The sequence below is a fragment of the Candidatus Binataceae bacterium genome, from assembly GCA_035500095.1.
Lineage (GTDB): Bacteria > Desulfobacterota > Binatia > Binatales > Binataceae > JAKAVN01.
This window is the reverse complement of sequence record DATJXN010000134.1, coordinates 1-57,671: the sequence shown is the minus strand read 5'-3', so window position 1 is coordinate 57,671 and position 57,671 is coordinate 1. Positions and strand designations below refer to the sequence as shown.

General features: G+C 62.1%; 48 protein-coding genes and 1 pseudogene (1 of these 49 running past the window's edge). 19 read left to right on the top strand and 30 right to left on the bottom strand.

Features of this window, described 5'->3' with window-relative positions:
* Positions 1 to 675, bottom strand: the 5' portion of a protein-coding gene (locus VMI09_15025; GenBank protein ID HTQ26000.1) for a histidine kinase dimerization/phospho-acceptor domain-containing protein. It extends 294 nt beyond the left edge of the window; the window shows 675 of its 969 coding nt (coding positions 1-675); it begins with the start codon at positions 673 to 675; its stop codon lies off the left edge, out of view.
* A 415-nt stretch (positions 676 to 1,090) separates the two neighbouring features.
* Positions 1,091 to 1,852 carry a hypothetical protein gene (locus VMI09_15020; protein ID HTQ25999.1) on the bottom strand — a complete coding sequence of 254 codons (762 nt, stop codon included), beginning with the start codon at positions 1,850 to 1,852 and terminating at the stop codon, positions 1,091 to 1,093.
* Positions 1,853 to 2,109: 257 nt separating this feature from the next.
* Here VMI09_15020 and VMI09_15015 point away from each other — a divergent pair, with 257 nt between their 5' ends.
* The 7 genes from VMI09_15015 to pcaF all read left to right on the top strand — a co-directional run bounded on the left by VMI09_15015 (position 2,110) and on the right by pcaF (position 9,518).
* Positions 2,110 to 3,231 carry an LLM class flavin-dependent oxidoreductase gene (locus VMI09_15015; protein HTQ25998.1) on the top strand — a complete coding sequence of 374 codons (1,122 nt, stop codon included), beginning with the start codon at positions 2,110 to 2,112 and terminating at the stop codon, positions 3,229 to 3,231.
* Between the two features lie 231 nt (positions 3,232 to 3,462).
* Positions 3,463 to 3,972, top strand: coding sequence for a hypothetical protein (locus VMI09_15010; protein ID HTQ25997.1), 510 nt, complete (start codon positions 3,463 to 3,465; stop codon positions 3,970 to 3,972).
* A gap of 55 nt (positions 3,973 to 4,027) precedes the next feature.
* Positions 4,028 to 5,005: a hypothetical protein gene (locus tag VMI09_15005; GenBank protein HTQ25996.1), complete on the top strand. Its 978-nt coding sequence runs from the start codon at positions 4,028 to 4,030 to the stop codon at positions 5,003 to 5,005.
* A gap of 70 nt (positions 5,006 to 5,075) precedes the next feature.
* Positions 5,076 to 6,539, top strand: coding sequence for an aldehyde dehydrogenase family protein (locus VMI09_15000; GenBank protein ID HTQ25995.1), 1,464 nt, complete (start codon positions 5,076 to 5,078; stop codon positions 6,537 to 6,539).
* Between the two features lie 10 nt (positions 6,540 to 6,549).
* Positions 6,550 to 7,428: a CoA transferase subunit A gene (locus VMI09_14995; protein ID HTQ25994.1), complete on the top strand. Its 879-nt coding sequence runs from the start codon at positions 6,550 to 6,552 to the stop codon at positions 7,426 to 7,428.
* On the top strand, positions 7,421 to 8,200 hold the full coding sequence (locus VMI09_14990; protein HTQ25993.1) for a CoA-transferase: 780 nt from the start codon (positions 7,421 to 7,423) through the stop codon (positions 8,198 to 8,200). The genes VMI09_14995 and VMI09_14990 overlap by 8 nt, the downstream gene beginning before the upstream one ends.
* 115 nt (positions 8,201 to 8,315) lie before the next feature.
* Entirely contained in the window at positions 8,316 to 9,518 is a 1,203-nt protein-coding gene (pcaF, locus tag VMI09_14985) for a 3-oxoadipyl-CoA thiolase (protein ID HTQ25992.1), read from the top strand.
* 29 nt (positions 9,519 to 9,547) lie between these two features.
* Here pcaF and VMI09_14980 read toward each other — a convergent pair whose 3' ends face one another.
* From VMI09_14980 to VMI09_14965, 4 genes are all read right to left on the bottom strand, one after another.
* On the bottom strand, positions 9,548 to 10,093 hold the full coding sequence (locus VMI09_14980; protein HTQ25991.1) for a hypothetical protein: 546 nt from the start codon (positions 10,091 to 10,093) through the stop codon (positions 9,548 to 9,550).
* A gap of 918 nt (positions 10,094 to 11,011) precedes the next feature.
* Positions 11,012 to 12,241 (bottom strand): family 1 glycosylhydrolase, encoded by a 1,230-nt coding sequence (locus VMI09_14975; protein HTQ25990.1) that lies wholly within the window; start codon positions 12,239 to 12,241, stop codon positions 11,012 to 11,014.
* 30 nt (positions 12,242 to 12,271) lie between these two features.
* Positions 12,272 to 13,519: a hypothetical protein gene (locus VMI09_14970; GenBank protein HTQ25989.1), complete on the bottom strand. Its 1,248-nt coding sequence runs from the start codon at positions 13,517 to 13,519 to the stop codon at positions 12,272 to 12,274.
* Positions 13,516 to 14,385: a UDP-2,3-diacylglucosamine diphosphatase gene (locus tag VMI09_14965; GenBank protein ID HTQ25988.1), complete on the bottom strand. Its 870-nt coding sequence runs from the start codon at positions 14,383 to 14,385 to the stop codon at positions 13,516 to 13,518. Before VMI09_14965 ends, VMI09_14970 begins: the two co-directional genes overlap by 4 nt.
* Before the next feature lie 400 nt (positions 14,386 to 14,785).
* Between VMI09_14965 and VMI09_14960 the strand changes: the two genes are divergently transcribed.
* Both VMI09_14960 and VMI09_14955 read left to right on the top strand, forming a co-directional pair.
* The gene (locus VMI09_14960; protein HTQ25987.1) at positions 14,786 to 15,892 is read left to right on the top strand and encodes an acetamidase/formamidase family protein; all 1,107 of its coding nucleotides are present in this window, start codon (positions 14,786 to 14,788) and stop codon (positions 15,890 to 15,892) included.
* 21 nt (positions 15,893 to 15,913) lie between these two features.
* Positions 15,914 to 16,855 (top strand): aldo/keto reductase, encoded by a 942-nt coding sequence (locus tag VMI09_14955; protein ID HTQ25986.1) that lies wholly within the window; start codon positions 15,914 to 15,916, stop codon positions 16,853 to 16,855.
* A gap of 40 nt (positions 16,856 to 16,895) precedes the next feature.
* Here VMI09_14955 and VMI09_14950 read toward each other — a convergent pair whose 3' ends face one another.
* From VMI09_14950 to VMI09_14940, 3 genes and pseudogenes are all read right to left on the bottom strand, one after another.
* The gene (locus VMI09_14950; protein ID HTQ25985.1) at positions 16,896 to 17,306 is read right to left on the bottom strand and encodes a hypothetical protein; all 411 of its coding nucleotides are present in this window, start codon (positions 17,304 to 17,306) and stop codon (positions 16,896 to 16,898) included.
* A 92-nt stretch (positions 17,307 to 17,398) separates the two neighbouring features.
* A complete protein-coding gene (locus VMI09_14945) occupies positions 17,399 to 18,649 on the bottom strand; it encodes an MCT family MFS transporter (protein ID HTQ25984.1) in 1,251 nt (416 codons plus the stop codon).
* A 255-nt stretch (positions 18,650 to 18,904) separates the two neighbouring features.
* A pseudogene (locus tag VMI09_14940) lies at positions 18,905 to 20,479 on the bottom strand (arylsulfatase).
* 636 nt (positions 20,480 to 21,115) lie between these two features.
* On the opposite strand from VMI09_14940, the gene VMI09_14935 reads away from it, so the two are divergent.
* The 4 genes from VMI09_14935 (at position 21,116) to VMI09_14920 (ending at position 25,116) form a co-directional block, all read left to right on the top strand.
* On the top strand, positions 21,116 to 21,961 hold the full coding sequence (locus VMI09_14935) for a polysaccharide deacetylase family protein (GenBank protein ID HTQ25983.1): 846 nt from the start codon (positions 21,116 to 21,118) through the stop codon (positions 21,959 to 21,961).
* Entirely contained in the window at positions 21,958 to 23,466 is a 1,509-nt protein-coding gene (locus VMI09_14930) for an O-antigen ligase family protein (protein HTQ25982.1), read from the top strand. Before VMI09_14935 ends, VMI09_14930 begins: the two co-directional genes overlap by 4 nt.
* A gap of 30 nt (positions 23,467 to 23,496) precedes the next feature.
* Complete coding sequence (locus VMI09_14925; protein ID HTQ25981.1) at positions 23,497 to 24,321, top strand: hypothetical protein; 825 nt, start codon at positions 23,497 to 23,499, stop codon at positions 24,319 to 24,321.
* 84 nt (positions 24,322 to 24,405) lie between these two features.
* Positions 24,406 to 25,116, top strand: coding sequence for a methyltransferase domain-containing protein (locus VMI09_14920; GenBank protein ID HTQ25980.1), 711 nt, complete (start codon positions 24,406 to 24,408; stop codon positions 25,114 to 25,116).
* A gap of 154 nt (positions 25,117 to 25,270) precedes the next feature.
* Here the strand turns inward: VMI09_14920 and VMI09_14915 are convergent, their stop codons facing one another.
* The 15 genes from VMI09_14915 to VMI09_14845 form a co-directional block, all read right to left on the bottom strand.
* Positions 25,271 to 26,053 (bottom strand): DUF262 domain-containing protein, encoded by a 783-nt coding sequence (locus VMI09_14915; protein ID HTQ25979.1) that lies wholly within the window; start codon positions 26,051 to 26,053, stop codon positions 25,271 to 25,273.
* Positions 26,050 to 27,498, bottom strand: coding sequence for a hypothetical protein (locus VMI09_14910; protein HTQ25978.1), 1,449 nt, complete (start codon positions 27,496 to 27,498; stop codon positions 26,050 to 26,052). The genes VMI09_14915 and VMI09_14910 overlap by 4 nt, the downstream gene beginning before the upstream one ends.
* Positions 27,476 to 28,276: a hypothetical protein gene (locus VMI09_14905; protein ID HTQ25977.1), complete on the bottom strand. Its 801-nt coding sequence runs from the start codon at positions 28,274 to 28,276 to the stop codon at positions 27,476 to 27,478. Before VMI09_14905 ends, VMI09_14910 begins: the two co-directional genes overlap by 23 nt.
* 32 nt (positions 28,277 to 28,308) lie before the next feature.
* Positions 28,309 to 29,511 carry a glycosyltransferase family 4 protein gene (locus VMI09_14900; protein ID HTQ25976.1) on the bottom strand — a complete coding sequence of 401 codons (1,203 nt, stop codon included), beginning with the start codon at positions 29,509 to 29,511 and terminating at the stop codon, positions 28,309 to 28,311.
* Positions 29,512 to 29,520: 9 nt separating this feature from the next.
* A complete protein-coding gene (locus VMI09_14895) occupies positions 29,521 to 30,735 on the bottom strand; it encodes a hypothetical protein (GenBank protein ID HTQ25975.1) in 1,215 nt (404 codons plus the stop codon).
* Complete coding sequence (locus VMI09_14890; GenBank protein ID HTQ25974.1) at positions 30,732 to 31,589, bottom strand: glycosyltransferase family A protein; 858 nt, start codon at positions 31,587 to 31,589, stop codon at positions 30,732 to 30,734. Before VMI09_14890 ends, VMI09_14895 begins: the two co-directional genes overlap by 4 nt.
* 109 nt (positions 31,590 to 31,698) lie before the next feature.
* Positions 31,699 to 33,213: an oligosaccharide flippase family protein gene (locus VMI09_14885; GenBank protein HTQ25973.1), complete on the bottom strand. Its 1,515-nt coding sequence runs from the start codon at positions 33,211 to 33,213 to the stop codon at positions 31,699 to 31,701.
* Positions 33,210 to 34,646 (bottom strand): sugar transferase, encoded by a 1,437-nt coding sequence (locus tag VMI09_14880; GenBank protein HTQ25972.1) that lies wholly within the window; start codon positions 34,644 to 34,646, stop codon positions 33,210 to 33,212. The genes VMI09_14885 and VMI09_14880 overlap by 4 nt, the downstream gene beginning before the upstream one ends.
* Before the next feature lie 3 nt (positions 34,647 to 34,649).
* Positions 34,650 to 35,858 (bottom strand): DegT/DnrJ/EryC1/StrS family aminotransferase, encoded by a 1,209-nt coding sequence (locus VMI09_14875; protein ID HTQ25971.1) that lies wholly within the window; start codon positions 35,856 to 35,858, stop codon positions 34,650 to 34,652.
* A 7-nt stretch (positions 35,859 to 35,865) separates the two neighbouring features.
* Entirely contained in the window at positions 35,866 to 36,378 is a 513-nt protein-coding gene (locus tag VMI09_14870; GenBank protein ID HTQ25970.1) for an acyltransferase, read from the bottom strand.
* 20 nt (positions 36,379 to 36,398) lie between these two features.
* The gene (locus tag VMI09_14865; protein HTQ25969.1) at positions 36,399 to 37,511 is read right to left on the bottom strand and encodes a Gfo/Idh/MocA family oxidoreductase; all 1,113 of its coding nucleotides are present in this window, start codon (positions 37,509 to 37,511) and stop codon (positions 36,399 to 36,401) included.
* Positions 37,508 to 38,281 carry a hypothetical protein gene (locus tag VMI09_14860; GenBank protein HTQ25968.1) on the bottom strand — a complete coding sequence of 258 codons (774 nt, stop codon included), beginning with the start codon at positions 38,279 to 38,281 and terminating at the stop codon, positions 37,508 to 37,510. The genes VMI09_14865 and VMI09_14860 overlap by 4 nt, the downstream gene beginning before the upstream one ends.
* 27 nt (positions 38,282 to 38,308) lie before the next feature.
* Positions 38,309 to 39,382, bottom strand: coding sequence for an AAA family ATPase (locus VMI09_14855; GenBank protein HTQ25967.1), 1,074 nt, complete (start codon positions 39,380 to 39,382; stop codon positions 38,309 to 38,311).
* A gap of 11 nt (positions 39,383 to 39,393) precedes the next feature.
* A complete protein-coding gene (locus VMI09_14850) occupies positions 39,394 to 40,908 on the bottom strand; it encodes a hypothetical protein (protein HTQ25966.1) in 1,515 nt (504 codons plus the stop codon).
* 48 nt (positions 40,909 to 40,956) lie between these two features.
* On the bottom strand, positions 40,957 to 41,589 hold the full coding sequence (locus VMI09_14845; GenBank protein ID HTQ25965.1) for a polysaccharide biosynthesis/export family protein: 633 nt from the start codon (positions 41,587 to 41,589) through the stop codon (positions 40,957 to 40,959).
* Positions 41,590 to 42,597: 1,008 nt separating this feature from the next.
* Between VMI09_14845 and VMI09_14840 the strand changes: the two genes are divergently transcribed.
* Positions 42,598 to 42,957 (top strand): hypothetical protein, encoded by a 360-nt coding sequence (locus VMI09_14840; protein HTQ25964.1) that lies wholly within the window; start codon positions 42,598 to 42,600, stop codon positions 42,955 to 42,957.
* Between the two features lie 222 nt (positions 42,958 to 43,179).
* On the opposite strand, the gene VMI09_14835 is transcribed toward VMI09_14840, so the two are convergent.
* The 4 genes from VMI09_14835 to VMI09_14820 form a co-directional block, all read right to left on the bottom strand.
* On the bottom strand, positions 43,180 to 43,833 hold the full coding sequence (locus VMI09_14835) for a hypothetical protein (GenBank protein HTQ25963.1): 654 nt from the start codon (positions 43,831 to 43,833) through the stop codon (positions 43,180 to 43,182).
* Positions 43,834 to 44,492: 659 nt separating this feature from the next.
* Positions 44,493 to 45,629, bottom strand: coding sequence for a beta-propeller fold lactonase family protein (locus VMI09_14830; protein HTQ25962.1), 1,137 nt, complete (start codon positions 45,627 to 45,629; stop codon positions 44,493 to 44,495).
* Between the two features lie 167 nt (positions 45,630 to 45,796).
* Positions 45,797 to 46,264, bottom strand: a complete 468-nt coding sequence (locus VMI09_14825) for a hypothetical protein (protein HTQ25961.1) — start codon at positions 46,262 to 46,264, stop codon at positions 45,797 to 45,799.
* A 190-nt stretch (positions 46,265 to 46,454) separates the two neighbouring features.
* On the bottom strand, positions 46,455 to 51,635 hold the full coding sequence (locus VMI09_14820; GenBank protein HTQ25960.1) for an AAA family ATPase: 5,181 nt from the start codon (positions 51,633 to 51,635) through the stop codon (positions 46,455 to 46,457).
* A 396-nt stretch (positions 51,636 to 52,031) separates the two neighbouring features.
* On the opposite strand from VMI09_14820, the gene VMI09_14815 reads away from it, so the two are divergent.
* Both VMI09_14815 and VMI09_14810 read left to right on the top strand, forming a co-directional pair.
* Positions 52,032 to 52,466, top strand: a complete 435-nt coding sequence (locus tag VMI09_14815) for a DUF2092 domain-containing protein (GenBank protein HTQ25959.1) — start codon at positions 52,032 to 52,034, stop codon at positions 52,464 to 52,466.
* 57 nt (positions 52,467 to 52,523) lie between these two features.
* A complete protein-coding gene (locus VMI09_14810) occupies positions 52,524 to 52,961 on the top strand; it encodes a response regulator (protein HTQ25958.1) in 438 nt (145 codons plus the stop codon).
* A gap of 242 nt (positions 52,962 to 53,203) precedes the next feature.
* Here the strand turns inward: VMI09_14810 and VMI09_14805 are convergent, their stop codons facing one another.
* Entirely contained in the window at positions 53,204 to 54,016 is an 813-nt protein-coding gene (locus VMI09_14805) for an HAD family hydrolase (protein HTQ25957.1), read from the bottom strand.
* A 263-nt stretch (positions 54,017 to 54,279) separates the two neighbouring features.
* Complete coding sequence (locus VMI09_14800) at positions 54,280 to 55,023, bottom strand: tetratricopeptide repeat protein (protein HTQ25956.1); 744 nt, start codon at positions 55,021 to 55,023, stop codon at positions 54,280 to 54,282.
* Positions 55,024 to 55,155: 132 nt separating this feature from the next.
* On the opposite strand from VMI09_14800, the gene VMI09_14795 reads away from it, so the two are divergent.
* From VMI09_14795 to VMI09_14785, 3 genes are all read left to right on the top strand, one after another.
* The gene (locus VMI09_14795; protein ID HTQ25955.1) at positions 55,156 to 55,632 is read left to right on the top strand and encodes a hypothetical protein; all 477 of its coding nucleotides are present in this window, start codon (positions 55,156 to 55,158) and stop codon (positions 55,630 to 55,632) included.
* 443 nt (positions 55,633 to 56,075) lie between these two features.
* Positions 56,076 to 56,813 (top strand): response regulator, encoded by a 738-nt coding sequence (locus tag VMI09_14790; protein ID HTQ25954.1) that lies wholly within the window; start codon positions 56,076 to 56,078, stop codon positions 56,811 to 56,813.
* Between the two features lie 636 nt (positions 56,814 to 57,449).
* Positions 57,450 to 57,671 (top strand): hypothetical protein (locus tag VMI09_14785; GenBank protein ID HTQ25953.1); only part of this gene is annotated, 222 nt, incomplete at its 3' end.

Here is a 57,671-nt window from a genome sequence, read left to right as displayed (position 1 = left end):
TTCGAGATAGCGGCGCTGAGCGCCATCGAGGTCGGTCTCTGCGAGCACCTCGGCCATCCCGAGGACGGAGTTCATCGGCGTGCGGATCTCGTGCGACATGGTGGAGAGGAATTCGGACTTTGTGCGCGAGGCGAGCAACGCCTGCTCGCGCGCAGCCGCGAGCGCTCGGCAGTGCGCGGCAAGTTCACGCCGATAGAGGCCGGTCAGATGCACCGCGATCTGAGCAACCACCACCGCACCCGACATCCCCAGCCAGCGGACCTGCGCATACGCATCGGGCATCGGCGTCAGCGCCTGATCGGCTGCAAATGCGGCCAGGCAAAAGCCGCCGAGCGCCCCCTGCCAGCGCTCGCTCCATGGAACCAACGCGCCGGTGCCGACCAGCAGGAGCAGGGTTTCGATAAACATCGGCACGCTTTCATGGCGGATTACGTTGGCTGCGGCGTTGAGTCCGACGAGCGCGATGCACAGCCCCAGGGTAAGCGTCCGCCAGTGACCTTCGAACCATCGGCTGAAGCTCAACCCGAATGCCACGAGCGGCAGGGTTGCGATCAGAAAATCCGCGCCGAACGCCGCGCGCGCGCTCGCGGAGACGGAAGCGAGATAGACGGTCTCGATGATATAAGCGGATTGGAAGAGCGCGATGGTCAGGGCTCCGACGCGGAACGTCAGCAACAGCCAGCGCAGATTCCCAGCGGCGAATTCCTCCTCGAAGGACTCTGTGGCTTCGAGGGACTCCGTCGCTTTCGCGGGCTCAACAGGCGCAGCACGCGCAGGCGAATCGGCAGCCCAATTTCGCCAGAGCATTTGCGCCGCAAGCCCCATCCTTTGCGAGCCCTCCCTCTTGGGGCGGCGACCCGCCGCGCCGTCGCTCGCGCTCTGGCCCACACACAGACCGTGAGGCGCCACGCAAACCGCTGCCCATATCGAGATGAGCAAGAGCGATGCCTGGACGGCGCGGGACTAAGCAAAAATTAGACGCGATAGGAGAAGCGGACGTCAGCAAATCAGACGCCGCAGCGTCAGCAAAGTGGCGCTGCGATAAAAGCTGACCACGGCTGGACCAGGGCTGTATGTCTGCGGCGATCGCTCAGGGCGCGAGCACCAGTTCCTGGCGCGCAGCGTAGCCGTCGATTTCCAGTTCCAGCCCGATAACCGGCGGCCGCGCGTAATGCCATCGGATTCCCCGATAAGCCGCCGCTCCCAGCGCCGGCAGGAGATCGGCTGCGAACAGCGGATGGACGTCGTGGACAGTGTAGAGATTCACCGCCGACGCCTCGTCCCAACCGATATTCATCTCCCGCAGGAGTCCTCCCAGGACTGCCATGATGCACGCGGTTTTGCGCTTCAGCCCTTCGAGCGAGACGTCGCCCGCGGCGACGACCTCGCGCTTGCCGCCCTCGCGCGATGCAACCTCGGGCACTCCCGCGAGCACGAAGGACGGCCGCGCCGCGCCCGCCGCCGCCGGCACGGTGTAGTAGAAGCCGAAGATCGACGGTCCGGCGATCGGACTAGAGGCCGGCGCGACGTTGGTTCGCGCGACCGGGTTAAGCCCTTCGACCATGAGGCCCCACGCCGTCAGCCGCTCGATATAGGGACGGTTGAATTCGTCGAAGCCGGCCGGAGTGAGCGCCGCCGGGATGCGCAGTTCGATTCCGCAGATCGCGCCGAGTGGGCGGCCCGCCGCTCGCAGATGGCTCTCGATTAGCCCATAGCCGTCCGCCAAGGCGGCGAGCGGCCTGAAGCTCGCGTGCACGATTTCGAAGCCCGGATGCGCGATCGCGCCGGACGAAAACGGTGCGCCATAGCCGCGGACGAATTTGTAGTTTCCCTTCGGGTTGTCGAGCAGCATCGTCTCTCGCTCCTCCCGCGCGTTTAATCGCGCGCGGCCATTATCGCGCGCCGGCGGCGCCAGTGCGAAACGCGATCGCGCCGTTTTCCGCCCCTTTGGGTCCCGGTCCGGACGATCCGCGAACCAGCCGCGCTGCCCGGCGTCTGGAAAACCAAGGGCCGACTGCGCTAAACCACTTACAGGGCCCCTGCGCACCGTGACGGCACCGCGGCCGTACCCGGCCAACGACGGCGGCCACATTACATCAGGAGAACGCCATGCACGTAGGATACGGAGCAGCTTTCCAGAATCCCAACAACGTACTTTCCGACGCCGAGGTCTATCGCAACGAGTTGCGCTTTGCCGAGATGGCAGAGCCGCTTGGATTCGACTCGGTCTGGTCGGTCGAGCATCACTTTGACGACTACACGATGTGTCCCGACGTGCTGCAGTTCCTCTCATACATGGCGGGCAGGACCAAGCACGTGAAGCTCGGCTCGATGGTGGTCGTGCTGCCGTGGCACGATCCGATCCGGGTAGCAGAGCAGGCCTCGCTGCTCGACCATCTGTCGGGTGGCCGCTTCATCCTGGGGCTCGGCCGCGGTCTTGCGCGAATCGAGTACGAGGGCTTCCGCCTCGATCAGAACGAAGGCCGGAGCCTCTTCGTCGAATATGCCGAACTGGTCCTAAGCGCGCTCGAAAAGGGCTACATGGAGGGCGGGCGCCACACCAATCAGCCGCGGCGCGAAATCCGCCCCTTCCCGGCACGCTCGTTCCGCGGCCGCACTTACGCCGCCGCGGTCTCGCCGGAATCGATGCCGATCATGGCGCGGCTCGGAGTCGGAGTGCTGGTGATTCCGCAAAAGCCGTGGGACGCGGTCAAGAAGGATTTTGAGATTTACCACAACGTCTGGCGCGAGACTAACGGCACCGAGCCGCCGCCGCCGCTTTCGGGCGGGTTCATCTTCGTCGACGAAGATCGCAGCCGCGCGCAGGAGTTGGGGATGAAGTACATCACCGACTACTATCACACGGCGATGAAGCACTATGAGATGACTTCGGAGAAATTCGGCCAGAACAAGAGCTACGAATTCTACAGCGGAGTCAGCCGGTATATTGCGCGTCACGGGATGGACAGCGCGGCGAAAGACTTCGCTTCGCTGATGCCGTTCGGGACGCCGGCCGAAGTGCTCGAAAAACTCAAGTTCATGCAGGAGACGATCAACAACAACGGCATCATGGGCAACTTCAGCTACGCCGGGATGCCATTCGACGAAGCCGAGCGCAACATCAAGTGCTTCGTCAAGCACGTGATGCCCGAACTCAAGAAGTGGAAAACCGCGCCGCTGGCCGAACCCGCGGAACTGAAGCTTACGTCGGAGCCGGCCCGCGCCGCCTAGACGCCAGCGCGGAGCGAACTTGGATGCTCGAAGGGGGCGATTCCTCGGATCGTCCCCTTCTTTTTTTGCCGGCCGGGCTGCGGACCGAACCCTGACCGTGCCGGGAATCGCGGCGTGCGGCCGACGGTTGGCATGCAAAGCGACAAAGTGCTACGGATGCGCTGAGTCGGCGCGCGGCGCCTGTGTTGCTGTCACGCAAGGCCGCGCCGCGGCCCGGGAGGTTCCAACCACATGGCGGATCCGAAAACGATGACGCGCGCGACCCGCTTCGGATCGCTCGAACATTACGAGAAGGGCGGCGTCGAGGCGATTAACGACGACCCGCGCAACTACGCTTTCTCCAACGTCTTCGAGGTCGCCTCCAAGTCGGAACCCTACGAAAAAGTCGCCGTCGCCAAAAACCTCAAGTACGTGCTCGAAGCAGTGCGGGCCGAAGGAACCTCGCCCTGGTATACCGCCTCGCACGACGAGTCCGCGATTATCATGGACGGCGAGGTCGAGATTCGGCTCGTCAAGCTCGATGCCCTGGCGGCCTCGGAGGAGCACGAGGGGACGACGATGCTCGAGGGTACGCCCAAGGGCCGGCGGATGGGACGTATCGTTGCGCGGCGCGGACACATGGCGCTCCTGCCCAAAGGCACCGCCTACCAGTTCCATGCGGCGCGGCCGGGCGTGATCCTTCTGCAGAGCGTGGCCGGCGACCTCACGGTCGAGCGATGGCAGGACATCTGTCAGAAATAGGGAATCTGCCGAAAGCGGGGACATCGGTTCGTAAACGGCACTCGGAGGACTGAGGATGGCGGCGACCAAAGAAGCCAACGATGCGGTCAACGATTTCGGCTATCGCGGCTTCGCCCTCGGCGGCTTCAGGTTCGAGCGCGACGAGTACTTCGCGCATATCGCCTGGCCGGGCGGCTCGCATTCGATGCCGGTTGATTCGTTTCTGCGCGCCATGATCCGCGATCTCGCCTGGAGCTTCTTCTACGGCACGGTCAATTTCGATGACGTCTTCGGCACCACCAATCACTACGGCAATGTCGACGTCTTCGCCGGGCTCTACAACGGCGGCTACCGCAAGCAGCATCGCGAGCACGTCGAAAATTTGAAGAGCGAGGACGTCAAGGCGATGTTCGAGGCGTTGCTCGAAGACTGGACCAACGAAGGCTTCGACCCGTTCGCCGCGCCGCAGGAGACCGGCAGCGCCTTCGGCCCCAAGCGCGGCAGCAACCGCAAGGCTATTGCGCGCAAGCGTCTGACCGCGAAACGGATGGTCGGGATGAAGGACGACATCCCGCTGCGCTCCGACGCGGGCGGCAATCCGGTCAATCGCCAGCTCGCCGACGTCGCCCAGGACCAGCCCGAGGTGCACGCCGAGCCGGGCTTCGAGGACGAGGTCCACGCCTTCAACTTCTTCGGCTACGTCGCGCGCTCCGACGTGACCTGGAATCCGTCGGTATGCGCCGCCGTCAAGGACAGCCTGATCTGCGCGACTACCGAGGAGTACATGCTGCCGGTCATCCACGGCAACGACCGGGTGGAGTGGTTCGTGCAGTTGAGCGACGAGATCGAATGGGACGTGAGCGATCGCGACACCGGCGAGCCGCGCGCGCGGGTGGTGATGAAGGCGGGCGACGTTTCGGCGATGCCGGCCGACATCCGCCATCAGGGCTACTCGCCCAAGCGCTCGATCCTGCTGGTGTGGGAGAACAACGATCCGACGCTGCCCGAGCTTTACGCAAAGAAGCGGCTCAAATCGAATCCGGTGGATTTTTAGCGAGCCGTCCGGATTTTCAGCAGCCGCGGGCGCGCGCCGAAAGCCCGCGGCAAGTTGGTAGATTATGCAGTTGCAAAACAAACTGTTCATCGGGGGCGAATTCGTCGAGGCCGAGGCGCGCGGCAGGATCGAGGTCTTTAACCCGCACGACAATTCCAAGATCGCCGACGTCGCCGAGGCGCGCGAGGCCGATATCGACAAGGCGGTCGCGGCCGCAAATAAGGCGTTTCCCGCGTGGCGCGGACTGGCCGCGGCCGACCGCGGACGGCTGCTGCTGAAACTCGCCGACGCGATCGAATCGCGCGCCGAGGAGCTCGCGCACGTCGAATCGATCGACACCGGCCATCCGATCCGCGACACGCGGATGCTCGACGTGCCGCGCACCGCCGCAACCTTCCGCTACTTCGGCGGGATGGCCGACAAGCTGCAGGGACGCCTGGTGCCGGTGGACCCGGGCTTTCTCAACTACGTCGAGCGCGAGCCGCTCGGCGTGGTGGGGCAGGTCGTGCCGTGGAATTTCCCGATCATGTTCACGAGCTGGAAGATGGGGCCGGCGCTCGCCGCGGGCAATTGCGTGGTGTTGAAGCCGGCCGAGCTTACGCCGCTAAGCTCGCTCAAGATCGCGGAACTGATGCGCGAGGTCGGCTTCCCGCCCGGCGTCGCGAATATTGTGCCCGGCTACGGCAACGTCGCTGGCCAATACCTCGCCGAGCATCCGCAGGTGCAGAAAATAGCGTTTACCGGATCGACCGCGACCGGGCGCAGAATCGTGCAGGCTTCCTCGGGCAACCTCAAGCGCGTCCAGCTCGAGCTCGGCGGCAAGGGCGCCAATATCGTGTTCGACGACGCCGACCTCGACGCGGCGCTGGGCGGCAGCGCGTTTGCGATCTTTCACAACCAGGGCCAGGCCTGTATCGCGGGCTCGCGCCTGCTGCTGCATGAAAAGATCGCGGATCAATTTCTCGATCGCTTCCTGAAGCTGGCGGCGTCGATCAGGCTCGGCAATCCGCTCGATCCGCACACCGAGATGGGGCCGCTGACCTCGCCCGCTCATCGCGACCGCGTGCTTTCCTATTGCAAGGTCGCGCGCGAAGAAGGCGGCGAAATCCTGCTCGGCGGCAAGGCGCCTGCCGATGCCGAACTGGCCAAGGGATGCTACGTGATGCCGACTGTGGTCCGCGCGCGGCCCAAGGATCGCGTCTGCCAGGAAGAGGTCTTCGGCCCCTTTGTGACCGTCAGCACGTTCAAGGATGAGGATGAGGTGGTCGCCGTCGCCAACGATACGGTTTACGGCCTCGGCGGGGGGCTCTGGACCACGAGCCTTGCGCGAGCGCATCGCGTGGCGCGGCAGATCGTGACCGGGATGGTGTGGATCAATTGCTACAAGCGCGCCAACCCGGGATCGCCGTTCGGCGGCGTGCGCAGCTCCGGCTACGGCCGCGACCTCGGTATCGAGTCGATCGAAGAGTACACCAGTCCGAAGTCGGTTTGGGTCAACGTGGACGCGAAGCTTCCCCCGTACTACCAGCGATGACACGACGGCGATGGCGCTGATTCTGGATCTCAAGACGGCGATTCGTGAATTCGTCCGCGACGGCGACACGGTCGCGATGGAGGGTTTCACCCATCTGATTCCCTCGGCCGCCGGCCACGAGATCATCCGCCAGGGCCGGCGCGATCTGACGCTGGTGCGGATGACGCCCGACCTCATCTACGATCAGCTCATCGGGATGGGCTGTGCACGCAAGCTCGTGTTTTCCTGGGGCGGCAATCCGGGCGTCGGTTCGCTTCATCGGCTGCGCGACGCGGTCGAGCGCGGATGGCCGCGGCCGCTCGAGATCGAAGAGCACAGCCATGCCGGGATGGCCGCCGCGTACGTCGCGGGCGCATCCAATCTTCCCTTCGGCGTGCTGCGGGGCTACCTCGGCTCCGATTTGCCGAAGTACAACTCGCGCGTGAAATTCATCGAGTGCCCGTTTACCGGCGAACAGCTCGCCGCGGTGCCCGCGATCCGCCCCGACGTAGCCGTGGTCCACGCGCAACAGGCCGACCGCAAGGGCAACGTGCTCCTGTGGGGCATCGTGGGAGTCCAGAAGGAAGCGGTGATGGCCGCGCGGCGCTCGATCGTCACGGTCGAGGAAATCGTTGATCGGCTGGAGCCGCGCGCGAACTCGGCGGTGCTGCCCGGATGGGTGGTCGGCGCGGTATGCGAGGTTGCGGGCGGCGCGTTTCCGTCCTACGCGCTCGGCTACTACACGCGCGATAATTCCTTCTATCAGCAGTGGGACGAGATCGCGCGCGAGCGTGCGAGCTTTACCGGATGGATCGAACGCCATGTGATCGCAACCGCGGATTTCGCCGGGTTCCGGCGAAGCCTCAAGGCAGAGAGCGCCGCGCCGCCCGCCAAGGCGGCCAATGGCTGAGCTGCGATACAGCGCCGATGAGATGATGACGGTCGCCGCCGCGCGGATGCTGCGCGACCGGGCGGTGTGCTTCGTGGGGATCGGATTGCCGAGCGCGGCGGCCAACCTCGCCCGGCGCACCCATGCACCCGAGGCGGTCCTGATTTACGAATCGGGCACGATCGGCGCGAAACCGAACGTGCTGCCGCTTTCGATCGGCGACGGCGATCTGGCCGAGACCGCTGACACGGTGGTCTCGATCGCGGAGATTTTCGCTTACTGGCTGCAAGGATGCCGCGTGGACGTCGGCTTTCTGGGCGCGGCGCAGATCGATCGCTTCGCCAATCTCAACACGACCGTGGTCGGCGACTATCGCTCGCCGCAGGTGCGATTGCCGGGCGCGGGCGGCGCGGCAGAAATCGCGTGCAGCGCGCGCGAAGTGCTGATCATGCTGCGCCAGAGCAAGCGCGCGTTCGTCGAGAAGCTGGACTTCGTCACTTCGGCCGGTTACCTCGACGGCGGCGCGAGCCGTGCGAGGCTCGGGATGCCCGGCCGCGGGCCAAGCGCCGTGACAACCGACCTCGGAATTCTAACGCCGGATCCGGCGACGAAAGAACTGACGCTCACGAGTCTGCATCCCGGCGTCACCGCAGAGCAGGCGATAGCGGCCACCGGATGGCCGCTCAGGGTGGCAGCCGACGTCGCCGAAACCGTTCCGCCTACCGCCGCCGAGCTTGCGGTTCTGCGCGACCTGAACGAACGCACCGCACGGGCACACGCGGCGGGCGCGTGATCGCGCGGCGAAACGCGCCGGCTGCGGCAACGGGACGCATCGCGAGGGCCGCGATCGCCGCGCAAGCCGCGTTCGGCGGCGCAAACGCGCACGCAGCATAGGGAAGGATCGAAAGATGGCCGAAGCATTCATCTGTGACGCAATACGCACGCCGATCGGACGTTACGGCGGCGCGCTGGCGGGAGTAAGGACCGACGACCTCGCGGCGATCCCGATAAGAACGCTGATCGAACGCAACCCTGAGATCGATTGGAGCCGCGTCAACGATGTAATCCTCGGCTGCGCCAACCAGGCCGGCGAAGACAACCGCAACGTCGCGCGCATGGCGGCACTGCTGGCCGGACTGCCGGTCGACGTGAGCGGCGTCACCGTCAATCGTCTGTGCGGCTCGGGGATGGAGGCGGTGGTGCAGGCGGCGCGGGCGGTCAGGACGGGCGAAGCGAACCTGGTGGTCGCGGGCGGCGTGGAATGCATGTCGCGCGCGCCGTTCGTGATGCCCAAGGCGACGAGCGCCTTTTCGCGCAACGCCGAGATCTATGACACGACGATCGGATGGCGCTTCGTCAATCCGCTGATGAAGAAGGCCTACGGCGCTGATTCAATGCCCGAGACTTCCGACAACGTTGCGGCGGATTTCGAAATCTCGCGCGCCGACCAGGACGCTTTCGCTTATCGCAGCCAGATGCGCGCGAAACGCGCGCAGGCGGCGGGACGCTTCGCCGAGGAGATCGTGCCGGTCAAGGCCGCAGGCCGGCGCGAGACGGTTGCGGTGAACGTCGACGAGCATCCACGCCCCGATACAACGCTCGAAACATTGGCGAAACTGCCTGCATTGTTCGGCCCGTCAAGCTCGGTGACCGCCGGCAACGCCTCAGGCGTCAATGACGGCGCCGCCGCGCTTATCGTGGCTTCGGAAGCCGCCGTCAAGGACTACAAGCTCACGCCGCGCGCGCGAGTCGTCGGCGCGGCGACGGCCGGCGTGCCGCCGCGAATAATGGGCATCGGACCCGCGCCCGCCTCGCGCAAGGCGCTCGAGCTCACGCGCATCGATCTTCGCGATATCGACGTGGTCGAACTCAACGAAGCGTTCGCGGCGCAATCGCTCGCAGTCCTGCGCCAACTGGGCCTCCCCGACGATGCCGAACAGGTGAACCCCAACGGCGGCGCGATCGCGCTCGGCCATCCGCTCGGAATGAGCGGGGCGCGGCTGATGCTCACGGCGCTGCATGAGCTGGAGCATCGCAAGGCCCGTTACGCGCTATGCACGATGTGCGTGGGAGTGGGGCAGGGAATCGCGTCGATAATCGAACGCGTCTGATGAGGCGGCCTTTAACGCGTCCGTGAGTATCAGCGCAGCACGCTCATCACTTTCTCGGCAAGCACGGTATATTGCGGGTAAAGATAGTCAGCGTGCCGGCTTGCGATAATGACTGCCGTCACGGCTGCCGCAGCGGCCAGCCCGATCGCGAGCGTCACGTTCCGCTTCGCTTTGGGCGCAACGGCGCGCGTGGCGGGCGGCGCCTTCGCCGTGATGAATGGCGTTAACGTCTCTTCGAGCGCCGGATACGCATCGCGCACTGCCCCGATCATTGCCGCGCCGGCTTTTCGCGGATTTTGCACGCCCTGGCCGGTGAAGCTCATGATTTCGCGAAACTGCGCCAGAGTCTTTTCCGCCTGCTCGGCGGCGGCGTGCAGATCTTCCGGGGAAAGATCGCGCAAATTGGAATGTGCCAGGCGGCGGAAAAGGGATAGTGTGCCCTCGAAATAGGGAAATCCCGCGCGGAAAACCGACCCCGGACCGGCCTGCGCCAGATCCCCGGACCTGAAAGCAGCCAATCGGGCGAGGCAAACTGCCAGGCGTTCGCGTGTCGCCCGCTCGGACTCGGTGGTCATCGATACCTCTCGTTCTTCAGCGATGATGATTTCGAACGGTTACCTATAACATGTCAGTTATGTCAGTGATAGCCCTATATCTTCTTAAACATGTCAAATTTAGCAGTGAAATGAATTTGCTTCACAGGGCTCAAATAGACGCCCAGATTCTCTTCAACAAAAAGCGCGCGCCAAGAGCTTGATTCTTGGGCGGGCGGTGCGATTGCTATGAAAGGACGGCCCTAGTGTACGGCGCTCAGGATATTATCTGCAAACAGCTCGTATTCCACATAGTTGAAGGTGACGGCCGCCGCGACTATGAGTGGCCACGACGGCCAAGACTACTAGGAACGGTGCGGCAGACCGCGGCTTCCTCACGCGCTCGAGTTCAGCGGGCGGCTGCTTGATAATGACCGACACGTCTTCGTAAATCGCCGCAAGAGAATCGCGCAGATCGATGAGCATCTCGTTGCGTACCTGTTCGGGATGCTCGACGCCCTCGCCGGTGAAGTTCTGAATGTGGGGCGTCTCCTGCGCCTCGTCGGCAACAATCTTCAGGTACTCGGAGGAACCTCGCGCAGATTGGCCTCACCGACTTTGCGGAAGAGACCCAAGCTGCGCTCAAAGTGTGGGATACCGTGCGGGACGCGCGAGATCCCGGGGCATGGCCGCGAGCCTCATCAGGCAGCCTCCCAGCATTTCACGCGTCTGATGCTCGGCGATAGTGTTGGCGTTGATGGTCATGGTCCGAGCGCTCCCGCGTCAATTGGCCTCCGCATTACCTCCCTTGCATCGAGCGTGCCAGCGATTAGCCATGATTTGCTTATCTTTGCTTTGTATCGCAAAGAGGCAATTGGCTCCATCGGTATCAACTTGGTCCTGGAGCGGAAGGACGAACGTTGCGGAGCTGGTGATTCGACCAGCCGAGGTGGTCGCCGGTCAGATTTCGTTGGCGCGCGCGATGCGCCCCAGCCATTCGGCACTCGGCTTGACCGTGCGCCGCTGCGTCTCGCGATCGACCGCGATCAGGCCGAATTTAGGATGGTAGCCGAAGAGCCATTCGAAGTTGTCGAAGGTGGACCAGTAGAAGTAGCCGCGCACGTCGATATTGTCGCCGACGCATCGCGCGACACCGGCTATCGCGCGCTTGATGAATGCGACCCTGCGCGTATCGTCATCGGTGGCGACGCCGTTTTCGGTCACGATGACCGGCAGCTCAGTGGCGGCGCTGGCATAGCGAATCGTCGCCTCGAGCGCTTCGGGCCAGAATTCGTAGCCCATTTGGGTGAATTCGACGCCGCTTTCCGGCGGCAGCATCCCCTCCGGGCCATAGCGCTGGCGGGCGTAGCTCTGCACGCCGATGAAATCGTCGTGCCGCGCCGCCTCGAGAAATATGTCCTCGGCTTCGCGGCGGTCGCGGTCGCGAGCGTGCGTTCCCCCTGCGAGCGCCTGCATGTCTCTCATCGCGAGCGTCATCCCGACCATGAACTTCCCCGGCCCCGAGCGCAGCGCATGCACGCCGAGGCGATGCGCCTCGAGCAGGACGTCGCGCGAGCGGGCGCGCACGCAGAACGGAAAGCTCGAAAACTTCCTCGGCTCGACGCCGAGCGCGCGCGCCGCCGCTGCCCGCATCGGCGAGCGCAACACGGTCTCGTCACTGTGTAGGATGCCGGTCTGGTGCAGGAAGACGCCAAGGTTGAGTTCGTTGAGCGTGCAGGCGACGTCGATCAGGTCGCCGAGGTGGCCGACGATGCGTTCGCAGTAGCGCGCGAACAGCCGCGCGGTCTCGCGCGATTCCCATCCGCCGCGCGCCGCCAGCCATCGCGGGGAGGTGAAATGGTGGAGCGTGACGACCGCCTTGAGCCCGTTGTCGCGGCACGCCGCGAGCATCCGCCGGTAGTGTTCGAGCTGCGCCAGCGAAAACTCGCCCTCTTCGGGCTCGATGCGCGCCCACTCGACCGAGAAGCGATAGGCGTTGAAGCCGAGCTTGGCCAGCAGCGCCATGTCGTCGGCGTAGCGATGGTAATGATCGCAGGCGTCGCCGGAAGATTCCGTATAGATGGTGTCCTCGAGATGCTCGAGCAGCCACGAATCGCAGTTTATGTTCCCGCCCTCGACCTGATGCGCCGCCGTCGCCGTGCCCCATAGAAACCCGCTCGGAAATTTCATCGTCGTGGCGCCCTCCCAGGCGCCGGCGTGTCAGGCCAGTGCCCGCAATCCCGCCACGGTCTCCGTTTCCGGACGTGCGGCGGCGATGAGCGCGTCGAGGAGGTCGGGGATTTCGAACACGGCGCGGTTATTGGACGCTCGGGCGCGCGCGCGAAAGTGGGCGAAGCTGCGCGGGTCGAGCATCCGCGCGACTCCCGCCGCGATCTCGCTGAACGATCGCAGCACGACGCCAAATTCGTAGCACTCGATCCACTCCGTATTGTAGCGCTCCTGCACCATGGTCCGCGCATTGCGCTCGACGATTACCGGCAGGCCCATCACCAGCGCCTCGCTGACGCTGCCGGGGCCGGGCTTGCCGATGAAATAATCGCTAAGTCGCATCAGTCGTGGAATTTCCCGCGTGAAGCCCTCGATGTAACACGGAAAGGGCAGCTTCATCGCGAGGAGCTGCGCGCGCAGGCGCTGATTGTGGCCACAGAGAAAGATCATCTGCGTCTTTATCCCGGATTCGGCAATCCGCCGCGCAATCGTCAGCATCCGGCGCGAACCGAATCCGCCGAACATCACGAGGCCGGTCGGCAGTTGGGTGCCGAGACCGAGGCGGCGGCGCTCCTGCTCGCGGCTGAGCTCAGGGCGGCGGTCATAAAACTCGGGTCGCACGATCATCCCCGAAGTGCGAAGCACGCGCCGCGGCGGATAACCCGCCGCCAGCGCCTGTTCGGCCGCCTTGGCGGTGCCACAAATGAGGTGTTGCTCCTGGCGCTCGATCCAGAAATGCGGCGGACAGTCGGCGAGGTCGGTCAGGATCGTGACCATTGGCGTCGCCGGGCGGCCGCTCTCGCGGTCTGCGATCCTGAGCCCCTCGAAAACCGCGCGGTTGAAATTGGGAATCATGGACACGACCAGGTCCGGCCGCTGTTCCCGCCAGTATTGCGCGAGCAGCGCCACGTTGCGCGGGTGCATCCGGCGGATCAGGAACTGCACCGCGCGCAGCATCGGCCCGGTTCCAATAGTCAATCCGTACTTGAGCATCCGATTATACAGGTCCTCGACGCGCACGCCGGTCAGCCGGTGAAACACGTCGATCGGTTCCAGGATCTCGCGTAGATTTACCATCCGGAGCTGCCAGCAGCGGCGCTGACGGTCGGCGAGCTCCTTCAATGCGGTCGCCGACGCGCGATGGCCGCCGCCCGCGTCGAAAAAGATGAGATCGATCCGGGGCTCGCGCGCCGCGCGCGCCGACAGCGCCGGTAAGGGTAAAAGGCGTCCGATATTCATGATAGCGCGGCCTCCGCCAAAGAATCGGACGCGGCCTGCCGGCCGTGCCCGCGGTCCCATCGCAGCAGCGCGAGCACGCCGTTGCGGTCCTCCGCGACCGCCGTGCAACTGTGTACCCAGTCGCCATCGTTGATGTACCAAATCGGGCCGATAAGACGTTGCTCGGGGCGATGCACGTGGCCGCAGATCACGCCGTCCGCCTTGTGCTTGCGTGCCGTTTCGGACACCGCACGGTCGCTGAAATCGGTCAGGTACTCGACCGCCTTTTTGACTCCGCCCTTGAGGTAGGAAGAGAGCGGGCCCTTGCGCGCGCGCCGCAGGCGGCCATCGCCGTTATACCAGCGGTCCACGCGCAGCGCGGTCAGATAGGCCTGATGGCCCATCCGCACGAACCATCGATTGGGATTGAGCGAGCCGTCGAACTGATGGCCGTGGATCACGAGCATCCGGCGACCCTCGGCGGTCCGATGAATCAGCTCGTTCGTTACCGCAATGGGACCGAAGAAGGATTGCACCAGTTCGGCGCTGAACTCGTCGTGGTTGCCCGGCAGAAATACGACCCGCGCGCCACGCCGATGCCATTCGGCTATCTCCTCGACCACCGCCGTTTGCGCCTCGCTCCAATACCATGAGGGGCCGAGCACCCAGCCGTCGACGATGTCGCCCACCAGGTAGAGATTGTCGGCCCGATGATGGCGCAGGAAATCGTGGAGCAGTTCGGCCTTGCAGCGGAGCGTCCCGAGATGCAGGTCCGAAATCCAGATCGAGCGATAATAGGTGATTGACGCCGCGGGCGGCGCAGCGGCGCGGGTGAGCCATTGTGCCCACCCCGACGAGGGGAAACGGTCTAGCCCGACCCCTTCCATCGGGGATCCGCCTCCGTCGGCGATAGGCTTACAAAGTACACATCATTGTCAGTACGGGATCGAACATACGAAATCGATAGTGTTACTTGACGTTCCGAATAACAGTTCATTATGTGGCTATTAAGCGAAGTCTCGCGACGAGCTATCGCAGGCGATAGTGATCGGAAATTCAATCAAAAACCCTCGCATGTTGAACCCATAATCGGGCTGCGTTCGGTTCTGACACGTGTGCAAGCGGGTCTGATCGCGCGGATGTTTGGCGGTTTGCTCTGGGCCGGGCAAAGGCGAAGGACGCCTGTCCGGGGCCATTGCCGGCCGTTTGTCCGAGCCTTGGAATTTCGCGGGCAAATGCTAGCGTGGCGGCGCAAGGCGCGGCATCAATCAAAAGGCGGCACAGCCGATGAAAAGCGTAAAAATCAACTATGGCGTCGCATGCGCGGCGGAACCTTCAAAGGGCCACAATCGATGGCATTGCGATATCCCGCCCGCGGTTGAAGCCGAACCCGGCGAGGAGGTCGAGCTCGAAACCAGGGACGCGCTCGACGGCCAGGTCACGCCGGCGACCGCCGCCGCCGATCTGCTCAAGGTCAACCTCGACGTAGTGCATCCGCTCACCGGGCCGGTATTCGTCAAAGGCGCGGAGCTGGGCGACCTGCTTGAAGTGGACATCCGCGAGCTCAAACCCGCCGACTGGGGCTTTACGGTCCAGATGCCCGGCTTCGGCTTTCTGCGCGACGAGTTTCCCGACCCCTACATCGTCAAGTGGAAGATCGCCGATGGCTGGGCCACGTCGGCCGAGCTTCCCGGAGTCCGCTTGCGGGACGGTTCGTTCATGGGCACGATCGGCGTTGCGCCATCGGAAGAGCTGCGGCGCGAGATGCTGCGGCGCGAAGAGCATCTGCGCGAGCGCGGCGGCTTTGTCCTGCCGCCGGAGGCGAAAGGGGCGGTGCCTGCGCGAGAGCCGGTCGCGTCGGAAGGGCTGCGCACGATTCCGCCGCGCGAGAACGGCGGCAATCTCGATATCAAGCAGTTGAGCGCGGGCGCGCGGCTGCTCTTGCCGGTGTTCGTTGCGGGCGCGCTCTTTTCGGTCGGCGACGCACACTTTGCCCAGGGCGACGGCGAGTCCTGCGGCACCGCGATCGAGATGTCCGCGTCGGTGCTGGTGAAGTTCGCGCTGCGCAAGGGCGAGGCGGCCCGCCACAAGATCCGCTTCCCGCGCTTCGAGCGCGACGACTATTTCTTGCCGCCGGAACTCGCCGCGCCGAAGCGCTTTCTCGCGACCATGGGGATGTGCATCCGCGACGGCGTCAACGAATCGGAAAACGCGACCATGGCGGCGCATCACGCGTTGATGAACATGATCGCGCTGCTGGGGGAACGCGGATGGAGCCGCCAGCAGGCCTATGCCATCTGCAGCGTGGCGGTCGATCTGCGGCTTAGCGAAGTGGTGGACGTGCCCAACTTTATCGTGTCGGCGCTGCTTCCGCTGGCCATTTTCGACAAGTAACCGCGCGCAAAGAGAGACGCCGTGGAATACCGCAACCTGGGAAAGTCGGGGCTCAGGGTTTCGGCCGTGGGCCTCGGCTGCAACAATTTCGCAATGAAGTGCGACGCCGAGCAGACCCGCGCGATCGTGCATCGCGCGCTCGACGAGGGCGTCACGCTGTTCGATACCGCCGACATCTACGGCAATCGCGGCGGCTCGGAGGAATTGCTGGGCAAGGCGCTCGGCAACTGCCGGCGCGAGGTCGTCGTCGCGAGCAAGTTCGGGATGGTGATGGGCGATGGGCCGTACCTGCACGGCGCGTCGCGGCGCTACGTGATGGCCGCCGCAGAGGACAGCCTGCGCCGCCTGGGCACGGATTACATCGACCTCTACCAACTTCACACGCCCGACGCCGAAACGCCGCAGGAAGAAACGCTCGAGGCGCTTGCCGACCTGGTGCATGCCGGCAAGGTCCGCTACATCGGATGCAGTAACTTCGCCGCCTGGCAACTAGCCGAGGCGCTGGGAATCTCGCGCGCTCGCGGGCTACCCGCCTATGTCTCGGCGCAAAACGAATACAGCCTGCTCGAGCGCACGATCGAGCACGAACTGATTCCCGCCTGCCGCCACTTCGGCGTGGGCATCCTGCCATTTTTTCCGCTGGCGAGCGGGTTTCTCACCGGCAAATACCGCCGCGGCGCCGAGCCGCCCAAGGGCACGCGGATGGCCCTGCTCGAGCGGATCGCGACGCGCACGCTGACCGAGGCGAACTTCGCTCTGCTGGAGAAGCTCGAGACCTTCGCGCGCGAGCGCGGCCATACGCTGCTCGAGCTTGCGGTCGGATGGCTCGTGTCGGAACCGCAGAACTCGAGCGTGATCAGCGGCGCCACCAGCCCCGAGCAGGTGAGCCAGAACGTCAAGGCCGCGCAGTGGAGGCTCGGCGCCGAGGAGCGCGAGGCGGTCGGCAAACTCATGCAGAGCTGAGCGCGCGCGATACGGCCGCCTCAAGAAAGGGGCGCCCATCCTATAGCGCGAGGCGGGAGCGGATCGTTTCGGCGATTTTCTCGGGCGGCGGCGCGATATCGACGACGATCGCATTCGCCGGATCTTCGAGCGTATCAAACTGGCTCTGCGGGAGCCGCCGATCGAAGAAATGTCCCGCGGCCGCGCCAGGCGTTGCTCGATCAGCGCCGGCGATCCCTTCAAATACACGAATTTCACCCTGGACGGGTTCTCCATAAGCAAATCCCGGTAGTACTGCTTGAGCGCCGAGCAGGCGATCGCTGCCGCGCGCTTTTCGGTAAGGCATCGCGTTTCGAGGTCTCGCACGGCATGCAGCCAGGGCAATCGATCGTCGTCGGTGAGCGCGATACCGCGGCTCATCTTCTCGCGATTTTGCGGCGGATGAAGATCGTCGGCGTCGTAAAATTCCCATCCAGCTCGCCGGGCCAGCATCCGGCCGACGGTGGTCTTCCCCGAGCCTGCCACGCCGATGAGGATTATAACCATCCGCGCCGATCTCCGGGGCTAAATCTCGGAGGGCGCCAGGGCCGCGCTCGTCCCGCTCTCGCCGGCCGGAACCTTGCGCGGCTTCAAGAGGAGCAGGACCAGGAACCCCGTGAGCGTTGCCGCGATGGTGAACAGGATTCCGATCTGGTAGCTGCCGGTGCGGTCGATGATTGCGCCAACGATCGGCGGTCCGAAAAGCGCGGTTATCGCGATACTGGTGTAGAGCGTGCCGAGCACCACGCCCATCCCGGGCACGCCGAACAACTCTGCGACCACCGAAGGGTTTAGCGCGACGTATCCCCCGTAACTCGCGCCCATCGCGAGCGCGAAGGCGACCAACATCGCGTAGCCCGGCGCATAGAGCCAGAGGAAGTACGAAAGGCCGAGCGCGAGCACCGTCAACTGGTAGAGCCTTAGGAGGCCGATACGGTCGGCGAGCGTGCCCAGCCCGGCGCGGCCCAGCATGCTGGTGAGCCCGATACAGCTGATGAGCGCGGCCGCGGCGACTTCGCTGATACCGTGTTCGCGTGCGTACACCGGGAGAAAGACGAACGGAATCGAAGTTGCGACGTTGGCCAGCGCCGAAGATAGGTAGAGCACGGCGAAGTTGGGATCGCGCACGAACTCGCCGAAGCGCGGGCGCGCGACGTGCTGCGGGCCCCGCGGCGGCCGCTTCGAGAGACCCGCGCAGAGCATCAGCAGTACGGCCGCAGCGGCGCCCAGGATCACATACGAGTGGCGCCATCCGAGATGCATGATCATCTCGCCCGAGAGCGGCGGGACCGTGAGCGTGCCGGCTCCGATTCCCGAAACCGCGAGGCCCAGAGCCGTGTTGCGCCGCCGGTCGAACCATCCCGCGATCATCGAGACCAGTGGCACGTAGCAGCACGACACACCGATACCGACGCCCAGGCTATAGGTGAAGTAGGCGTACCAGAGGCGCGGGATGAGCGCGGTCAGGATAACTCCGCCGCCGGTGGCAAGCGCGCCCGCCGCAACCACCGGGCGCGGGCCGAAGCGGTCGGAGAGATAGCCGGTGAGCGGGCTAAGCGCGAAATAGAGTCCGGCGGTGATCGAGAAAATCGCCGAAGTCGCTTCGCGCGAGGCGCCGAACTCGTGCGCCATCGGTTTGAAGAACGCGCCGAAACTGTAGGCCACGCCGAAGAGCGTGAAGCAGGCGAGGAATCCGGCGACGACGGTCAGCCAGGCGCGGGCCGAATCGATAAGGTCGAGATGATGGGCGGTAGAAGGGCTTGAGGCGTCTGACATTGGCGCTGTGTGCGGCTCCGGCTGGTGGTCTTCGGAACTCGGCCGCCCGGGAGGCGCTGGCTTGGGGCAAATATACTGCGAAGGCGGATCGCGACGCGAGCGAGGGAGTGCGGTCCTCGGTGAGCGCGCTCCGTCGCATCGACCACGCTGCCGATCGCGCTCGGCAGCCGGAGAGCGGAACTCTCTTCAGTTAGATCTAGACGCGCGTGACGCTCGGTCTGACCTCATCGCGGGCGGCGTTGCCCGCCCGATGGCCTATTCGCCGGTGTGCGCAGCGACCGCCTTCTGTATCTGTTCCTTGACCGCCGCCATGTTGAAGCTGGCGCCCTTCTGCATCGGGGGAAACTCGATCAGGGTTTGCGCTGCTTGCGCCACTTCCTGTTGCACGAACACGAAGCGCCAGAACTCGAATGCGAACCAGTTGTAGTAGGCTATCGACCCATTGTCCTTGCCGTTGTACATTCCGGTCCGCTCGTAGGGATCCAGGCGCAGATTGACCAGGATCGGCCAATCGACTTTCTCCGTGGCGCCAAGCCAGCCGTTCGGCTGATCGGTGAAGCGGTACTTGTAGTCGTCTATCCGCACCGCGCCGAGTGTGGTTTCGGTGAGGTAAAAAATCTCGTGGCGCTTCGACGGACCCTTGCCGCAAAGCATGTCCATCTGGTTGTAGCCGTCGAGGTGTACTTTGTAGGTGCGGCCGCCGATTTTCTTGCCCTTCCTGAGATCGGCCGCGATATCACCCGGATAGCCGGCCGCGGCTACGAACGTCGGGAACCAGTCGAGGCCGGAGACGATGCCATTCTCGACCTTGCCCGCCGGCACCTTGCCCGGCCATCGAATGATCGCCGGGACGCGAAAACCTCCTTCCAGCGCCGTGCCTTTGCCGCCGGCAAAGGGAGTCTGCCCGCCATCGGGCCAGGTGAAGTTCTCGGCGCCGTTGTCGGTGCTGAACGCGATGATCGTGTTGTCATCCAGACCGTTGTCCTTCACATATTTCATCACCGCGCCGACGATATCATCGAGCTGGGCCATCCCCGCTTCCTCGATGGTCCAGCCGTTTTCCGGCGTGCGCATTTTTTCGTATTTGTCCGAGAGATGAGTGACGACATGCATCCGGGTCGGATTCAGCCATAAAAAGAACGGCTTGCCATTCTTTCTCGCCTTGTCGGTGAACTTGAGCGCGTTGTCGAGAATCTCGTCATCGACGGTCTTCATACGCTCCGGACAGAGTTGACCCGCATCCTCGATCTTCTGCTTGCCGATCTTTCCCCAGCGCGGTTGCACGGTCGGATCGTCGGTGTCGGAGGCCCATGAGTGGATCATGTTTCTGGGCCCGACCCGGTCGCGCAGCGCCTGCGGATAGTTGCGATGGCAGGGGTCCTCCATCGCATCGAGGTGGTACAAATAGCCGAAGAACTCATCGAAGCCATGCACCGTGGGCAGGAACTGGTTCCGGTCGCCGAGATGGTTCTTGCCGAACTGGCCCGTGGCATACCCCATCGACTTCAGCACGGTCGCGATCGTGGGAGCCTCATCGGGCATTCCGAGCGGCTAACCCGCCTGGCCAACGGTCGTCAGTCCGGTGCGGATCGGCAGCTCGCCGGTGATAAAGTTCGCCCGACCCGCGGTACAGCTCGCCTCCGCGTAGTAGTCAGTAAACCGCATCCCTTCGTTGGCGAGCCGGTCGAGGCTCGGCGTGCGGCCGGCCATGATGCCCTGGTTATACACGCCGATGTTGGACCAACCGATGTCGTCGCCCATGATGAAGATGATGTTGGGTTTTTTCTCCTGCGCCCCGGCCTGCGAGACCAGCCCCGACTGAAAAATCATCAACACCGCCCCAGCGACGGCGATCAACAACCTACTGATATCTCGATGCAAGCTCATACAGGCTCCTGGTCGAACGGTGTGCGGAAAGATTTGTCGATACGCTATTAGGGATGTCCGCATTGACTCTATGGGACCAAGGTCCCATAGAATGCGCGGACGCCATCGCGGGTGCCGCCGCCGGCTTGAGAGCGCGATGCGAGGATGGCGAAAGTCGTCGATCAACGCGCCTGGACGCTCTCGATTCAGCGGGCGGATCAGAACGCGGATCACCGCGAAGAAGTCAAAGTCTCTACCGGGAAGAAATTGCCAACTAGATGAAAAATTGTGAAGCCTGGCGGCCTTACACAGCAAGCAGAGCTTAGAGTCGCCTTCATTTCACATTAATCGAAATTCGGGAATTACATCGCTTCCATGGAAGACGAACTTCCTGAACCAAGGGCTCCGGAAACAGTTGCAAAATCCATCAGCAAATCTTGCTTTGCCAAATCAGTTCTTCATGACGAAACGCCAACTCTATAGAAGCTACGACTCTCGTTAGGGCTCATTTTGTCTCGATTTCATCTGGCACCGCGATTGCTGTCCATTTAGAACGTGACTCAACGCCAAAGAAATTTTTCCGCCGCAATACCAAAGAGCATGTGGGATGTCGCGTCACATCTGACGCCGACGATTGCGGCCGAAGCAAAGACCTCGCGGTCGCCCATCTGCTCCGATGTGAGGGCGTTCATGACCGCCAAGCGAATTCCGATCGTGGCGTATCACTCGATATTGCAGAGCGGCCCGGGTGCGTGCGTGCCCGAGGCCTGGAACGCTATGGATACCGTCGCCTATGACCTTTTTTGCGCGCAGCTCGATCTTCTTTCTGCCGATGGCTGGGAAACGCTGCAGGCCCCGGCGCTCAACGAACCGAGCGCCTGGAACCTCGGCAAACAACAGATCCTGTTGACCTTCGACGACGGCCACGACAGCGATCTTCTGGCCGCTGAGGCGCTTGCCGCACGAGGGTTCACCGCCACCTTCTACATCCCCTGGGTCAACCTGGGACGACGGCATTTTCTCGATCAACAAAGCGTCACGCGACTCAGCCACGAGGGCTTTAGGATCGGCTCACACGGCATGACCCATTGCCGGCTCAAAGCGGTCAGCGCGGATCGTCTGCGGTTAGAGCTAACCGAGTCGAAACTCCGTCTGGAAGATCTCATTGGGCTGCCAGTGACCGATCTCGCAGTACCGTTCGGCAGCTACGATCAGCGCGTGATCGACGCCGCGCTCAACGCGGGCTACTCGACGATCATGACTTCTGACGTCAAACAGGCGGTGCTCGGTTCGAGAAGCAAAGTCTATCCACGCCTGCCTGTCAAATCCTGCATGACTTTTCCCGACTTTCTGACGCTGGTGCGTGGAAGCGCTTTTGCCGTTTGGCGCTGGCGTCTGCTGAGGGGCCTGTACGGACGAGTAAGGCGTTACGCCGGCTTAAGATGAGCACTTCCTCCGAACCGGTTCTTTTTCACGACTTGTTCCAGCCGCGAGCGACAACGCGGACGACCTCGGCTGTGTTCGCCTCGGCGGCCGCGCTCCTGCTGCTGGTCGCGCTCGAGAATCACGCCGCCTCCGTCCTGATTCTCTGCACTGTAATCGCGGCCGTGCTCGTGATCTACGGCGTCACATATACCGCGCATCATCATGAATGGCTGGTGTTTCCGCTCGCGCTGATCGGCCTGTCGGTGCAAACCCCCTTCTTTGGCGATCAGACTCTTCGCGCGGGATTTCACTACGTGGCGCTCGCTCTGTTTTGCCTGCCGACCCTTCCGTTCGTGCTTCGGTCAGGAATCCTTCGCACCGGAGGATTCAGAATCTATACGCTTTATTTCGCATGGGGCGCCGTAACGATCGCGTATTCGCTTGCGCCGGTGTATTCGCTCGCCCGTCTCGTCGAAGCGGTCATGGTAATGATTGCGATCGCCGCCTGCGTGCTCGAAATCCATGAACCTGCCGACGTGACGCGGCTTTTGCTCCGGTTTCTGCTGGCCTGCACAATAATCCTGATAATGGTGGCGGCAACCGCGCCGATATTGCCGCACGACGTTGCCTGGCAAAGCCCCCTCGAAAGCTACACACCCAACGAACTGGCCAGCATGGCTAAAGCAGGCATTATCGTGGGCGGACTCGATCGCTTTCGCGGCCTGTTCGATGGACCTAACGACCTCGGCACATTCATGGTCCTGGTGGTCGGCCTCGCGGCCGCATGCTGGCGAACGGCGCAAAGACGCGGCCGCTTGATGCTTGCCCTGGTGATCGCGGCGGCGGTGGCGCTCGACGTGCTCGCGGACTCGCGTTCGTCCTTCGTTGCGGTCGCGCTCGGGGCCGGCCTTTTCGCGATCTGGAGATGGCGTTTCAGGGGATTTCTCCTGTGCGCCGGAATATCGCTCGCAATTGCGCTGGTGATGCTTCGCAGCGGGATGTTCGCCTACGTCGGGCGCGACGTCACCACTCTGACCGGACGCACCGACATCTGGGACTACGTTATTCAAAGGATTCGCGACCAGCCCATCCTGGGCTATGGGTACGAAACGGCGGGTGCCGTGTTCGACAGCAGGTATTTCCCGATCTGGTGGGGACCGTGGGACATGGGACCGCATAGCTCGCTGCACAATGGCTATTTGGGGCACGCGATCGGAGTAGGAATTCCCGCCACTGCGCTGTGGCTATATATCGTGCTGCGGCCGTGGGTCTTCGCCCTCAGGCAGCGAGAGGATCCGTGGAGCCTCAAACCTATATTTTTCCTGATAGTGGTGCCGATACTGATCAACAACCTCTCGGAACAACTGCTGGGCGATTTCGGCGGCGGAGCGGTCGCGCTGCTATTCGGCCTGGTCTGGGCCATCGCAGAGCGTTACCGGGTGCGCACGCTGCGCCAGCGAGAGGCCGATCGGAAGGCCGATCTGGCCGCGCTGCCGAAGGCCGTGAGCGCCTTACTGTCGGCCTAGAGAGAACGAAACTGTCCGGGCGACCGGAGTGTGGACGTGACCCGCATAGGGCGAAAGGTACTTTTAGCGCTGATCACGGCTGGCTGGTTCTGCCGTTTCGCCGCTGTCGCATGCGCGGCGGATATCCTATCTGGTTATTTTCCCACCCTGCCGCCGCATGCATCGCTGCCGAGCGGCGCGCAATGCACGGCTGCAGTGTTGTCGTCCGCCCCGGCTCCGGAATTACGCGTCCAGAACGCGGCGGCGAATCGCACGACTCCGACGCCGGAACAACTGGCGAAGTTCCATGCCTTTCCCGTCAAAGGCAGCTTTGTGCCGCCATCGGATTTCGCGCGCGTCGACGGAGAATTCACGGGCACTACCGACCAGATACTTCGATGGGGCGCGTGCAAATGGGGAGTGGATGAAAATGTGGTCCGTGCCCAGGCCGCGGCCGAATCGCACTGGCTGCAGAGCACCGTGGGCGATTCGACCAGCGACCTTTCTCTATGTCCGCCGGGGAGCGGTTACCCGGGCGCCTGGGACGGCGGCCACTGCATGCAGAGCTACGGCATCATGCAGATGAAGTACAAATCGTTCGGCGGTTGGCCCCTCAGCAAGGACAGCACTGCCTTCAACGTGGATTTCAGGCTCGCCTATCAACGCGCCTGCATGAACGGTGATATCAGCTACCTTCCCCAGGAAATTCCGGCCCTTGGATATCCGCGATATCCTAACGGCGACACCGACGAGATGCTGTGGGGATGCATGGGCGACTGGTTTTCCGGCGATTGGTACGACAGCGGCGCGCTCAAGTATATCGCCGAAGTCAAGTCGCTATTGGTCCGCGAGGGCTGGCTCCATTCGCAGTTCTGAGCGGGCAGCGCACTGCAGATACCAAGCGGCTGGCCAGACAGAGACAACGAACTATCTGCGACGAATCACGAGCGCCGCGTACCAATGAAGACAGCACTGGATAACTTAGTGCGTAAGACGATAGATCGTGCGGAGCATTGTTCTGGTTGGCTGCGCAAATGGCAGCGAATCGAGCCGTTGGGCGAACCGGTCAAGCTCAATCTAGGCAGCGGGCTTTATGTCGCGCCCGGATGGATCAATATCGATGGCAGTATAAAGACGCTGTTCGTGAAAATGCCGCGGTCCGTGCTAAATGTAGCGCTTCCACTGACAAACGTTAGAGCTGATTTTTCCCCCGACGAGTTCACGAATCTGGTGCGTGAGCATCGGTTTGTCTTTCACAACCTGAAATATGGCATACCTCTCGCGGACTCTTCCGTCGATTTCATTTTTTGTTCCCACATGCTGCATCACCTCTATCGTGATGACGCTTTGGCGCTTCTCCGAGAGGCCGTCCGAGTTCTGAAACATAACGGCACTATGAGAATTGCCGTCCCCGATCTCGAATACATCGTCGCCCTGTATCGCGAGGGAAAGCGCGAGCAAGCCCTGGAGTATTTTTTCTATCCGAAGAAACCGAGAGGTGACTTATACAGGCGCGCTTACCAATATGATTTCGTACTTTTGAAGGCCTTGATGGAAGAGGCCGGCGTCAGAAACGTGCGCCGCTGCAACTTTCGCGAAGGCCGAGTCCCCGACCTGGATCGGCTCGATCGCATGCCCGAGGAGACTTTGTTCGCGGAGGGAGAGGGTTAACGCAGCGTGAACTATCCGGTTACGCCCGGGCAGCAGCCCACACGATGTTCTCTTCTCAAACGGCTTTTTACGCGCTGAGTGAACGGACGAGGCCGATGGCGCCGCTGTTCCGGGTATCGACCGAGCCGCGCGATGCGGCGCGCGCGGTGCGCAGTCAACCGCGGCGGGCTCCACGAAGCGCGGTCGGGATTTCTTCCATCGCGAGTTTAAGCAGCAGCCTTCGAAACCGCATTCCCCTGCTATTGAGCCGGGCGAAGATCTCGAGCACGTGTTTGCGTTCTTGCCAGACCAGAGTTGCCGCCAGCTCTCGCCGATCAAGCATGCTGACTCGGCTTAGCCGCCGGTAAAGTTCCGCCAGGTCCATCCCGAGGCAGCCCTTCTCGGTCTTCAAGGTCTCGACGAGTTTATGCAGTTCGCTTATGCCGCGTGCTTCATCCGGATCGAGCGCCAGCAGCCGGCTGACTGGAACCAATCGCGCATCGCGCGCTGCGTCGCCTGCGCGCGTGGCGACGAAGGCCGCGGCCGCATCGGCGCCGGCATCGAAACAGGGCTCGAATCCTGGCGGCATTCGCCGGGGAGATTCGGCTGCTCTGCGCCTGAACCAGATCGGCTCGCGCCCGGACAGGATGCAAAGAGAAGTAAGGCGCTGATGGCCGTCGGCGATCCACCATCGCACCCGGCGCTCGCCATTGCCTTCTTCCTGTGCGCGCCATAGAAGTAGCGAGCCGAACGGATAATTGCGCCACAACGAGTCGGCAAGAGCGCATACCTGCGAGGGGCGCCACACAAACTGCCGCTGAAATTCCGCAATGTCCCACTCGCCGGATACGCAGCGCTCGACCGCCTCGCGCACCGTGATAACGCGGTACGCGTAACCAGCCTCGTGGTTTGCGTTTTCATCCTTCGCTCCGAAGTTGCCCGCAAGGTCTTCGTTCATGACCCGCCTGCCGGCTGTGTCGCGTAAATCTGCGCGCCGTTGGCCGGTGTCGCGTGCGGGGCTTCGGCTGCGATCACCTGGGCGGCGATATCGTGGAGCGACCGCGACGGCATTTTTTTGGACGAAGCGAACTTCAGAACCTCGTCGAAATGCGAGAGATCGCCGCCTCTATCCCAGAAGCGCGAAAAGCGCCGCAGCCCCAGGTCCTCGGGATGCGCGAGGGCGATTATAGGCAGGCCGAGCACGGCCATCGCGAGCATCCGATCGCGCGTCAACGAGACGGCACGATATCGATGCAAAACGACGAAGCCTGAACTCGCATCGACGCGCGCGGCCCTCGCGTCGCCCGGCGATGCGGGAAAATACGGATCGGAGCAGGAGGCAAGGCGCGGCTCCTCGACGCTGGCCATAAATCCCGCGCGCGTGAGCATCGGAAACTGTCCCGGCGCTGCGCGCTCGAACGGGAAAATCATGATCGGCTGAAAGCGGATGCCGAAACGGCGCTCGATTCGTCCGACCGTGCGCTGACCCCGCGCGAGGTCGGCCGCGGGATCGGCGATGACGCGATGGTCGACGTGACGGTATAGCCCATGCCACGCGAAACCGATCGAAAATTGTTTCATCGCTTCCACGTAACTGCGGCTTGGGTGCGCATGGCGCGGCGTCCAGGCAAAATCCGTGTGCGTCCCCGGGCACAGACGCTCGATATGGCTGAGCAGGGCGGAGACGGGCATGGTGTTGAAGTGGTCATAGTTTATCGGCCGGTCGTCAATCGTGAGATTGAAAGGCGGCAAACACTCCGGGTCGATTCCGGCCGCTCGGTTGACCGCAAGCAAGGCGCCCGCAAACAGAGGGCGCGCCTCGCGCGCGGCCAGGCGTGCGACGATGGGCGCGTCGGCGCCGGTCTCGTCCTCCGGATTCAGGTCATGGATGATGCATCCGCCGCCGTATTGAAGCGCGAAAATCGCGGCGCGCTTGACACCGTCAACGTGCCGCACGACGAGCAGCTCCTCAGCCCCCGGGATAAAGCCGCACTCGACACCCGGTGAATTGAACAGGCCGCCTGTGGCTTCTTCGCCACGGAGTGCCGCCGGAAGCATCGGGCTTTCCGTGAACCTGTATCCGACCGCGCGGCGCTCGGGCGCTAGCGGCGCGTCGAGGGGAGCGAACGGCGCAAGGTCGAGCTTGTCGGCGCCTGGAGCGATGCCACGAACGTAGAGCGTCGCGCCCTGGCCGACCGCGCTCGCGAGCTGCGATCTCTGATAGACGGGAAGCTGCCGCAAACGCGACGCGCCGATCGCGACGATCCCTTGGCGCGCGGCCTCGCCCGGCAACGCCTCGGCGCCGCGGCAATGCATCAGGCGTGCGCCGCGCACGCGCGCCAACCCGGCAACGGTCGAGTTGGCGCCCGTCTCCTTGCTGTCAACTAGAAAGCAGGTCGCCATTGCGCCTGGCCGATTCGCGCCGCGACGGTTGACGCTTCCCGGTTTCTTGCGCGGGCGGAGGCACCTCCTGGGCGCGCGCCGCGTTTGACTCGAGGATCGCGTCGAGCATTGCGGAGCCGGCAATCCTGCGCAGCAATTGGATGTTCGGGATGACGCAATGGCCACCGATAAAACCCGGGAAGTACCGCGTGCGAGGCAGGAAAGGCACCTCCTCGAAAAAATCGATCGCCTGTTCGTAGTCGGCGCCGACGCGGCGAGCGTAACGATCGAGGTCCTGGGCGAACGCGATCTGCACGCCGAAGTAGGTTGTCTCCGCGAGCTTGGCCAATTCGAGTGTCTCCGGCCTGTCCATCCGCCGCGTCTTCATCCCGAGGTCCGCGAAATGGCGCTCGGCGGCAGCGGCGGTTTGTTTAGCGGGTGCGGCCACGTACTTGACGTAATTGAGAAGATCCTGCGCCATCCGCACGTGCTTGCCGCGCACAGGACTGTAGGCGACGGGTTTGCCGGTCCGCCGCGCGAGCGCGCTGGTGGTTCCGGGCAGTACCGTGCTGTTGACGATGGTTAACGCGGGATCGAACCGTTCGATATAGCCGCACGCCGCGGCCTCGAACTCCGCGCTCGCGCGGAATGGAATACAGATATGCATCACGGCGATCGGCGCGTTGAACTCGCGCGGCTCGATATCGTGACGCAGAACAGGCTGGTGGTGCTCGATGACTTCCGCCAGCGCCCCGCCGACCTCGCCGAGGCCGACGACTAATGTCTCCCCATGTTTCACTTCGCTTCCTCCCTTTCGGGCAAAGTTTCGCTTCACGCCGCACGCTCCGGGCCGTAGCTTTCCGCCGCTGGCGGTTTGCGCAGCAGCGCGTCGACCGCGCTGTAGTATTCCGCGCGCTGGACCGGCCATCCAATTCTTTCGACGGCGCGGCGGGCGTTGCGCGCAAGCTCGGCGCGCCGCGACGGGTCGCGGTAGAGCTCGACGATCGCTCCCGCCAGATCGTCGCGATCTCCCGGTTCGAAGAATCGCACTGCGCGCTCGCCGAAATAGTGTTCGATAGTCTGCAGGCGTGCGGCGATCGCCGGAACGCCGAGCGCCGTGTAGTCGAGCAACTTGACCGGAAGCATCAGATGCGTCGCGTTGCTTGCGCGATTAGGCACCAGCCCGGCGTCAGCCTCGGAAAGTAGGCTCGGCAGTTCGTCGATCGGCACCTGGTTGACGAAGCTCACGCATCCTTCGAGGCGCCTGCGCGCGACGAGCCGGCGTGCCGCGTCGAGATGGTCGCCATCGCCGATTACCATCAGGCGCAGGCCGGGAACCTGCGTTCGCGCGAGCGCTATTGCTTCGATCGCGATATCCAGTCCGAGCCGATGTGTCACCGTGCCGTGACAGGCCAGCACGAACTTTCCATCGGCGCGCTTGCGCGCCGCCGGCGCGGCGCTGAAAAGCGCAGGGTTGGTCGCATTCATCACGGTTCTGATCTTGCGCTCAGGGACACCCGCCCGGATGAGGCGTGCGCGGTGAAGCGCGTGCACGGCCAGCACCGTGTCGGCGCACCCTGCGCTGGTGCGCTCCTCCAGCATCAAGAGCTGCGCGCCGATCGCCCCGCGCCGCCCGCCGAATTTGTCCTGATAGAGCTCCGGCATCGTGTCGTGGATGTCCAGCACGATCCTGCTGCCGCGCAATCGCGCCGGCAGCGCGCACAGCACAGCCGCGTCAGGCATGGTGCAAACGATCGCGACGTCATAGCGTTTCGCCCAGCTCAGCCGTACCACCGCCCATGAGGCTTTAGCGAAAAACCGAAGGTAGCTGCGCATGTAACTGGAGCGGCTGGCGCCCCGATAGCGCGGCATTTTGAGGCCAATCACGTTGACGCCGCCGATCGTGCCGTTATGGCCACTGTCCAGACAGAGCACGTCGACATGATCGCCGCGTTCGGCCAGCGCCTCCGCGTGACGCTTAACGCGGCCGTCGTGGACATAGGTCGTGTATGCAATGAGGAGAAAGCGGGCCACGATGCGCTCCTAGTTCAAGATGGGATGTGCGGTAAGGCGCAGCGGGGCGGCGCGCTCGGCCCCTGGGCCACAGATGCGCGGTTCACCGTTTTCGATCCGGAGTTCCAGATGGGCCCGCTGTTTCCACCAATGCGCCGCTTCGGAGGGCAGCGCGCGCCACGCGAGTTCGATCTCGCCAAGCCGCTTGAGGAGTTCCCGGTAGGCCTCGAAGTAAGCGCCGTCGCCGCAGTAGTCGGGATGGGTGAGCGTGAGAATCATGCCGCCCAGCGAGGCGATCCATTTCGCCTTCATCACCCACACGGGCAGCGGGGCGCGGCGGAGAAGATGAATCAGCGTGTGGTCCTGCGGCAGCGTGTAGGGCAATTCGATCATTCGCGACAGATGGAACGGGAAGAGGCTGCAGGTTCCGCCGGGCTGCGGTTCGTAGGGATCGGTGTCGGCGAAGCTCAAGTCGAAGTCGAAGTCCATGGTGGCGATTGCCTGCGGATCGCGCAGCGTCGAAGGCGCGCGGAAGCCGCGGAGGTCGTGCTCGGCGGCAAGCCGTTCGAGAATGGGCGCGAGTGCGGCAAAGTCGCGATGGCTGCGAAACAGGCGGCCATCGTGAGAGAGGCCATGAGCGCCGAACTCGAAGCCGCGCGCGCGCAGGTGCGCCACGCGCTCCCAATCGATCGGGTATTGTGCGAGCGGCAGGTTAAAGGAGGAACGAAAGCCGTGCTCCTCCTCGAGGTCGGCGAGCGCCTCCATCCGCGCGAAACCGCGCGGACTTTCCACGTCGTGCGTCAGCACGATGCAGCATCGAGCGTTGCCGGGCCAGAAGCCGATGTGCCATCCGTCACTCGCGCCGCAGACCTCGAGCGCCTGCCTCGCCCAGCCGCGCCACAATTCGATTAGTGCGCTCTCGCACGGCCAGCTCGGAAACTGAAGACACGCGCGCGCGCGGATCGCTGCCGAGTTGAGGCGATGTCGCAGGCTCGGCGGAATGAGGCGTTTGACCCGGTAGTACGCGCGCATCGCGGAGGGCGGATGACGGTCGACTTCGGGCAGATACTGTTCCAGCAAGAGCCGCTCCGCAGCCCCCGCCGACGGCCCGATCGTCGGCTCCAGCGCGCCGCGCCACTGCTCCGGCAGTTTCCAGAAGGTGAAGGCATCGTTGCGCCCGGTGAGCTCAACCCGCGACCCGCCTGGCGAAAGCGCGTCACGCTCAACGGATAATTTGAGGCTCAACGCCATACCGACTCCATCAAGAGCAGTCTGCGTAGCTGTTGACGACGCACGAATCTGACCAGTGCCGGCGAGACTGGCCGCGGCGAATGGCGCATCGCACCCTCCAGGTATCCCGCCGCAAGCCCGAGGCCGCCGATTATCGGCGGCCACTTGAGCGCGAGCCTGAGCGCACGCGCCATGAGGAAAAGCGGCGAATAGCCGACGTTATATGCCGCCCTGCCGGCCGCCTTGCGTCCCCGCCAGAGCCCGCCGGCGGCGCCCTGCGGGCGATGATGATAGGCGCGGATCTGCCGAAAGCTGCGCGTGCCAAACCCGAGCATCATCGCACGCACTTCGTCGATCGTGTCCCAGCCGAGTCCGGCTTCCAGCCCTCCGATCGCCGCGAAGCAGGCGGTCGAGTACATCTTGGCTGCGCCGCGGGTGTGAAACGACGGCGCGGGAACCTCGCGCCAGCGCGCGCCATGGATTTCGTACAGGGTCGGGCCGGCGATGCCCAGGCGCGGGTCCTTTTCCAATTCCGCCAGCAGCAGCTCGGCAAACTCAGGCTTGAAGGACAAATCGGCGTCCAGCCGGAGGATTGCGTCGTAGCCCTCCCACGCGTCGCGCGGCAGAAAGCGCATGATCACCGACTCGCCGCCCGGCGCGCGCGCGCGGCCGCGCGGCAGATGCTCCGGTTGGATCCACGGATGATAGCGCGCAGCTTGATCGAGAATCTCGCCAGTGCGATCGGACGACCCGTCGTCGATTACGATCCAGCGCCCGGGCTTGTGCGTCTGCGCAACCATCGCAACCAGCAGTCGCGGGAGAAGCCGCTCCTCGTCCCGGGCTGGAGTTATGGTGATATAGTTTTTCATGCGAGCTAACCGCAGATAGCGCGGCTGAGCGCGCCCCTCACGGCACTCGATGAGTCCGTCGTCATCCGCCCCGCTTCAGTTTGCGCGCCGATCCTCAAGCCCGTGATGCTCATGCTTGCGCCTCCGACGCTTTGGGCCGCGCGCCAGCGGACGGAACAAAGGCTTTCGCGATGAGATCCATCGCGTTCGAGCGCTCCATCCAGAGGTAAACGAGCGCCGGCGGCAACGCCGCGGCGAGCAGGATTGTCGGGCCGCCGCTCGAAGCAAAGATCGCGAGCGTCCTTCCGCCGATCGTTGCCAGCGCGCACAGCGCAGTGAGCCTCAGCGCCGGCATCGCGGACCACGCGAGCTTGCGGAAACTCAATCCGAGCAGCGCGCACGCGAGCGCCTGGCCAATAACGCTCACCACGCCCTCGACCACGCTCATCCCGGCGCTCACGCCCAGGAGTTCGAATCGCGCCAGGCCCAGCACCGCGGCGACTAGAAAGCCCAGCCGCACGCCATGGAGGTACATGTCAATCACCGGGCGATTCTTGCTGAAGAAGACCGAGCCGATTCCGAGCCGCAAGCCGCTCAGCGCCAGGCCGGGCGCGAGCAGCCTCATCGGCAGCGCCGCGGGAATCCATTGCGGACCGTAGATCGTGCCCAGGATTTCCGGGGCCGCGATCGCCGCGCACGCCGCCAGCGGAAGCACCACCCGCGCCATGTAGTCGAAGAAGTCGAGATAAGCGCGGGAGAGCGCTTCGCGGTCGTCCTGCAGGATGCAGAAGGCGGGAAAGGTAACGCGTCCGGCGACCCGATGCAGGCGGTCGGGTACGAAGCGCAGCACGTCCCACGCCATCGAATAGAAACCGAGCGCCGAGCTCCCGAGCAGACGCCCGACGAGCAGGTAGTCCGCGTTCGAGGAAAGGACGTAGATGATTCGGCCGCCCCAGGCGGCGATGGAGAAGTGCGCGAAATCGTACGCTGCCTGCCTGCGCGGCAATCCGCGCGGAAATCCGGGATTCGCAATCCAGATTGCGATCGCGTGCACCGCGAAACGCGCGGCCAAACCTCCTGCCAATGCCCACGCCGGCATCCCGCGCCACAGCACCAGTAGGGCCACCGCAATGAAGCCGATTTCCGCCGCGATATCCGCAATCGCGAGGGCGGTAAAGTTGAGCGCTCGCCGGAGGCGAGAAGCGGGGACTACCGTGGTTGCGTCGAGCAGGATAGGCAAGCAGAGCAGCCGTTCACCACCGGTCAGATTCGGCGTACCCATGGCCGCCGCGATCGCAGGCGCGGCGGCATACAGGATAAGGACCGAGCAGGTCGCTGCCACCATGCCCAGCCACCAGGCCGTCGCTTCATGCGCCGCGGTCAGCTCCTTGCGCTGCACAAGCGCGTCTGTGATTCCCGCGTCATTGCTGAGAGTCGCGAACACGCTGACTACGAGCAGGATCCTGAAGATGCCGAAGTCTTCGGGGCGGAGCGCGCGCGCCAGCACCACGAAGCCGCCCACGCGCACGCCTTGAACTACGAACTCGGCGATTACGTTGTCGCGCACGCTGCGCGCGACCGCCTCCCAGAGCGAATGACGCGGTTCTCGCCGCTGGGCAGCGGGCGGGGCGGACGGATTGCTCATACCCCGCCTCCGCGCAACATCGCGGGAACAGTTCGCGCCAGGATTCGCAGATCGCCGGCAAACGACCAGCCCTGCATATATTCCACGTCAAGCCGGACCATCTCGTCGAACGAAAGACGATTGCGGCCGCTGACCTGCCATAAGCCGGTTATTCCAGGCGCCGCCTGCAGACGCCGGAGATGCCAGGGTTCGTAGAGCTCCAGCTCGTATGGCAGCGCGGGGCGCGGCCCGATGAGGCTCATCTCGCCGCGAAGCACGTTTATGAGTTGCGGCAGTTCGTCGATGCTGAAGCGGCGCAGCCATCGTCCGACCAGGGTCACGCGCTGGTCGTTAGTGAGCTTGAACACGCGATCGCCGCCGTCGCCATTGCGCGCCGCAGCATCGCCCTGACGGATCCATTGGCGCACGTAGTCGCGATGCGAGGAGTCGTCGCCGGACGCTCGCATCGTGCGCAGCTTGAGCATGTTGAAAAGCCGCCCGCGTATTCCGACGCGCGTCTGGCGGAACAGGATCGGGCCCGGGTCGAAGAGGCGGATCGCGAGCGCGCCCACGGCCAGCACTGGCGCGGAGGCGGCGAGAATCAGCGTTGCCGCGACCACGTCAAAGGCGCGCTTGAGCGCGAAGTTGAGGCCCTCGATATTCGAGCCGAGTGGACTGATGAGCGGCACCACGCCGAACATTTCCACCCGCAGGCCGCCGTTGGGCCACTTCGCGAGCGACGGCATCAGCCACCAGCGCAGGCGTTGTCGTTCGCACAGTCCCATGATCCTTTCCTGCCGCTCGCGCGTCGCGTCGGGCAGCACGACCGCGGCTTCAAGGGAGGGGTAGAGCGCGGCGATTTCGCCCAGGCGTTCGGCGGGGCCGAGTACCGGACAGCCGCGGTACTCGCGCACCTCGCAATCGTCGTCGAGAAAGCCGATTATCTCGTAGGGCGTCATCTCGTCGAGAATCTGATCACACAGGTAGCGCGCAAACCGGTTGCATCCGATCAATACGAGCGGAATCGCATTCTTGGGATTGGCGTAAAAGCGCCGGATGCACTGGCGCGTCGCCATCCGTTCCACGATGACGGCCGGAATGCTCAGCAGATAACCCACCATCACGGTGAGCCGCGAAACATCCAGGTGCGCGAGGAATCCGACCAGCACCATCAAGAGCGCCGCAAACGAGCATCCGCGGACGATCCCGGCTAACTCGTGCAGGCCGCCGTTGCGCATCCGGTAAAGGTCGCAGGCGCGAAACACCATGACCCACAGGCACACGATGGCCAGCACGTCGACACAAAGCAGGACCGGATTGTTCCGCAGGAGCCGCCCCTCCATCGCGCCCGACGGATCGTGCAGCATCAGCGCCACCGCGAACGCGGCCATCAGGGCGAGGCCGTCACAGGCTGCGAACAGTGCCTTTTGTCTCTGTAGTTCGCCGGCGAACATGCTTCACTCGCCATGCTCCGGGGGGAGTGCAGAGACGGCCGGGTTTCGGCGATGTTCGCCGGCGAATATGACTGGCGGCTTGCGCGCGGCTGCGATCACGGACTCGGCCACGCATCGCACTTCAGCGTCGGTCAGGTGCGGATGCATCGGAAGCGACAGCTCGGTGTCGGCGATGCGTTCGCTAACCGGAAAATCTCCGGGCCGATAACCAAGGTCGCGGCAGGCCGGCTGCAGATGCAGCGGCACGGGATAGTGGATGCCGCACTCGATGTTTCGGCCGAGCAGGGTCTGGCGAATCGCGTCGCGCCGGCGGCTGCGGATCGCGTAGAGATGGTACGCCGAGGCGAACCCCTCGGGTTCGACGGGCAGCACGAGCCCGGTGCCGTCGAGCAGTTCCCGGTAGAGTTCCGCTACTTCACGCCGGCGCCGGTTCCAGTCCGCCAACCGTTCGAGCTTCACGCGCAGCACCGCTGCCTGGACCGCATCGAGCCGCGAATTGTAGCCGTAGTCCTGATGTGCGTAATGCGAAAGGCGCCCGTGGTCGCGCAGCAATCGCACCCGCTCCGCCAGTTCGTCGCTGTCGGTTGCGATCGCGCCGCCGTCGCCCCATGCGCCAAGATTTTTCCCCGGATAGAAGCTGAAGCATCCGGCGGCGCCCAGCGTTCCCGCGTAGCGCCAGCGTTGGCCGTCATGAAACGACGCGCCATGCGCCTGGCACGCGTCCTCGACGATCCTGAGGCCGAACTCGATCGCGATTTCCTGGATCTCGCGCATCGCCGCGGGCAAGCCGTACAGATGTACCGGGACGATCGCGCGCAGGCCGTGCGGCGAGCGCCTGCGCCGCTCGACCAGGTAGCGGCGCAGCGCGTCAGGGTCGATGTTGCAGGTCTCAGGATCGATGTCGACAAGCGTCGGTCGCGCGCCGGTCTGGCGGATCGCCGCGGCAGTCGCGATAAAAGTCATCGGTGACGTAATCACCTCGGTGCCCGGTCCGACTCCGATCGCGAGCAGCGAGAGGCGGAGCGCATCGGTGCCGTTGGCAACCGAGACGACGTGGCGCACGCCGAGGTAAGCGGCGAACTCCTCCTCAAAGGCTTTTACCTGGGGGCCGCCTATGTAGCCCGCACTCAGATGGATTTTCACCAGTTCGCGTTCGACGCGTTCGCGAACTTCCGCAGTCTGTGAAACCAAATCGGCAAATTTGATCTGCATTGAAACCTCACTTCTTCGTCTGGTCATAGGACGTATCCACCTGGAACGTATCTACGTCCCGTACGCGGGCCGGATTGCCGGCGACCACCGCGGCAGACGGCACGTTGCGCGTCACCACCGCGCCGGCGCCTATCATCGCGCCCTCGCCGATTTCGACGCCGCAAAGGATCACCGCGCCGCTTCCGATCGACGCTTTGCGCCGCACCGTCGTCGTCTCCATCTTCCAGTCGCGCTCGGTTTGCGGCGTGCCGTTGCCCGTGGTCGCGCGGGGCTTGCGGTCATTGATGAAGACCACGCCGTGGCCGACGAACACTTCGTCCTCGATCGTTACGCCGGAGCAGATGAAGCTGTGGCTCGAGATCTTGCAGCGCCGGCCGATCGTGGCGCCACGCTGGATCTCGACGAACGCGCCGAGGCGGGTGTCGGCGCCGACCTCGCAGCCGTAAAGATTGACGAACGGGCTGAGCCGCACGCGCGCGCCAAGGCGCACGTCGCCGGCCACGCAAGCGTACGGAGGCATCTGGATATCGGCGCCCATAGCTACACGCGCGCGGGGTTCTCCACCGCGACCTTGCGTCCCCCGTTTTTCAGCGAAAGATTGGCGGCGTGCAGCACGCTCACCACGCGCGCACCCGAAAGTCCGTCGGTGCGCGGCGCGGCGCCGCTGCGGATACAGTCGGCGAAGTGCTCGCACTCGGCCTTCAGCGGTTCTGCCTCCTCGATCCGCGGAATCTGGATGTCCCCGTAGCGGTAAGAGAACTGGAAATCGCCGAAGGTATCGTAGTAGCGCTGCACATCGACGCCCTTGTCGTAGATGCGAATCTTTTCCTGGGGCGCTGTATCGTCGTACACCAGCATCTTGCGCGACCCGACGATGGTGGTACGGCGGATCTTGTTGGGGTCGAGCCAGCTCACGTGGACAAACGCAATCACATTGTCCGCGAAGTGCAATCCGAGCAGCGCCACGTCCTCGACTCCGTTGCCGTAGTGGCTCTGCCCCTGGCAGCTCACCGCCTCCGGCATCCGTCCGATGATCATCAGGATGATCGAGATGTCATGCGTGGCGAGGTCCCAGACCACGTTTACGTCGTGCTGGAACAGTCCGAGGTTGGCTCGAATCGAGCTGACGTATAGGACCTCGCCCAGTTCGCCCGCGGAAATGACCTCGTGAATCTTGAGCACCGGCGCGCTGTACTCGAACGTGTGTCCGGCCATCAGCACACCGCCGCGCCGCCGCGCGATCCGCATCAGATCGGCGGCCTCCGCCGGCGACATCGCGAGCGGTTTCTCGACCAGCACCGACTTGCCCGCCTCCAGCACGCGGCGCGCCATCGCGTAATGGCTGCTGACCGGAGTTGCGATGATCACGCCCTCGACGTCCGGATCCGCGACCACGTCCTCGAAGCGCAAAGCGGTTTCGGCAGCGGGAAAGAGGCCGCGGACGCGTTCGCAGCGGCGGCGGTCGAGGTCGCAAGCGATAATCCGATCGGCGGACTGCAGTTGATAAAAATTGCGCACCCAGTTGGGTCCCCAATAACCCAGGCCGACCACCGCGACGCCGCGCAGCCGTCGCACCGCATGCGTATTCGCGCTGCCATTGCGCTCGAGCTCCCGAACCCCCGCAACTTCCGTCGCATCCGCAAATAGATTCATCTTCCCAACAGTCTCCGTATTGGCTTTGCAACCGGATCGGTTGCATCGTTGAGGATCACGCCGGCCGGAGCGCGGCTCGCCGTGCGCAGCGCGCTTGCGGTCGTCGCCAGCTCGCGCCGCTCCGTGTGTCCCTGGCGCACGACCATCAGGATAGGATCGGAGGGCCGCGCGAGCGGCAGCATGCGCGCGTCGAGCCGGGTCACCCCGAGGTCGACGATCACGGCCGGATACGCGCTAAGGAGCATCTCGAACTCGACAAACAATTGCGGCTGGGAATCCGGATTCGAGACGCAGCAGGTCACCAGTTCCAGCCGCGGCCATTCGGTTGCGCGGATTTGCAACGCACCGTCGAGGACGAGCTCGGGCGTTCGGCGGCCGGGATGCTGAAAAAGGCGATGGAGCGATGGATGGCGCAGGTGCGCGTCCACCAGTACCGTGCGCAACCCGAGGCGCTGGCTGATATCGATTGCGATCGCGGTCGCCACCGTCGAGACGCCATCGCCCGGACGGCATCCCGTCACGAGCAATCGCGTAGACCTCTCGACCACCGCCAGCGGCGCGAGCCGCTCGGTCAGGTTGCGGATCGCGCCCGCCCGCGCGACCGCCGCCGGCACGTGTTCCAGGGTCGGCAGCGTGACCAGCGAGTGAGGCGCGCCGTAGCCGCTGTTGAGCAGCGAGGTGTTGGCGCCCGACATCTCCTCGGCACGATCTGGTTCAGGCGGCCGATCGGCTACTGGAGGCCGGGTGATCGCTTCGTAGTATTTGCTCATGTGATTGTGCACCACGATTCGGCGATGTCAGCCGCCGATGATCGTCTCCAGCGCCGGCAGCGGCAGTGCCGGCAACTTTTCCGTTTCGGGAACCACGGGGGCGGTCTGCGGCCGCAGCGCTTCCCCACGCTGGGTCGCGTGCGTTTCACGCGACGTTGGCCAGCTTTGTGACGACCAGGCGTATAAAGCGCCGAGCGCGGCGAGGACGAGAACACCCACGGCGAGCGCTGCCTGTGCGAGGCTCTTCGGCTGCGGCGCGGCCTGCGGTTGTTTGCGGGTGCTCGATTTGCCGGCGAGCGGAACTTCAAATTCGCTGACCGCGGCGGTGGCCATCTTCAGGCTGACCCTCGTGCGGCCTGCCGCGAAGCCGAACAGCAAAGCGTTGTGGCAGAGCACATTTGCGCGGCGCGGGATTCCACTGCTGTGCCGCACCAGGTGTTTGAGCGCGGCCGCAGCGAATATCTTTTTTGCCGTGCCGCCCTTGGTCCGCAGACGGCTGTCGATATAGTCGAGCATCTCATCAGGCTCGAGCGGCGTAAGCCGCGCGCGCGAGCCGATTCGGTCGTTGAGCGCGGCCATCCGCGGCTCCGCCAGGCGCTCGGTCAGCTCCGGTTGGCCCACGAAGACGATTTGCAAGCGGCGCTCGGCGCCCGTGTCGAGATTGGAGAGCAGTCTGAATTCTTCCAACGTCTCATCCGCGAGGTCCTGGGCTTCGTCGATGATTATCGCGAGGCGCTCGCCGGGCGTAAGATCGTCGAGCAGCTGTCGGAAAGTCTCGCTCAACTCAAGCCTCGATTGGCCGGCTGCAGCGCGGAAAAGCTGCGCCAGTATCACCTGCATCATCTGCTCGAAGTCCAGTTTCGGGCTGGAGATATAGGCGTTGCGGACGTTGGCGTAGCATCGCGCCAGGATCGAGCAGACCAGCGTGGTTTTGCCGATCCCGCTTTCGCCCACCAGCAGCGTGAACCCGGTCGGTTCGTGGAGCAGGCTCCACTCCAGCGCGGCCAGACCCTCTCGATGGGTCTTGCTCAGGTAGAGCGCGCCCGGCATCGGTGTGAACTGGAACGGCGGGCCGCTCAGTTTGAAGTGCTGATGGTACATCGCGCCGCTCTTTATGCCTCGTTGCGAAGGACCGCGATGGTGGAGATGCCGCTCTCTTCCTCGACCGCGGCGGCGGAATAGAGCCTCGGATCCCTCTCTTCTTCCCACCATGCGGCGGCAAAGCCTGTGACGAAGGCCAAAACGGCGCCGGCCAGGAGATTCAGCCAGATGACCGGGAAGACCGGACTCAGCGGATAGGTGGGCGCCTGCGCCAGGCTGACGTTCAGAATTTTGTTCAGGTTGAGACCCTGCGCCGCGCGCGCCTCTTCGCTCTTGCGCACGTACGCGAGGTAGGCGTCCTTGTCGTTCGTCACCTGCCGCTGCAGCCGGTCGATCTCGACGCCGTTATTGACCATATCGGTAAGCTGCGCGTTCATCGTTTGGGCCTGTTTGCCGAGCACCTCGTGGCTGGCCTGGAGCGAAGCGGCGTTGGCCTGTGCCTGCTCAAGGTTCTGGTCGAGAGTGACCCAGACCGGGTTGAGGTCGGTGCTGGCCTCCTGCACCTCGAGATGGTCTTCGCGGTTGAGGATGCGATGCGCCGCGGCGAGTTTCGCGTCGATCTCGGTAATCCGCTTGCTGGTGGGCTGGTAGCGGCTGAGCAGGTCGGCGCGTTCGGCCTCAAGCTGCATCACCTCGGGTTTGATTTGCTGCAGCGCGAGGTTCTGGACCGAGCGTGTCTCCTTGTTGATCCGTTGCGGCGTACCCTGGAGTTCTTTGGTCAAAGAGGCGACCTGCTGCTGAGCCGAGGCGAGGTCGGTTGAATTCTTGGCCTCCTGTATCTGCAGGTCGGAGAGCCGCGTCACCAGCGCCTGCTTCTGATCGGACAGGCTGGTTATTCCCGTCTTGACCTCGAACTGGCGCAGCCTTTCCTCCGAATCGTTGAGCCGCTGATTGAGCTGCTGTGCCTGCTGGTCGAAAAAGTGTTCCGCTTCGGGGTCGTTCGAAAGGCCGGCATGATATTCCTCGTACTGGGTAATCAGCCGCGACAGAAAGTCGTGAGCCCAGCGAGGGTTGCGCGCATTGAAATCGATTTCGATGACGTTGGAGCGTTTGATTACCGAAACGCCGACATGACGCTCGAGCTTGAGCGCCCATTGATCACGCGGGTCGACGGACGGCGAATCGTGCAGCAGCCGGTAGCCGGCGCTCGGCAGTTGCATGGCCAGGCCGAAGGTGTCCTGCAGCAGTCCCGAACCCATGCTGTCATACGGCAGCGGGAGCCCTCCGATCGCCAGCTTGATCAGATGAATGCTGGTCAGCAGTTCGACTTCGGAATTCAGATCCTGCTCGCTCACGGGGTTGGTGAAGATGGCGGGATTCTGCGAAGACTCTGTTTGCAGATCGGGTGAGACCAGCAGCTGCGCGCGATTATTCTGGACAAAGATCTTGGCCGTGGACCGATAGGTCGCCGGCCATAGAAAAGTGCCGAGCACTACCAGCCCGAAGACGATCCCGGCGGTCTCCAGGAACGCGTTTTTGCGCCGGAACAGGACCTCTATCCAATAATTGAAATCGCGCTTTGCCATAGCCGTACCACTCCTCCGGGCAAATTCCCCTCTACGCTTGCGCGCGGGTCAGATCCCCGGTGTCAGCGAGAGATATGGCTCGACCGGCAGCAGGCCGCGGATGTACTGCTGGACGAACAGATCCATGTTCGCGATCCTGCTGCGCGGCACTACCAATACGTCGTATGGCATCAGCGCGGCGTCCTCGCCCTTGTCCGGATTATCGACCGCGCTCGCCAGATCGAGCCGTTCTCCCGTCGGCCGGCCGCACGCGTCGCGCCGGATCAGCACCACGCTGTTGTTCGCCGCGTCCGAGGTCACTCCGCCCGCGTCGGCCAGCGCCTGCAAAGCCGTCATTCCGGGTTCCAGCGGAAACGCGCCTGGATGGTTGACCTGGCCCTGCACATAAACCTGGCGTCCCGGCATGTTCTTCACGATCACCGCAGCGTCGGGCGAGCGGAGCTCGGTCAGGTAGGCCTTGTCGAGATTTGCGGCCAGCTGCGACGGCGTCAGACCCGCCGCCGGCACCGACCCGATCAACCGCAGCGTTATATGGCCGTCGGGACTCACTGGGACTTCGTCGTTGAATTCGGGATTGAGATAGAAATTTATCGCCAACTGATCACCGGACTGTATGTGATAGCTCTGCGGGTCGTTCGACGCTTGAAGCGCACCGGCGCTCAGGCATTGCTCCGGCGACATGTTTGATGCTTGAAAAACGTTCTTGACGTCGCCCCGGGAAGCCGAGGCCGCGCATCCGGCGATGACGAGCGCGCACAATGCGAGACGCAGGCACCCTCGCGAAGGTGTCAGCAGCATCCGGTGAGATCCTTTGCTGCCTCCGTTAACGCACGCTTTGTCGCGCTGCGAATCAGAGCTGCAATGCAAAGAGGGCGACCCCATCATTGTGCTCTCCCTATGGCTAACGTCATCGTCGTGCTCGCGTCGTGGTATTCCCATGCTTTCGGTAATTGACGCTTCACGCAGGTCGTGGGTTTATCAAGGCAAGCCTCATGCCGCTGCGCAGCGATTGAACCAGGCACGTTTTTCGGGGATGTCGCGGAAAAGTCCGGTAAAAATCACACGGCGCGGAGCAACTTTTTCCCCCGGCGATTTCTAGCTGATAAATACGGCACGCGCCTGAGCGCGATCGGGCATCGGCGCAATCTTCGTCACGCTTGAGATGTAACGTGATGCCTGCTGAAGTCGTCTTTCCCGTAATGTGAAGAGGCTTTCCGAAACCTGGCGAAGATGCTCGGCAACGTATCGCGCGACACGTTTTATTTATTTCGTTTTGTCCGTGCCCTTGCCACTATCTCCGACGTAAAGCTCGAATCAAAGCAACGTTGATTCCTTCGCCAGCAACCTTTTCTTCCGTGCCGCGTCTACTCAGGCGGCGCCGGCGCCTGCACCGGCAAAGCGTCGCCGGCCGGCGGCGGCCCCAGCGTGCAGTCGCGCGAACCGTGGGAGCTTCGATGCCCCGCCCCCGCCAGCTGGTCATAGAAAAAATCTGCCATCACCTCTAGAAGGTGGAGACGCCCGACGCGCTGCCGCCTGAGGTCCTGGCAAGTGCGCGTGCCCTGCTCGATTCGCAAGCCTGATGGACCCTGGGTGACTAAGCCGGGCATGATGCCGGGCCGCCCGAACGTTCCAAGCAATCTCAATCACAGCCAGCGGCCCGATGAACCTCTGCGGAAGGGAGTAACGACCATGAGCAAGTTCCGCGGTCTCTCAGTAGGGGTGCTTGGGAAACCGCTCGGTCCTGTCGGAGATATCTTCATGGACTTTTCTGCGCTTCATTTGGCGCCGAAAGACCTGCTACGCGGCAGTCAACTCTTCGGCGCTCTTGAAGCTATCAGAGCTCAGCTCCGCAGGCACTCGGCCTGCCAGAAAATAGAGTACATCTGCATCCATTTTGAGAAGCTTGGCGAGTTGCTCGAGGACTTCATCGGACGGCTTGCGGCGCGTTGCAAGGTATACACTGTGCCCGCTTGGCCAACGAAAATCGTCACGCTTGCAGGTGCGAGAGCGAATATCCGCCGCGACGAAACGGACGAGAGAGGTTCTTAGCTAAATGTTCCCGCCGTTTGAGGCGAGCATCGATTTCAGTCTCCCTTCCTCATCGGGGATCAATTTGAAACCGCTCCGAAACCCTTGAAAAATCGAAGCTTTGCAGGCTGAATCTTGTGGATACTCCTCGCAAGGGTCCCGTTTGCATGATAACGGCCTCGGTTTGCAAAGATCACAGAATTGCTGGTTTCTATTTGTTATCAAGGGACCAGGATTGTTGAGTCATAATAAATGGGTTGGGAGTGACACTGATCGCGCCAGGAAAAGGTAATCGAGAGCAATGATCAGCACTACGACCAGCGCTAGCGTAGCTGCCATCGTCGCGGTCATCATGACATGCATGCCGAAGTGTTCGAAGCCGAAGAGATAAGTGTAGCCGGTAGTGATCGCGGCTCCGAAGAATACGATCCACCAGACTACGCCAGGAATATGCCCTTCGACAGCGGAGAGGCGGCTGCTGCGCGCCTGATAGAGCTGGTTCCAGCTCTTGAGAAGCTCGGCCTCGATAACCGCTTCGCCCAGGTTCTGCGGTCGGATTGTGGCGATCGCACTGTCGAGCTCACGCAGGGGTTTCCATCCTTGCTCGGGTACTTTGCCAGCCCTCTGGATCGGCCATTCAATATCGATGACCACGCTGACGTAACGGGCCACAGCATCTCGGATTTCTTTTCCCTTAGCCTGCGGTAGGCCCTGGGTATCGAGGTAGATGCTGCCAGCGAAGTCCGATTCCTTCTCCACGATATTGGACGCCTCGCTGAAGGACTCCCATGTAGCGATGGCGATGAAGGCCAGCAAGACCGCGTACAACACACCGATGACGGCGATGGTGAAGCCGGCAAGATCGTTGTGCGCCCGGCGCAATTTGACATGCACCAATCGGTGAAATATTAGTAGCCCGCCGCATGCGACGGCTGTAAAGCCCGCAACCAGGATGCTCCCCCACAGCCATGTTGGATTGTTGTAGATCCAATCGACAATCGTACTCTTCCCTCAATCGATAATTATCGATTTAATATTCGTATTCTAAAGTGGTCTTCTTGTTCGTGTCGATCTTATCGATGAATTGAAGATTCAACTAGTGAGATGTTTCGTAAATAGCAGTAACGTTAGGCTGCAGCCCGTACTCCTGCCAGATGCGATGGGCGGTGGCCACCGACAGACCGACCTCCACGGTCAACCGCCGCACCCTCCAGTGGGTCGCGGCCCTGGGCTTGCGCAGCACGCCGGATTAGCAACTATGTTGAAAGCGCGTTGCCCACAGGGTCCACCGTCGTCGTACATGGGGGCTCCTGCCGTGCGCGCGGCCCGGTCAACTGTTCGAGCCGCCGACCAGGGTTTTACGGTCTGCCACGCCCGCTACCATCTTGATACGCCGATCTGCAGATACAAGGTGTTTGACCAGGGACAACCGGACGCAAAAGCCTTCGCAATGCGTGTTCCTGGCCGCCGACCGAATAAATTTGCGGAGCACAGGCGAAGCGATCGGCCGTGGTTCGCGTCGAAAGCCAGTCCGCCTGCTCGCCGTGCAGAAAACTCTAATGAAAGAGGGGCTGTAGTTGGCCGTCGTTCCCGATTGCATAAGCGCTCACTTCATTGGCATCGACATTGGTCACGTAGAGAACGTTGCCGTTCGGGGTTACCGCAATAGCCTTCGGGCGTGGGGCAGCCAGCGTCTTTGGGCCTGGCAGCGCCAGGAGTGTTCCATCCGCACCAATACTGTACCCCCAAATTTCATTGCTGTTGAAATTCGTCACATAGGCGAATCTTCCGCGTGAATCGATCGCGATCCCGAGTGGGTTCAGGCCCGTTGCCACCGGCGATCCCGCGAGCGTGCGCGTTGCGCCGGTTTGTTGGTCCAGCGCCAATTCCGAAATCGTACCGTCGCCGGCATTGACCGTATAGATGAACCCGCCGCTCGGCGCTATCGCCAGAGCGCTCGGCTGAAATCCGGTCTGGCTCTGGCCAATCTGAGTGAGCTGTCCGGTTTGCGCTCCGATAAGGTAGGTCGTCAGAGTTGAGTTGGCGGCGCTCAGTACGTGAACGTATCTGCCACGTGGATTCGCGGCAATCGCAACCGGTGCGCTGCCGATGGTAATCGGCGAGCCTGCAATTCGGCTCAACGTGCCAGCCGACTGGTCGATGCGAAATGCTGAGAGGCTGTTGTCGATCGCGCTCGTAACATAGAGGAAATTGCCGGTCGCGTCGGCGCTGACCCCGACCGGGCTGAATCCTGCGGGGCTCGGCGCCCCGGCTTGAGTCAGCGTGCCCGCAGCGGAAATCGCGTAGCCGGACACATTCTGTCCTCCGGAACTCGCGACATAAAGAAACCGGCCGTTGCTCGTGACGCACAGTGCCATCGGATGAAGTCCGGTCTGGAACGGGCTTCCAGCGACTGCCACAAGGCCGCCAGTCGATTTGACTGTGAAAGCCGAGACAGTGCCGTCGAGTAGGTTTGCAGCGTAAAGGTTGCTGCCGCCCGGCGTTATCGCGATCGCAACCGGCTCGCCACCGGAGAGAAATTGAGTCCCTGCAGGGCCAGGAGCCTCCCCGGTGGCCAGGCGCTCGGGTGTGACATTTGTAACCGACGGCACGCCGCATCCCGCGATGAGCATGATCGCGATAATCGCCGCTGCTTGGGACGTCGCCCATACTCGTGGGATAGAACTATTCATTGGTCTGAAGACGCCGTGCGTTGCGTAATGGCGGTACCATTAAATTCAGATGCGCGGTTTTTCAGCAAGCTGACCTTTGGTCGTATTTGGCGACCGACCTGGTAGTCTCCCCTGAGACTGGACGAGCGGCGACATGTTCGTTGGGGAAGCCCTCGCTGCCAGTCGTTCTATTTGTGCCGCTGACGGCTTCCAAGCGGCCAGACCATCTGAATCATCGAGAACAAAAAGGCTGTGGTCAGCCCAAATAACATCATCCCGTTCAGCGCCTCCAGGGCGCCCATCAATTGCCAGTGCGCCTTGAGAAACAAATTCGCGTGGCCATAGCTCGTCAGCGCGCTAAGCGAATAGAGCATCGCTAGCTTGTTATCCGGCAGCGCACCCAAAAGCCGATACGCTGCAGCCCAGGCAGCCGCTTCCACTCCGAGCAGAAGGGTGGCCATTAGGGCGGCGACGCTCATGGCCACCGCGAACCTGGGCATGAAACCTCGACGCTCGGCGGAATCGCTTAGTACATGCACGACCCGCCCGTTGATAATCGCCAGGCCGCACACGTGGATGACGACGGTGAGCACGATGAGCGGGAGAGCCCACGCCCAGTTGGCGCTCCAAGTGGTCGGTTCAACCGGAATCATCATTTTTGCGAGGTCCGCCTGGACCTGTGTGGTGCCGACCGTTACAAAACACCCGGTCTGCTACTCCTTTGCGCAATGAGCGGGCTCCACGGATCGCTTGAACCTGCACTCTTATTGAGCTGCTTGCGGCTCCGCGACGACATTGGTGACCTTGGTTCGCGAATCTTCGGTTCGCAACCGCCTCCTCGGCCATTCAATTCGTGATAGCCAGTTCGGCCTCCACAGGCAACTCGACTTCCATCGTGGCTCCGTCGCTGCAATTGCGTGTTATCAAAATCCGGCCGCCGTGGTTCTCGACAATTGACCGCACGATCGCGAGGCCCATTCCCATGCCCCCGGATTTGGTGGTGAAGAAGGCGTCGAAAAGGCGCGGCACGATCTCGCGATCGATACCCTTACCGGTGTCTCTCACCGCGATGTGGACGCGGCCATCTTCGCTCTTGCACGCTATTTCAACTTCCCGCGGCCCGGCGCCCTTCTCGCACACGGCATCGAAAGCGTTCACCGCCAGGTTCATCAGTGCTTGAAGAAGCTGCGTACGGTTGCCAAGCATCTTTGGCAGAGAAGCCGGCAGACTTAGCCTAAGCAGTACGCTTCTGCGCGCGGCGTCGGGAGCGAGAATGCGCTCTGCATCGAGCAGAACCTGCTTGAGATCGGTTCGTTCCATCCGCGTATCGCCCCTTTCAAAGAGGCCTCGAACGTTGCGGATGATTTCGATCGCTCGCGAGTTATCGCTGATGATATCCTCGATCGCACTGTCGATCTCGGACAGATCCGGATTTGTCACGGCGAGCAGCCGCCGCATCGCCTGCGCGTTGCTCAAGATTCCACCCAGCGGCTGATTGAGTTCATGCGCAAGTGATGCGGTCAGTTCTCCCATCATCGCGGCACGCGATGCCAGGCGCATCTCATCCTGGAGTTGACTGAGCGCGTGAGCACTCTGGCGGAGTTCATCTTCGGCTTTTTTGCGCTCGCGGTTTTCATCTTGCAGGTCGCTGTGCAACTGAGCGTTTTTGAGCGAGATCGCGGCTTGCGAGGCAATTAATTCAAGTATCGCCAGTCGATCCCGCGTGAAGACTCCGGACGTCAGGTTATTCTCAAGATAGAGCACACCGATCAATTCGCGCTGCTTTAGCAGCGGCAGGCAGAGGATGGACAGCGGGCAGTTCAGCTGTAGATATTCATCCTCAGAGAACTGATTTACCGAAGAAGTATCGTTGAGAATCACGTTCTCCAGCGTTCGTACTACGGACCGAAGAACTCTTTCGGGGTACGCAGACAGCCCGGCCAGCGAGCGGTCGAGCCTAACCTGAACCCGATCGCCGGACGTCGTGGCTTCGGCGACGACCTGACACTCCGACGCCCTGGTCAAGAATAAGAGACCCTGGGTGGCGCCCGCATGTTCGAGAGCACTGACCATCAGCGCTTCGATCAGTTTCTCGAGATCGATCTCACGGGACACCTTCCGCAAAGCCTTGACCACCGTTGTAAGATCGAGTCCCTGAATTGACAGACCTGTCGTGGCACTCGCATCCGGCGTCGCTTGCTCTTCGAGTCCGGGGTACAGCCGGTCCAGTTGCTCCAGCTTGGCGAAGGCTCCCCACCGCATATAACAGGAGCGCGCGTTGCAGAGATAAGCGCGACCGATCGTCTCCCAGCTGCGCCTCAGAAAAAACCTACCTGCAGCTTCGTTGGCCAAAGCCTCATTGTGGGTGAAACCATTCATTCGTGCGCATCGAATGGCCTGCTCGTAGAGGTGTATCGCGTCGAGGTCCCTGCCGTCGATTCTGGCAACCTCGGCCGAAACCAGGGAATATTTGTCAAGAAAGGTGGGCGGATAGCTCTCCCCCCACTCTTTAAGCCGCTCCAAGTGCTCGTTGAGCGCCTCGCGCCACTCGGTGTGACGGTCAGACGGCGAGGTGTCAAAGACCGCGGCGATCGCGAGCGCTGTATAGTAGTGGTAGTCGAGCAACTGGATACAGCCGATCGCAGCCGACAGCACCCCGTTTGCCTGCTCGGCGGCCGCGATGGCGGCTTCATAGTCGCCCATGATGTATCGCGCCTGTAAATTCAGGATCCGGTACCAACAGAGTATTGTCCGATCATCGGCGCCAAGCTGCGACACGAAGGTCGCCTCGTCGAAATACGTGTTGCTCAACGTGGAGAATGTCGACCTTCGCCCTTGCAGGCTCTGGATGAACTGTTGCTGGCTTAGCACACGGTTCACGTACCCGCGGGACTTGGCTCTCCGCACGAAGTCGAGAGCCTTTTCAGACTCACGCCACACGTCGTCGAGGCGATCTCCTCGCGCGAGCAGATCCGTTACCGTCCAATCGCAGCAGTAGCAAGCATAAGTAAGATCGCCGCTTTCGATTGCAGCTCGGAACGCGGCTTGGACGAAATCGAGTGCGGTCGAGACGGGCTGGGTCCAAATCGCAGCCCATGCCATGGTCATGTAGACCTTCGCCTTGTAGGGGACGAAACCGTGCCGCTCTACCAGATCAACGCCGAGCTTTGCGAAACGGTAACCATCAGCGTACCGATGGAAGGCCGCTCCGAGGATAAACCCAAAATACGCGTAGCTGTGTGCCGAAGCATCAGTTGTTCCGTACTTCAAGCTCAAATTTACAGAGAGGCAGATGCACAGGTAGAACAGATTGATATCGACGGAGAAGGCTGAGGAATGGAGGACAGACAGCACGCCCATGGCCGCCTGCATCGCCGGATCAGTCATGGATGGCAGGTCGACCAGGCTCTCAATGGATCGCTGGCCCAGATTCCGCCAGACCGCCTCATATTCGGTCTTGACGCGTTCCCAGACGGGGCGCGAGGAGAGCTGTATACCGAGAACATGCAGGCACTCGAGCGCGCTGTCCACCGCCTTGGTATGCTCCGATTTCATGATGTGAAGGTCGATCCTGAGGCGATAAGCTGTTGCCCGATTGGCTGTTGAGTTCGCTTTCTTGAGAAGCTGCGAAACGAGGGTTTCCGCCGCCTCGAAGTTGCCGCGTAGGAACTCACATTCTGCGCGTAGTACTCTCAGAGCGAACGCCAGCTCGTACGCGCTATCCCGGTCCTCATCACTCAGCAGCGACATTCCGACAGACGTGTAGGTGCAAGCCGCGGCGTAAGCTGTCGAGCCCCGTGCCTTTCTTGCTGCGAGGAGGTTAAGTTCGGCTACCCGAGATTTTTCGTTCGAGTCGGAGATTAGTGCGGTTCCACGATTGAGCTGGTTAATGAGGTTGAATATACGCTCGGCAATTTTGTCGGCCGGTGTCGCGGCGATGAGCAGGCGACCAATCTGCAGATGGACGTGTGCGCGGTCCTCTTCAGGGATCAGCGAATAGGCGGCTTCTTGGACGCGGTCGTGGACAAACTCGTACGAATCGCCTGAAAGTATAACGAACCCCTGCCGCACGGCTTCGCTCACACCCGAGTGCGTCTCTTCCTCTGACCGCCCCTGAACGACAGCCAGAGTGGCGGCGTTCGCCCTGTTTCCCAGACAAGCCAGTTTTTTGAGGACCTCACGAGTATTGTCGGGGAGTCGATTCAACTTCCCGAGCATCAGGTCGACCACATTGTCGGTGCTTCTGTGGGCGCGAATGCGATCCACGTCCCATCGCCAAGTCGCTATGCTCGGATCGAATTCGAGGAGGCGCTCCTCGGCCAACGCGGTCAGGAACTGGGCCACAAACAAAGGACTACCCGCGGTCTTTTCATGCACCAGTCGCGCGAGCGACTCTGTCAGCGCAGGTTCCTGATGGACGGTATCGGCGACCAGCCGGCCAAGGTCATCAAGCGAGAGCGGCGACAGCTCGATCTTAACCAACCGCGCTTTGCTCCCGCGTAACGCATCCAGCATCAGCGCCAACGGATGGGAAGCGTTAACCTCGTTATCGCGGTAGGCACCAACGAGCAATAGGTGAGGGACTTCCACCTGCACAATCAAGTGCTCGAGAAGCTTAAGTGTCGCAGGATCAAGCCATTGCAGATCATCCAGAAAGAGTACGAGCGGATGATCTGGCCGCGCAAAGACTCCAATAAAAGCTCGAACCAGGAGATGGAACCGGTTCTCAGCCTCGTGCGCAGTGAGTTCCGGCACGGATCGTTGCTTGCCGATTACCAGCTCCAGCTCTGGAACCAGATTAATCAGGAGCTGCCCATTCGTCTGCAGCGCCCCTATAAGTGCGTCGCGCCACATTTCGAACTCGACGGTGGCACAGCTGAGCACCTGGCGAATCAGGCTTTGGAAAGCCTGCGCGAAAGTTGCATAGGGGATTTCGCGCTTGTACTGGTCGAGCTTGCCTGAAACGAAAATGCCGTGGGTTGGCACGATCGCCCTTTGCAGCTCGTTAACGATCGACGACTTGCCAATGCCAGAGTACCCTGAAACCAAAACGAACTCCGGCGTACCGCTAGCTACAACCCGATCGAATGCCTCGACCAGAATCGCTCGTTCTCGGTCGCGTCCATAGAGCTTCTCCGGGACCGCCAACCGATCCGACACGTCGGCTCTGCCGAGTACGAACGGTTCAACGTGTCCAACGGCGTTCAAAGCCTTCAGGCAGCTTGCGAGATCAGCTCGCAGGCCCGCCGCGGTCTCGTAACGCTCCTCCGGGCTCTTGGCCAGAAGCTTCAGGACTATGGCCGATAGTGCCTCAGGAACTTCTTTCCTTCGCTCATGCGGCGATGCCGGCTGCCGCGCGATGTGACAATGGACCCATTCGAGAGGGTCGGAGGCAACGAAAGGCAAAGTGCCGGTGAGCATTTGATAGAGAATGACTCCGAGCGAATAGAGGTCGCTGCGAGTGTCTATTGACCGGTTCATGCGTCCGGTTTGCTCTGGAGCCATGTAGGCAAGAGTGGCCCCAACGGTCGCCGAGGGCTCGGGCGCCTGTGGTTGGCGCAATGGGCCGGTCGCGACGCCGAAGCCGGTAAGCCAAACCTTGCCCGACGCTGCATTTACCAGGATGTTGGCGGGTCTTATGTCTCTGTGCACGATGCGCCGCTCGTGCATTGCGGCTAGGGCCGTTGTCAACCCGATCGCGATTCGCAGAAATTGTCTTAGGTCGAACGGACGCTCGAGTAGCTGATCGAGCGGTTCTCCGCCCGGGTCTTTGCGCACCAATATCGTGCGCCCCCCGTCGTGAGCCAGAGCGATGGGCATCGCCGCCCATGCGGAGTCGAGCTCAGCGCGCAGTGCGTACTCATGCTCGATGCGCTTAAGAATATGTTGCGGAAGGTTCTCCGAAGCGGGAGCAAACAGGAGGACGCGTCGGCGACTCGCGGGCTCGCGGGCGCGATATAGAATAAACTGCGGATCTTTGCTCAGCCTTTCCAGGGCGTAGGCTGAAAATCCTCCCCCAACGCTCATAAGCTTCTCTCCGTGACAGTGGGAGCGAGCGTCAGTGCTCTCCCGCGTCCGCACAGCAAGGGGCATTATGGTCGTCGCGCAGCTTTCCCTCGCACGGATGGGCTGGGGGAAATGGCGCTAGTGCGCCGCAATTCTTATCACTTGGGCAGATTAATTAGAAGGCGGCAATAAGTAACCTGACTGTCACACAACCGTAACTACAGGTCTTACGCCACGTCTGCTGCAATTTCGTGTCGTCCCGCCTGCCCTAGCACCCCGGACCTAGGCCTTTGGTCCAAATTGCCAGAAGGGGGCGGCGCATTGGCCTAAAGTCCAACTATCAATTCCGAACAAACCCGCTAAGTTCTCAGCGAGACGCCAGAAAGTCCCCTATTCGGATGGCGAGAGCAAGCGGACATGATGACCAACTCGTTCTCGTTCGCCTTGGTTTCCATGATGCTCGCAGCACTCATAACGATTGATAGCAAAGCTCTCGCAGCTGATGGGGTGATCGCGCCTTCGAATCAAGCCACGGTTGACGCGCCGGCCTCTGCCACAAGCAAGGGACCGCCGTCTGCGTTGCAACCGCAAACGGCCAGTTCTCATGTGGACCCGGAAGCCGAGAAGATCCTGCGTGGCGCGTGCTCGACGCTCGCCGAAGCCAAATCGTTCACCTTGCATGCCGAGATAGCTTTTGACCAGGTGCTGCTACCCACCCGATTGAAGCTGCAGTTTGCCGCCGCCGCAGACTACGCAGTAAAGAAGCCCAACCAGCTGGCTCTCGATTATGCAAGTGATCTGGGCACCAAGTCTCTCTGGTACAACGGCACCAACCAGAAGGCGAGCGGATAAATAGGCGAGGTACGGCGTCCACGGTGCGAAGCAGGCAAGTTGGAGCGCGCAGCTGCAGTGTCCAAACAGTCGAAGGCACGACGAGTAAAAGCCGTCGGATCGATCGCAAAGCATACCAGGGCTACGGTCCTGCTGGTGGACGACGACTTATCTTTTCTACCCGCCGCGGCCAGGTTGATTCGATCCGCCGGTTTCACCGTTATGAGCTTCGATCGGCCGAGCGCTTTGCTCGCTAGTGACATCCCGAAGACCAATGCATGCATGGTAGTGGACGTCCACATGCCAGAAATGAATGGTGTCGAACTGATCGGTGTGTTGAATGAATCGCAGCGTGGCTTGCCGGTGATCATGATCAGCGGCCGTAACGACGCCGAAACAAAGCGGCTGATCGACCGGTCACATCCAGTGGCAGCGCTGTTCAAGCCTATAGATGAGAAAGCCTTGTTCGAGGCGATAGATTGCGCGCTGGCACTGTCGAAAGATTCTCTTGTGTGATGCCTTCACCGACTACTATGGCCAGCAAAGCTGCATGGCCAGACGCGCCGCGTTCATCACGGGCCAGAACCCAATGCGGTATTTCGGGTAGAGGACCCAACTATCGCGGAATTGCTCAAGTCCTTGGGTTACGCCATCGGGCAGTTCGGCAAAAATCATCTAGCATCAAGGGTGTTGAAAAGCGCGGTTCCATCGACAATGTCTCAATGGCCATAACCCCGCCTCTATTCGGCGTCATCACCTCACTTCTCGAAAGCAAAAATGTGCTTCCAGTCCTTTTTCATGCTGATGACGGTCCAGCCTTTGGACTTGGCCTCGTCGTACAGCGCCTGAGAGAACGTACCAACCTTGCTATCCGGCAGACCGGCAGCGGGACCGTACGCGTACTCGCGTTCTGGATCGTCATGCAAGACCAGCATCATCAATCGCGCACCGTTCCCCGCCTGGGTCCACTCAAGCATCTGCTGATCGCCGGTCGAGTTGCCGAACGCGGCATATGGCCGCTTGCCGATAAACAGGTTGATCCCGATCGGCTTGCCTGTCTTGTCGTCGATGAAAAATACTTTGGGCTCCCGCATTAGTACCGGTTTGCCATCCTGATACTCGTACCTGGTCAGGATACTCGATCCCACGACCTGCTCTTGCGGGACGCCGTAGACATGCTGACTATATACGCGAACGAACTCCTGGCCGCCGCCCGTGACTATGTAGGTCTTGAATCCGTTGGCACGCAAGAAATCCATGACCTCAAGCATCGGCTGGTAGACGAGTTCTGTGTAAGGCTGATGAAACCTGGGGTCCTTGGCCGTTGCCAGCCATTGCTTCACAAGTTTCTGGAATGCTTCGGTGGTCATCCCAGTGTGAGTGGCCGCGAGAATAACCTCCCAATCCGATTCAGAGAACTTGGCCATCGCCTCACGATCGTTCGTGAGAACGGCCTTGAACGGTTCGTGTTGTGTCCATTCGGGATGCTGGGGAGCAAGTTCGTGCACACGGGTTAGCGCGAACATGGCCTGAGTATACAAAGGGTGTTCGACCCAGAGCGTCCCGGTCAAACGACCGCACTGATTCCATAGGACTTTCGTCCTCGGAGAAACGTGGTGCGAGGGTCGAGCGCCGAGCCACCCCGCCGCCGCTCATTCTGTGCCAGGTGTGCTGAGAATCGCAAAGCTCTGTCCCAGCGGATGAATCGAGTCGCCAGCGAGCTGCGCCTGTCACGGCCCAACTTGGCAGAAACCCGCCCGCAACCTCAATACTCACCTCGTCATCTCACCAGACCAAGCCAAGCTCGTGATTCAACCCTTTGATCAATACCCTGCTAAAGCCGCATTGCTGCACTCAGCCTAGCGATCTTGGGTCGAATTGCTGCACGGCCGGGAATAATTGGTCGTCTCCCTGTCACCAGTGAGACAGGCCGCTTCCCCTCAAGAATTGCGAGGTTCTTGCGAGCCGCGCTGTAGTAGGGTGCGTCTTGAAGCATGGCATGCCATTGGCTGAAGGCTTTCGCGGTCTTTCCCTGTCGAGCGTAAATGACGCCCAGCATGTTTCGGGCATCCAGCTCTGTAGGATCCGAGCGTAGCGCCGCCCGCATCTCTTGCTCCGCTTCGGTCAACATGTCGCGGCGCTCATAGACCAGGCCTAGATTGAAGTGCGGCTCGGGTCGGCTCGGGTTGAGTCCAACGGCCAGCCGCAACTCGTTCGTCGCCGACTCCAGGTTTCCGCCATCGAGCAAGGCGAGTCCCATGTTCAGAAAAAAGTCCCAGCGCGAGAGTCCAAGCGCAGAGGCGCGCCGGTACTCTCTGAGCTCCTGTGTTTTGTCGCCTACCATTCCTTCAGCAAAGCCCAAATGATAGTGAGCGAGCGCATTGGTCGGATTTTTCCGCAGAAACTCCCCGTGAAGACGAATCGCTTCAGGATAGTTCTCTGCTGCAAGGAAGCGATCGGCGGCGGCATCGCAGATCGATTCGTCGACTGGATTGGCAACGACACCTGTCGGCTGCCAGAGGCACATGAGCAGCACTGCAATGGTGGCAGCTACCCGCTGTGAGCCTTTTGTATTCATCCGCTCAGAGTAGCGAGCGCCCTAATCAGGTCTTCTCGTCGGTCGGGTTCGAGAAAGAGGATTCTTCGCTCAAGTCCAGTCGCAGTCTATTGCACCAAAGGCTTATGGACCAAAGGCCAATTTCATCACCTGATGCAGAAGCGGATATTGTGCTTCGTAAACGTTCGCGAGAAGAACGAACTCGGTGAAGAAATGCGCAACTCGCTAACAACATTGGGTCTCGGTGCACAGATACTGATTCAATTTGCGCTGCTTGGCTGCAGTGCGCGGACTCCGGCCAACGAGTCCGCACGCACCGGCTGTGAACTTGACCTTAGCGTCGTATGTGCAAGAGCAATCGAACACTACGCCGCAGGGGAAGCAGTGCACTCCACTCAGCGCGAATCGTCGAATGGAGCGCATCTGGTACCTCTTTCCGTTCCTGTCGCGCTAACGGGCAGAGACATGACCGCCGACGTGGACTGCTACGTAAGCATCGAATCCGATAAGCCTTGGATCGTCTATGCGTACGAGACCGTGCTGCCCGAGTCGTCAAGAGCGACGGGCATTTTGCGCGATCAAGAGTTTTGCGCGAATGCACCTATCGAGCGAAGACTCGTTTCAGACTAGTCGCTGTCGATGCCAGCGAATAGGAAGCGCAGAGCAAATAGAAGTTGCCGCCCGATGGCAACGCCAGGCGCCAGCGGGCCCAAAACGATCCTCGCAGTTATTGGCCCCTCACCCATAGCCAACAGACCGTAAAAGCCCGCGGATCAAGAGTTTTCGCGAACGGCGACAATGTCTTAATGAGTCTTTCACTGTTTTTTGTGAACAGCATGTGAAGCGCTGCGCAACTCTATCCTTTGAAATGCGTCTCGGCTATAAGAACGCAAAGTGGGCTGGATTACCATTCCGTCCACACCGTCATTCGAAGGATACGCACGACCGCGGATCAACTTTGTCTCCAGAAAGGTGCAAGCGCATGATCGTCGAGACTCACGGGAGCCGAATGTAGGCGCTCTGCAATCCCGATCGCAGAGCGGTTCTGATAATCGAGCTGCCAGTGCAAGAACATGCAGAAAGCCGCAAATGACGCCACTTCCGGAGGCCTCGTGCGCGCCTCGATCAAAGTGGCAATTATCGACGACGAAGCGCGGACGCTCCGCTCTCTTGCGCGTCTGATGAGGTCGGCAGGCATCGAGGCCATTACCTTCTCATCGCCGTACGAGTTTCTCAACAATTCCGCACGCGAAGAAGTCGACTGCGCAGTTACCGACCTTCGAATGCCCGGTATCGACGGCCTTAAACTACAGCAAGAGCTGAAAGAGACCTCTCCTCATCTCTCGCTGGTCTTCATTACTGGTCATGGCAACGTCCCGGCTGGTGTCACAGCTATGAAGGGCGGAGCGGTGGACTTCCTGGAGAAGCCTGTTGACAGCGACGCGCTGCTTGCGGCGATACTTCGTGCCGCCGAGCAGAGCCGCCGGTTGAAAGCCTCGCACGATGAAATTACTACTATAGAAGGGCGTTACGGTAGATTGACGCCGCGCGAGCGACAGATTTTCGCCTTGGTCGCGGAAGGCTCCCTCAACAAACAAGCTGCCTCGGACCTGGGCATCACCGAGAGAACCGTCAAAGTCCATCGTGCGCGGGTTATGGAAAAGATGGGCGCCGGATCGCTCGCCGAACTGGCACGCATGGCGGAACGGCTCGGCGCGCGCCGCACCGATGCGAAGACCTTTTCTTTTGACAGCTCGGGAGCTCGAGGGGTAACTAAGTCGACCGCACAGCGCGCGGGGCGAAAAGTCTAATATTTGCTTCGTTTGTTTTTTCCACGGCGCGAGCGCAGTTAATCGCTTCGAGCAGGATTCGCTCATCGATTCCGTCGCGCCGAAGCGCGCTCATGGCGATGCCAATGGCCGCGCCTGTCTGACGCTACCTCGATCGCGCCCCAACGGCTTCCAAAGACCGCCTCCGCTTGTGGTTGCGTCGAAGAATCCGCGAGTGATGCACCGACGGCGGACGCCGGGCTGCCAACTCGGCGATCGGCGGGATCTAAGCCGCTCTGTTAAGCAGCCCCGGTGAGCACCAACCGTGATCGAACTGCTGATGTTGCGGACGCTTGCCTGTTTCCGAATGGATGTATATTTGACAGTACCCAGTACAGCCTTCGCGGCCGCCGAAGTAAGACTCCTGATTGGACTAAAGACCATTGGCCTAAAGTCCAATAGCGGCAAACTCCTAAGAATGTTTAGGTTGGCACCGATGGTAAGAACTGTCAGTCAGCAGCATTCATCCATGGGGGAACGTAGATCGTGTGCAGAGAGCACTGGTCCCGGGAGTTTGAATGTAAAGTCGAGCTTCACTGATTCACGGAGCCTAGCGGGGGACAAATGATCCGTTGTAATTCGTCATCGCGCCGTGCTTCATGCTTTGGTGGTTATGCAGTGCTGGCGCTTGTATTCCTCGTTCCCCAAATGCTGTGGGCGCAGGGCAGCGGTCAGTTCGAACAGCCGCCGATTATAAATGTCACACAACTTTTGCCGGAGAGCGTGCTTTCAGGCCCCGGATTTCACGTTGAGCATATGGTGCCGACCGATGGTGCGATGGGCCAATACACTATAGTCGCTGACGCATCAGTATTTCTGTCCGACGCAGGGACGTATCGG

Bases quoted from the DNA above. Each gene is read 5' to 3' on its own strand.
- VMI09_15020 (HTQ25999.1), bottom strand. From the start codon at position 1,852: ATGCTGCTCGACAACCCGAAGGGAAACTACAAATTCGTCCGCGGCTAT.
- VMI09_15015 (HTQ25998.1), top strand. From the start codon at position 2,110: ATGCACGTAGGATACGGAGCAGCTTTCCAGAATCCCAACAACGTACTT.
- VMI09_15010 (HTQ25997.1), top strand. From the start codon at position 3,463: ATGGCGGATCCGAAAACGATGACGCGCGCGACCCGCTTCGGATCGCTC.
- VMI09_15005 (HTQ25996.1), top strand. From the start codon at position 4,028: ATGGCGGCGACCAAAGAAGCCAACGATGCGGTCAACGATTTCGGCTAT.
- VMI09_14995 (HTQ25994.1), top strand. From the start codon at position 6,550: ATGGCGCTGATTCTGGATCTCAAGACGGCGATTCGTGAATTCGTCCGC.
- VMI09_14990 (HTQ25993.1), top strand. From the start codon at position 7,421: ATGGCTGAGCTGCGATACAGCGCCGATGAGATGATGACGGTCGCCGCC.
- pcaF (HTQ25992.1), top strand. From the start codon at position 8,316: ATGGCCGAAGCATTCATCTGTGACGCAATACGCACGCCGATCGGACGT.
- VMI09_14980 (HTQ25991.1), bottom strand. From the start codon at position 10,093: ATGACCACCGAGTCCGAGCGGGCGACACGCGAACGCCTGGCAGTTTGC.
- VMI09_14975 (HTQ25990.1), bottom strand. From the start codon at position 12,241: ATGAAATTTCCGAGCGGGTTTCTATGGGGCACGGCGACGGCGGCGCAT.
- VMI09_14970 (HTQ25989.1), bottom strand. From the start codon at position 13,519: ATGAATATCGGACGCCTTTTACCCTTACCGGCGCTGTCGGCGCGCGCG.
- VMI09_14965 (HTQ25988.1), bottom strand. From the start codon at position 14,385: ATGGAAGGGGTCGGGCTAGACCGTTTCCCCTCGTCGGGGTGGGCACAA.
- VMI09_14960 (HTQ25987.1), top strand. From the start codon at position 14,786: ATGAAAAGCGTAAAAATCAACTATGGCGTCGCATGCGCGGCGGAACCT.
- VMI09_14950 (HTQ25985.1), bottom strand. From the start codon at position 17,306: ATGGGAATTTTACGACGCCGACGATCTTCATCCGCCGCAAAATCGCGA.
- VMI09_14945 (HTQ25984.1), bottom strand. From the start codon at position 18,649: ATGTCAGACGCCTCAAGCCCTTCTACCGCCCATCATCTCGACCTTATC.
- VMI09_14935 (HTQ25983.1), top strand. From the start codon at position 21,116: ATGTGGGATGTCGCGTCACATCTGACGCCGACGATTGCGGCCGAAGCA.
- VMI09_14930 (HTQ25982.1), top strand. From the start codon at position 21,958: ATGAGCACTTCCTCCGAACCGGTTCTTTTTCACGACTTGTTCCAGCCG.
- VMI09_14920 (HTQ25980.1), top strand. From the start codon at position 24,406: ATGAAGACAGCACTGGATAACTTAGTGCGTAAGACGATAGATCGTGCG.
- VMI09_14915 (HTQ25979.1), bottom strand. From the start codon at position 26,053: ATGAACGAAGACCTTGCGGGCAACTTCGGAGCGAAGGATGAAAACGCA.
- VMI09_14910 (HTQ25978.1), bottom strand. From the start codon at position 27,498: ATGGCGACCTGCTTTCTAGTTGACAGCAAGGAGACGGGCGCCAACTCG.
- VMI09_14890 (HTQ25974.1), bottom strand. From the start codon at position 31,589: ATGAAAAACTATATCACCATAACTCCAGCCCGGGACGAGGAGCGGCTT.
- VMI09_14885 (HTQ25973.1), bottom strand. From the start codon at position 33,213: ATGAGCAATCCGTCCGCCCCGCCCGCTGCCCAGCGGCGAGAACCGCGT.
- VMI09_14880 (HTQ25972.1), bottom strand. From the start codon at position 34,646: ATGTTCGCCGGCGAACTACAGAGACAAAAGGCACTGTTCGCAGCCTGT.
- VMI09_14875 (HTQ25971.1), bottom strand. From the start codon at position 35,858: ATGCAGATCAAATTTGCCGATTTGGTTTCACAGACTGCGGAAGTTCGC.
- VMI09_14870 (HTQ25970.1), bottom strand. From the start codon at position 36,378: ATGCCTCCGTACGCTTGCGTGGCCGGCGACGTGCGCCTTGGCGCGCGC.
- VMI09_14865 (HTQ25969.1), bottom strand. From the start codon at position 37,511: ATGAATCTATTTGCGGATGCGACGGAAGTTGCGGGGGTTCGGGAGCTC.
- VMI09_14860 (HTQ25968.1), bottom strand. From the start codon at position 38,281: ATGAGCAAATACTACGAAGCGATCACCCGGCCTCCAGTAGCCGATCGG.
- VMI09_14855 (HTQ25967.1), bottom strand. From the start codon at position 39,382: ATGTACCATCAGCACTTCAAACTGAGCGGCCCGCCGTTCCAGTTCACA.
- VMI09_14850 (HTQ25966.1), bottom strand. From the start codon at position 40,908: ATGGCAAAGCGCGATTTCAATTATTGGATAGAGGTCCTGTTCCGGCGC.
- VMI09_14845 (HTQ25965.1), bottom strand. From the start codon at position 41,589: ATGTCGCCGGAGCAATGCCTGAGCGCCGGTGCGCTTCAAGCGTCGAAC.
- VMI09_14840 (HTQ25964.1), top strand. From the start codon at position 42,598: ATGAGCAAGTTCCGCGGTCTCTCAGTAGGGGTGCTTGGGAAACCGCTC.
- VMI09_14830 (HTQ25962.1), bottom strand. From the start codon at position 45,629: ATGAATAGTTCTATCCCACGAGTATGGGCGACGTCCCAAGCAGCGGCG.
- VMI09_14825 (HTQ25961.1), bottom strand. From the start codon at position 46,264: ATGATGATTCCGGTTGAACCGACCACTTGGAGCGCCAACTGGGCGTGG.
- VMI09_14820 (HTQ25960.1), bottom strand. From the start codon at position 51,635: ATGAGCGTTGGGGGAGGATTTTCAGCCTACGCCCTGGAAAGGCTGAGC.
- VMI09_14815 (HTQ25959.1), top strand. From the start codon at position 52,032: ATGATGACCAACTCGTTCTCGTTCGCCTTGGTTTCCATGATGCTCGCA.
- VMI09_14800 (HTQ25956.1), bottom strand. From the start codon at position 55,023: ATGAATACAAAAGGCTCACAGCGGGTAGCTGCCACCATTGCAGTGCTG.
- VMI09_14795 (HTQ25955.1), top strand. From the start codon at position 55,156: ATGCAGAAGCGGATATTGTGCTTCGTAAACGTTCGCGAGAAGAACGAA.
- VMI09_14790 (HTQ25954.1), top strand. From the start codon at position 56,076: ATGCAGAAAGCCGCAAATGACGCCACTTCCGGAGGCCTCGTGCGCGCC.